Source organism: Streptomyces sp. GESEQ-4 (assembly GCF_017948455.1).
Taxonomy (GTDB): domain Bacteria; phylum Actinomycetota; class Actinomycetes; order Streptomycetales; family Streptomycetaceae; genus Streptomyces.
The window spans coordinates 57331-115001 of sequence record NZ_JAFFSU010000015.1 but is presented as its reverse complement, the minus strand read 5'-3'; the positions used below and the strand labels follow the sequence as shown (position 1 = coordinate 115001).

The window sequence follows — 57671 nt, the reverse complement described above, 5'->3', positions numbered from 1 at the left end:
GCAGAAGGCCCGCGAGCTGCGCGCCGAGTCGGAGCGCGAAGCGATCATCTCCGGTGCGCTGATCCTGCTCGTGCTCGGTGTCTCGCTGGTCGGCGCGTTCGTCGTGGCCCGGTCCATGATCCGCTCGCTGCGCAGGCTGCAGGAGACCGCGACCAAGGTCGCCCAGGACCGCCTGCCCGAGCTGGTCAAGCAGCTGTCCGAGTCCGACCCGCAGGACGTCGACACCTCCGTCGAGTCGGTCGGTGTGCACTCCCGGGACGAGATCGGCAAGGTGGCCGCGGCCTTCGACGACGTGCACCGCGAGGCGGTCCGCCTCGCCGCTGAGCAGGCCCTGCTGCGGGGCAACGTCAACGCGATGTTCACCAACCTCTCGCGCCGCTCCCAGGGTCTGATCCAGCGCCAGCTGTCGCTGATCTCCGAGCTGGAGTCCCGCGAGGCCGACCCGGACCAGCTGTCCTCGCTGTTCAAGCTCGACCACCTCGCGACCCGCATGCGCCGTAACGGTGAGAACCTCCTCGTTCTCGCCGGTGAAGAGCCCGGCCGCCGCTGGACCCGCCCGGTCCCGCTGGTCGACGTGCTCCGCGCCGCCGCCTCCGAGGTGGAGCAGTACGAGCGCATCGAGCTGGCCTCCGTGCCGACCACTGAAGTGGCCGGCCGCGTGGTCAACGACCTCGTGCACCTGCTCGCCGAGCTCCTTGAGAACGCCACCTCGTTCTCCTCGCCGCAGACCAAGGTCAAGGTCACCGGTCACGCGCTGCCCGACGGCCGCGTGCTGATCGAGATCCACGACACCGGTATCGGCCTCTCCCCCGAGGACCTCGCCGCGATCAACGAGCGGCTCGCCTCGCCGCCCACCGTGGACGTGTCGGTCTCCCGCCGCATGGGTCTGTTCGTGGTCGGCCGCCTTTCGCAGCGGCACGGCATCCGTATTCAGCTGCGCCCGTCCGACTCCGGTGGTACGACCGCGCTGGTCATGCTCCCCGTCGATGTCGCCCAGGGCGGCAAGAAGCCGCAGCCCAAGCCCGGCCAGGGTGGCGCCGGTTCCTCCGGCGGTCCGGCCGCGGCGCAGGCTGCCGCCGGTGTCGCCGCGGCCCGTCGCGGAGGCGCGGGTCAGGGTGGCGGTGCTCTTGGTGCCGGTGCTCCCGGTGGGCGGCTCGGTGCCGCTCCGGGGCCGCGGGCCGCGCTGCCGGGCAGCGGTGGCGGTCCGGGTGGACGTCCCGAGCCGGGTGCGCGCGGGCCGCAGGGTCCGTCGGCGCCTCAGCAGGGCGGTCGGCCGGCTCCGGCCGGTGCGGGTGCCGGCTTCGGCGGCCAGGCACCGGGTGCCCCGCAGGGCCTGACGGCCGCGGGCACGGGCGGGCCGGCACAGGGTCAGAACGCGCAGGACGCCGTATCGAACAAGGAATCCGGGCGAGGCAGCGGGCGCCGTGGCCGTCGGCCGCAGCTGCCGCCGCGGGGCGGGGCACGGGCCGAGCTGCCGGGCGGTAACGCGCAGCAGCCGCGCACGCCGAGCTGGAGCGACGAGAACGCGCAGCCGTCGGTGTCGCGCGCCTCGCTCGACACCCCGCGCGGGCACGACGAGCAGCGCGACCCGTCGCAGACCGCCCCGATGCCACGGATCGACGACCGGCACGGCCCGGCCTCGACCTCCGGGTTCCCGGCCGTTCCGCGAAGCGAGGGCCGGCAGGGCCCCGCGGACTTCGGCGCCCCGCAGCAGCCGGGTGCGAACGGGCCGCAGAACACCGGGCAGTTCACGCGTCCGGGCACCAGCGCCCCGAATCACACCGGTGAGTTCCCCCGGCCGGACCAGAACTCCGGTGAGTTCCCGCGCCCCGGAGCGGCTCCGCAGAACCCCGGCTCCGGCCAGGACACGGGCCAGTTCGTCCGCCCGGACGTCTTCGGCCCGGGCGGGAACCAGCCGGCCCCGCAGGGGTACGACAACAACGGCTCCACCGGCGGTTACGGCTACCCGCCGCAGCCCGGTCGGCAGAACCCGGCGAGCGCCAACGGCACCAACGGCTACGGTGCCGGGCGTCCGCCCGTACCGCCGCGTCCGCAGCAGCGGCCCACCCGCCAGGAGCCTGAGGCGCTGCCGCCGGCCGGCCCGGGTGACGGACGCACGCCGCTGTACGACACTCTCGAGACCAACTGGTTCCACGGTCAGGGCAGCCAGGGCGGACCGCAGCAGGGCAACGGCTCGGCTCCCCCGCCGGCCGCCCCGTCGCAGCCGCCGCACGCTCCCGCCCCTCAGCGTCCCGCAACCGGCAACTGGCGCAGCTCGCCGAATGACGATCTCATTCGGCAGGCAGAGCGCGTACGGCAGCCGGCCGCGGGCGGAGTCACCACCTCCGGCCTGCCGCGCCGGGTACCCAGGGCGAACCTCGTCCCGGGTACGGCTCAGCAGCAACAGCACAACAGCGGTCCGCAGGTCTCCCGTGCGCCTGATGACGTACGCGGCCGGCTGACCAATCTCCGTCGGGGTATTTCGCAGGGTCGCCAGGCCGGTAGCGGTCAGACCGGCAGCTTCCCGAACCCCACTCACCAGCAGGAGCGTTAGTTGAGGCAGATGAGCCAGGCGGCACAGAACCTGAACTGGTTGATCACCAACTTCGTGGACAACACCCCAGGGGTGTCCCACACCGTCGTCGTGTCCGCCGACGGTCTCCTTCTGGCGCTGTCGGAAGGCTTCCCGCGCGACCGGGCCGATCAGCTCGCGGCCGTCGCGTCGGGTCTCACCTCGCTGACGGCCGGGGCCTCCCGGATCTTCGAGGGGGGCGATGTGGCACAGACGGTCGTCGAGATGGAACGCGGCTTCTTGTTCCTGATGTCCGTCTCGGACGGCTCGTCCCTGGCCGTCCTCGCCCACCCCGAGTGCGACATCGGTCTGGTCGGCTACGAGATGGCGCTGCTGGTCGACCGCGCGGGCGCAGTGCTCACGCCCGACCTGCGCGCCGAACTGCAAGGAAGTCTGCTCCACTGACCCGCCCCGGATCTACCCGTCTCACCAAATCACCGTCCGGCCGCCACAATCCCCCCACCGGCCACCGTCTGACGGCACGACTGACCGACTTGCTGTCCCGCCCGGAGGATTCATGACCCCGCCCACCGCCTCTCATGATCCGTACGCGGAGCCGTACGGGGACGAAGGCGACGAGCCGCTGGTACGTCCTTACGCGATGACCGGTGGCCGTACCAGGCCGCGCTACCAGCTCGCCATCGAGGCCCTGATCAGCACCACGGCCGACCCGGCGGCGCTCATGGGACTCCTCCCGGAGCACCAGCGCATCTGCCATCTGTGCCGTGAGGTGAAGTCGGTCGCCGAGGTGTCGGCTCTCCTCGCCATGCCGCTCGGCGTGGCGAGGATCCTCGTCGCCGACCTCGCCGAGGCCGGCCTTGTCGCCATCCATCAGCCGGGCGGCGACGAGAGCACCGGCGCGCCCGATGTGACACTGCTCGAAAGGGTGCTCAGTGGACTTCGCAAGCTCTGACGGAGGTCGGTCCACCACCTCCGCGAAGATCGTGGTGGCCGGCGGCTTCGGCGTCGGCAAGACGACGTTCGTCGGCGCCGTCTCCGAGATCAACCCGCTGCGCACCGAGGCCGTGATGACGTCCGCGAGCGCGGGCATCGACGACCTCACCCACACCGGGGACAAGACCACCACCACGGTGGCCATGGACTTCGGCCGCATCACGCTGGACCGGGACCTGATCCTGTACCTGTTCGGTACGCCGGGTCAGGACCGGTTCTGGTTCATGTGGGACGACCTGGTGCGCGGCGCCATCGGTGCCGTGGTCCTGGTCGACACCCGCCGTCTCGCCGACTGCTTCCCGGCGGTGGACTACTTCGAGAACAGCGGTCTGCCGTTCGTCGTCGCACTCAACGGCTTCGACGGGCACCAGCCGTACGCTCCCGAAGAGGTCCGTGAGGCCCTCCAGATCGGTCCGGACGCCCCGATCATCACGACGGATGCCCGACACCGGTCAGATGCGAAGAGTGCCCTGATCACGCTGGTCGAGCACGCTCTCATGGCTCGTCTGAGGTAGCGCTCACGTCACATTCAAATCGGAAGCGCCATACGGCAGTTGTCGTAGATGTCCCGGAGCCGACTGTGTCCTTTGACACGGTCGGCCACGGTGTTCATAACGTTTCGGCAGAGGAATCGGGTGGTACCGCCACGCGTCGCGGTCGACTCGTGTCGCTGCGCACACAAAGGCCCCGTCATTTGACGGGGCTCGCTCTTTATGACCGTTTTATCTGGGGCTTACATCGCTTGTAATGATCACTTTCCACTGTTTGGAAGAGCGCACGGCCACGTGCTGGAATGCCTGAACTGCCCAATAGTCAAAGACGTACTCATCAGTCGATGACGAACAGGGCTCTGAGACACTGCGGCACACCGAAGGTGCCGACCGCCGAGAGGTTGTTGGTCGAGTGAGGCGAAGCAAGAACGGTCCCGAGCCGTCGTCGGCGCGGGGCAACTTCACCCCGCCGCCGCGCGGAGCGGCGCCCGCCCATGTGCCCGGATCGGAGCCAACGGCCGCGCCGGCTCCGAGCGGCGGCCGTTTCTCCCCACGCAACTGGCGCGTGCCGACCCGGCTGAACGCGATCCTGCTCATACCCGTGGTGGTCGGCCTGGTCATGGGCGGCTTCCAGGTGAAGAGCTCGATCGACACCTGGCAGGAGGCCGAGGACGCGGAGAACACCGCGCGCCTGGTCCGGGCCGCCCTGTCCTATGGCGACAAGCTGCTGGTCGAGCGCGACGTGACCGCCGCGCCCCTGCTCCAGGGCAAGGGCGAGGACGACAAGACGGTCGTGGCTGCCCGCAAGGCGACAGACGAGGCCGCCGACGTCTTCGACGAGGCCGCGCAGAACATGCCGGACCGGCCCAACCTCGTGCGCCGTCTGGATCGCATCCGTGAGGTGGAGCCGAAGCTGGCGCAGCTCCGCGCCGGCGCCTACACCGACAAGCTCACGGGCGTGCAGACCGAAGAGGGTTACGTGGAGGTCGAGCACCGGCTGCTCGAGTTCTCCAACGAGCTCGGCCTGGGCACCGGCAACATCACCAGCTACGGCCGCACGGTCTACGCCATCTCGCTGACCAAGGGCGCGCTCTCGTTGGAGCGCTCCATCGGCATGCACATGCTGATCAAGCCGGGCACCAGCGCCACCAGCCTGGCCCAGCAGCGGGTCGCCCTGTCCTCGTACGCGTACCTGGAGGGCATCGCCATCCAGGAGTACCAGAGCGGTGGCACCGAGCAGGACGTCCAGAAGCTGGAAGACGCCACGAAGCAGATCAAGGCCGAGGGCGCTGCGATGGCCAAGCAGGCCGCCGCGGACGCCGCCCAGAAGGGCGAGAAGTACGTCCCGCCGCCGTCCGACCCGACCGACATGGTCGCGGCCATCTCGGGGCTTCAGACCACGGACCCCAGCGCTCGCGAGGCGCTCGCCCAGCAGGGCATCACCGCCGAGAACTGGTGGGCGGTCAACACCCTCAAGTTCAACGCGTACAACAAGATCGAGACCGACCTCGCCAACACCGCGGTGAACGAGGCCGCGACGATCTCCGACGACGCCAAGCGGGACGCCTTCATCGTGGGTGCCGCCGTCGTGGTCGCCCTGCTCGCCGCGTTCATCCTGGCCGGCATGGTGGCCCGCCAGATGTCCCGCTCGATGCGCCAGCTGCGCAACGCCGCCTTCGGCATCGCCGAGCAGCGGCTGCCGATGCTGGTCGACCAGCTGTCGCGCACCGACCCCGGCCGCGTCGACACCCGGGTCGCGCCGATTCCGATCAACTCGACCGACGAGATCGGCGAGGTCGCCCGCGCCTTCGACCAGGTCCACCGCGAGGCGGTCCGACTGGCCGCCGAGCAGGCCCTACTGCGGGGCAACATCAACGCGATCTTCACCAACCTGTCGCGCCGCAACCAGTCGCTGATCGAGGGCCAGCTGACCCTGATCACCGACCTGGAGAACAACGAGGCCGACCCGGACTAGCTGGAGAACCTCTTCAAGCTGGACCACCTCGCGACCCGTATGCGCCGCAACGGCGAGAACCTCCTGGTCCTCGCCGGCGAGGAGCCCGGCCGCCGCTGGGACCAGCCGGTCCCGCTGGTCGACGTGCTGCGCGCCGCCTCCTCCGAGGTGGAGCAGTACGAGCGCATCGAGCTCTCCGGCGTCCCGGAGGCCGAGATCCACGGCCGCGCGGTCACCGACCTCGTGCACCTGCTGGCCGAGCTCCTGGAGAACGCCACCACGTTCTCCTCCCCGCAGACCAAGGTCCGTGTCACCGCGACCCGGCTGCCCGACGGCCGCGTGATGATCGAGATCCACGACAAGGGCATCGGCCTCACCGCCGAGGACTTCGCGGACATCAACCACAAGCTGGCCAACCCGCCGACCGTGGACGCCGCGATCTCCCAGCGCATGGGCCTGTTCGTGGTCGGCCGGCTGTCCGACCGACACGGCATCCGCGTCCAGCTGCGCCCCTCCGGCGAGCAGGCCGGTACGACGTCCCTGGTCATGCTGCCCGACGCGATCACCCACGGTGGTGGCGGCGACTACCAGTCGGCCCCGGACGAGTTCACGGTCTCCCAGATCATCCCGGAGCGCAGCTTCCAGGGTGAGGACTTCAACCGCCAGCCGCTGCGCACGGCCGCGGAGCTCGGCTTCGACGACAGCCGCTACTCCGAGGTCCCGGACGACATACGCGAGCTGGACCCCGTAGGCCGCTCCCTGATGCGCGAGGAGCGCCGGGCGGCCCTGGAGTCCCAGAGTCCGCAGGACCCGGGCCAGCAGCCCGGCCAGGACGCTTCCGCCCCCTCGTACCCCGACGCGTTCGACGACCTGCAGCAGCCCTACGAGGGCGGCCAGGGCGGCTACCCCGAGCAGCCCGGCGGGTACGACCAGCAGACGGCGTACGACGAGCGGCAGCAGACGCCGTACGAGGAGCAGCAGCGTCCGGCGTACGACGAGCCGTACTACGCGCCGAACGGGGGCCTGCCGCAGAGCGACACGTTCTCGTCGAACGGCGGCTACCCCGAGCCCTCCTATCCGGAGCCGGTCCAGGAGAACCACTCGGCGCCCCGCGGCTCCGCGCCGGAGACGTTCGCGGCCTTCGAGGAGCGCCGCTACCAGGACGACTGGCCGCAGCAGAACGACTACCAGAACGGCTACGGGTCCGAGTACGCTCCGGAACCGGAGTCCACGCCGGCCGCTGACGCGAGTGAAAGCGACCACGTAGGCTTCGACCGTCCGGGACCGGCCCCCTCCGCGTCTCACGAGCTGACCGACGCCGGACTGCCCCGCCGCGGATCGACCCCCGCGAACGGCAACGGCTCGCGGCCCGTGAACCAGGAGCAGCCGGCCTCCGCACCGGAAAGCAACGGCAGCGGCAATGGCGACTGGCGCTCGGCGAACGACGCGCGCTGGCAGCAGGCCGCACAGCTCCGCAAGCCCAAGGCGGGCGGCGTGACCGCCTCCGGCCTGCCGCGGCGGGTACCCAAGGCCAACCTGGTCGAAGGCACCGCCGAAGCGACCCCTCAGGGTGGCCCACAGGTCTCCCGCGCTCCCGAGGACGTCCGGGGCAGGCTGAGCAACCTGCGCCGCGGGGTCCAGCGGGGCCGCAGCGCGGGAAGTGAAACGAACGGCCAGGCCACTAGGAATCAACACAGTGGTCCTGACAGCACCTACAACCAGGAGCGTTAGTGTGAGCCCGATGAGCCAGGCGGCGCAGAACCTGAACTGGTTGATCACCAACTTCGTGGACAACACCCCCGGGGTGTCACACACGGTGGTGGTCTCCGCCGACGGACTCCTTCTGGCGATGTCCGAAGGCTTTCCGCGCGACCGCGCCGACCAGCTCGCGGCGGTCGCCTCCGGTCTGACCTCACTGACCGCCGGTGCCTCGCGCATCTTCGAGGGCGGCAGTGTGAATCAGACGGTTGTGGAGATGGAGCGGGGATTCCTGTTCATCATGTCCATCTCCGACGGTTCGTCGCTCGCAGTACTTGCACACCCGGAGGCGGACATCGGCCTCGTCGGGTACGAGATGGCGCTTCTGGTGGACCGTGCCGGTACGGTCCTCACCCCTGATCTGCGTGCGGAGCTCCAAGGGAGCCTTCTCAACTAACAGTCAGACGGTGCGTTTTGGCGTCCCGTGGCCGTAAGGTTTCGGGACGCGGCTCCACAGTGATGGGTGCCAGGCACAGTCGGAGGAGGAGAAAGTGGCAACACCCCCAGGCGGTTCGTCTTCGGGCAACTGGTCATACGGCCCTGCCCAGGGCCCGGGTCAGGACGACGGGTCGGCGAACCGGTACAACTTCCCCTCCGCACCGAGCCAGCGGCGGCAACCGTACGCGCCTCAGGGTCCGCAGGGTCCCGGGCCGTACGACCAGCCGCATCAGCCGCGCATCCAGCCGGTGCAGCCGCAGCGACGCAGCCCTGAGCCGGCGCCCGCCGGGGCGACGAGCAACCCCCTGGTGCGCCCGTACGCCATGACCGGCGGCCGGACACGCCCGCGCTACCAGCTCGCCATCGAGGCACTGGTGCACACCACCGCGCAGCCGCATCAGATGCAGGGCCAGTTGCCCGAGCATCAGCGGATCTGCAACCTCTGCCGAGAGATCAAGTCGGTGGCCGAGGTCTCGGCTCTCCTCACGATCCCCCTCGGCGTGGCCAGGATCCTCGTCGCCGACTTGGCGGAGGCGGGCCTGGTCGCCATCCATCAGCCCGGCGGCGACGAGAACGCCGGCGGCCAGCCAGACGTGACACTGCTCGAAAGGGTGCTCAGTGGACTTCGCAAGCTCTAGCGGAGGGCCTTCCCGCTCCACCACGTCCGCGAAGATCGTGGTGGCTGGCGGCTTCGGCGTGGGCAAGACCACGTTCGTCGGCGCCGTCTCGGAGATCAACCCGCTGCGCACGGAGGCCGTCATGACGTCTGCTTCGGCAGGCATCGACGACCTCACCCACACCGGGGACAAGACGACCACGACGGTCGCCATGGACTTCGGCCGCATCACCCTGGACCAGGACCTCATCCTGTACCTGTTCGGCACCCCCGGTCAGGACCGGTTCTGGTTCATGTGGGACGACCTGGTGCGCGGCGCCATCGGCGCGGTCGTCCTGGTCGACACCCGCCGTCTCGCCGACTGCTTCCCCGCGGTCGACTACTTCGAGAACAGCGGACTCCCGTTCGTCATCGCCCTCAACGGCTTCGACGGACAGCAGCCGTACAACCCGGACGAGGTCCGTGAGGCCCTCCAGATCGGCCCCGACACCCCGATCATCACGACGGACGCCCGCCACCGGGCTGACGCGAAGTCGACGCTGATCACGCTTGTGGAGCACGCGCTGATGGCGCGGTTGCGCTAGCCGCGCGGTGCAGCGTGAAGGGGGCGCCCTCTCCGTTTGGAGAGGGCGCCCCCTTTTGGCGTGCTGCGTGCGGCTACTGGGCTGCCCCTGCGGGTAGTTCGCCGCCTGCGGGCCGTGTGTGGCTGGTCGCGCAGTTCCCCGCGCCCCTTGGAGGCCTGCGGCCTCCTTCGGGCGCGGGCTTCAGCGCCAGCTGTGTGGTGCGCGGAATCCCGGCTCTCGCTCCAGGCGGCGCCAGCCTGCCTTGGCGCGGCCTCGGTGGGTCGGCTCGGTGGGCGGCTGGGCGGCGGCGCGGGCGAGGAGGATGGCCGTGATGGCGGCGACTTCCTCGGGCTCGGCGTGGCCCTTCTCGACGCGGATGTCAGGGGTGTTCATAGGTCTCAGTCTCCGTGAGAGAGGTTTCCGCGCGGGTAGCGCGGAGGGTCCGCTGGGTTACTGCGGAGGGTTGCCGTGCTTGCGGGAGGGCAGGTCTGCGTGCTTGGTGTGCAGCATCGCCAGGGACTTGATCAGGACCTCGCGGGTTTCCGCCGGGTCGATCACGTCGTCGACCAGACCGCGCTCGGCCGCGTAATACGGGTGCATCAGCTCGGACTTGTACTCCTTGACCATCCGCGCCCGCATCGCCTCGGGGTCCGGGGCCTCGGCGATCTGCCGGCGGAAGATGACGTTGGCCGCGCCTTCCGCGCCCATCACCGCGATCTCGTTCGTCGGCCAGGCGTACGTCAGGTCGGCACCGATGGACTGGCTGTCCATGACGATGTACGCACCTCCGTAGGCCTTGCGCAGGATCAGCGAGATCCGCGGCACGGTCGCGTTGCAGTAGGCGTAGAGCAGCTTTGCTCCGTGCCGGATGATCCCGCCGTGCTCCTGGTCGACACCGGGGAGGAACCCGGGGACGTCGAGGAAAGTGACGATCGGGATGTTAAAAGCGTCACACATCTGGACAAAGCGCGCAGCTTTTTCCGAGGCCTCGATGTCGAGGACCCCGGCGAGGCTCTGCGGCTGGTTGGCGATGATGCCGACGACCTGGCCGTCGAGCCGGGCCAGCGCGCAGATGATGTTCCGCGCCCAGCGCTCGTGGACCTCGAGGAAGTCGCCGTCGTCGACGATCTCCTCGATCACCTTCGCCATGTCGTACGGCCGGTTCCCGTCCGCCGGGACCAGGTCGAGGAGGACCTCGCTGCGGCGGTCCGGAGCGTCCGTGGAGTCCACGCGGGGCGGGTTCTCGCGGTTGTTCTGCGGCAGCATCGACAGGAGGTAGCGCACCTCGGCGAGGCAGGTCTCCTCGTCGTCGTACGCGAAGTGGCAGACGCCGCTCGTCTCGGCGTGTACGTCCGCGCCGCCCAGGCCGTTCTGGGTGATCTCCTCGCCGGTGACCGCCTTGACCACGTCCGGGCCGGTGATGAACATCTGGCTGGTCTCGCGGACCATGAACACGAAGTCGGTCAGGGCGGGGCTGTAGGCCGCGCCGCCCGCGCACGGGCCCAGCATCACCGAGATCTGCGGGATCACCCCGGACGCCTTGGTGTTGCGCTGGAAGATGCCGCCGTAGCCCGCGAGCGCGCTGACGCCCTCCTGGATACGGGCCCCCGCACCGTCGTTGAGGGACACCAGCGGCGCGCCGGCCGCGATGGCCATGTCCATGATCTTGTGGATCTTCGTGGCGTGGGCCTCGCCCAGCGCGCCGCCGAAGATGCGGAAGTCGTGGGCGTAGACGAAGACCGTGCGGCCCTCCACCGTGCCCCAGCCGGTGATCACACCGTCGGTGTACGGCTTCTTGCCCTCCAGACCGAACCCGGTCGCCCGGTGCCGGCGCAGCTGCTCGACCTCCCGGAAGGAACCCTCGTCCAGCAGCAGCTCGATGCGCTCCCGGGCGGTCAGCTTGCCCTTGGCGTGCTGCGCCGTCGTCGCCTTCTCGCTCGGGCCGGCCACCGCCTGCGCGCGGATCTCGTGCAGCTCGGCCACGCGCCCGCGGGCGTCGGTCGGCTCGCTCGTGGACTCACCCGGCGCCTCATCCAAAACGGTCATGTAGTGACCTTACGAAGGACAGCAAGGAAAGAGGGCCGTCGACTCCGTACAGTCTCCGGCCTGTTTTCCTGGTACCCCTGAACAGAACCACGACGGCATGCAGCCGTTCCGACTGGTCAGAGGGGATCCGGCTTGTAGGGGTCGCACAAAGTCGTCAGCCGAGAGCCACCTCACATTCATGTGGGGCACATGCCATCGCCGGAGTGAAACTCGAGCGTGGTTCGACGGCCGGTCGAGGGTACCCGAGGTGACCGCTCGACTCCGTTTCAAGAACATGGCGTCTGTTTCAAGAACATGGCGCGGAAGACGTTGAAGCTCGAACGGAATAGGTCTACGGTCGGCCGTGTTGAGCTCGTTGAACGTTCAACATCACCGGCCGTGGTCTCCGCCCGGAGCCGCGACCCGTCCCCTTTGGAGCAGATCATGGGCATCTTCGGCCGCAAGGAAGACACCACCGAGACCGCCGCTGCCGAGTCCGCCTCGGCGGCGCCCGACCTGGCCGCCCTGACCGGCGACTACACCATCGACCCGTCGCACTCCTCGATCGGGTTCGTCGCCCGCCACGCCATGGTCACGAACGTCAAGGGCAAATTCCTCGACTTCACCGGCTCGCTGCACCTGGACGGCGGCGACCCGGCGCAGTCCACCGCCTCCATCGACGTCAAGATGGACAGCGTCGACACGGGTTCCGCGGACCGTGACGGGCACCTGAAGAGCTCCGACTTCTTCAAGATCGAGGAGTTCCCGACGATGACCTTCCGCTCCACCAAGGCGGAGGCCCTCGGCGACGAGGACTACCGGATCACCGGCGACCTGAGCATCCTCGGAGTCACCAAGCCGCTCACCATCGACCTGGAGTTCAACGGCGCCGCGAAGGACCCCTTCGGCAACGAGCGCGTGGGCTTCGAGGGCAAGGCGGAGATCAAGCGCTCCGAGTGGGGCCTGACCTGGAACGCGGCGCTGGAGACCGGCGGTGTCCTGGTCTCCGACAAGATCAAGCTGAACTTCGACATCTCGGCGATCAAGAACGCGTGACGCTCCGCGACGGCGCCGGTGAGCCTCGGCTCACCGGCGCTTCGTCAACTCCCGGATGATCGCGGCCACTTGATCCGCCCGGCGCTGCCGGGTCCGGGCGCGCAGGAGGCCCAGCATGACCTGGTAGCGGTCGGTCCTGCCCAGCTTCTCGAAGGCCGCCCTGGCGCGGGGGTTCTCGTCCAGGGCCACAGCCAGTTCCGCCGGGACCGTCGCCTCCTTCTGCGACTCGTACGCCGCCTCCCAACGCCCGTCCGCCTTGGCCGCGTTCACTTCCGCAAGCCCCGCGGGGCGCATCCGGCCGGCCTCGGAAAGCTCCGCCACCCGCCGCACGTTGACCATCGACCAGAGGCTGCCCGGCCTGCGCGGAGTGATCCTCTGCAGGAAGTACGACTCGTCGAGCGCCCTGCGCTGCCCCGTGATCCAGCCGTGGCAGAGAGCCACGTCATTGACGTCGGCGGCGCTGACGGAAGGGATGCCCGAACCCTTCTTCGCGACCTTCACCCACAGGCCGGGGTGCGGCGCCGGGTGGGCGGTGAGCCAGGCGTCCAGGTCGGCGACGGACGCGAAGGGGTGGGGCTGCGGCTCGTCGGGAGACGTCATGGGGAGACCGTAGGCGAGCCCTCCATGCCGCGTCGGCACCCTCGCGATCACGCCACGAAGGAACCAGGCGATTGGCCGGTTTTCGGTCCTTGTGCGCGCGCTCACAGCGTCCACATAATCCAGCAACCAGGAATTGACCGGTCCATGCCAGAAGCTTCATGTCGGCCATGAAGCGGCGAGGGCCGGTCGATTGCCAACCCCCCACGGAAGGCGTCACGTTGAAGACTCTCCTCAAAGCCCTCAAGAGATGCGCGGTCGCCGGTGCGGCCGTGCTCGCGGTCGTCAGCCTTCAGCCCGTGTCCTCGGCGCAGGCCGCCCCCGCGCCCGTCGTCGGCGGAACCCGCGCCGCGCAGGGCGAGTTCCCGTTCATGGTCCGGCTCTCCATGGGCTGTGGCGGCGCGCTCTACACCCAGCAGATCGTGCTCACCGCCGCGCACTGCGTGAGCTCCACCGGCCCCAACACCAGCATCACCGCCACCGCCGGCGTCGTGGACCTCCAGTCCTCCTCCGGCCGCGTCCAGGTCCGCTCGACGTACGTCTACCGGGCCCCCGGCTACAACGGCACCGGCAAGGACTGGGCCCTCATCAAGCTCGCCCAGCCGATCAACCTGCCCACCTTGAAGATCGCCACGACCAACCAGTACAACACCGGTACCTTCACCGTCGCCGGCTGGGGCGCCGCCAGCGAGGGCGGCGGCCAGCAGCGGTACATGCTCAAGGCGACCGTGCCGTTCGTCAGTGACGCCACGTGTCGGACCTACAGCGGGTACAGCGGGCTCGTCGCGAACGAGGAGATCTGTGCGGGGTTCGCCTCCGGCGGGGTCGACACGTGCCAGGGTGACTCCGGGGGCCCGATGTTCCGCCGTGACGCGGCCAACGCGTGGGTTCAGGTCGGCATAGTCAGCTGGGGCATCGGGTGTGCACGGCCGAACGCGCCGGGGGTCTACACCGAGGTGTCCACGTTCGCCTCCGCGATCGCTTCGGCGGCGTCGTCGCTCTGAGGTTGCTGTCTCGTACGGCTTGATGGGGCCCCGGCGCGGAGTTGTGCGTCGGGGCCCTTGTCGGTCGGCTGCGGGTGCGTTGTGGCTGGTCGCGCAGTTCCCCGCGCCCCTTCGGGGCACTTCAGAACCCTCCGCCGAAGTCCCCTCCGCCTCCGAAGTCCCCTCCCCCGAAGCCGCCGCTGAAATCGTCCGTGTTGAAGTCGGCGCCGGAGACGTCGCCGCCCTCGTAGCCGCCGGTGCCGAAGTCGCCGTAGCCGGAGCCGTAGTCGGCCGCGTAGGCGGGGGTGGCCATCATGGAGCCGAGCATGGTGCCGATGAGGAGGCCGGGCAGGATGCCGCCGCCGAAGTAGCCGCCCGCCCAGGGGCCGTACGCCGGGCCCGCCTCCCAGTACGGGCGGCGGCCGGAGTCGGTGTCCACCTCGCGGACCAGCGGATCGCGGCCCTCGGCCAGACGGGACCGGTCCGCTGCGCAGACGGGCACCTCGCGGGGTGCGCCGCCGGACGGCGTCCAGGTCTCGTCGGCGACGGACGGACCGTGCCGCGGGTCGAAGAAGCAGGGCGGACGGCGGTCGGGCAGCGGCCTCTTCTCCCGCCTCGCCGCCAGCCGGGCCAGCGAGAAGCGGCCGTCCTCCAGGGATTGCGTGACGGCACGGACGTGTTCTGGTTTCTCGGCCTCCGCCATGTGCGTCTTCGCCTTGTCGTAGGAGTCGAGCGCGTGCTCGTAGTCCTCCCGCATGGCGTCGTCCGCGCCGGGCTCGCCCGGATGGAAGTCGAGGCGGTCCAGCTCCTCGCCGAAGGCGGTGATGTCCTCGTCGACGACGACCCGCAGCTTCTCCAGCGCGGCCCGCTGCTCCTCCTCGTGCCGGCGCCGGTTGCGGCGCACGATCGTGTACGCGCCCGCGCCGCCGGCCGCCAGCACCGCGCCGATCGTGATCAGCCCGGCGACCGGCACGCCGTCGTCGGTGCCGGTGGAGCCCCAGGAGGACGGCGCCGCGCCGCCCATGTTGGCCAGGGCCCGGTCGGTGAAGGCGGTGAGCTGGCTCTGGGTGGTCGGCTCGTCCTGCACGCTGGTGACGAGGTTCCGCACGGCGTCGTTCGGGAGCACGGACGAATCGGCCCTGGCCTGGAAGTCGTCGCCCAGGCGGATCGCGTAGGCACCCGTGATGCCCGTCGCGGTGCGCAGGTTCTCGAAGAGGTTGTCGGTGGGGTGGTCCGCGGGCAGAACCGCCACGAACAGCGGCTTGTCGGCGTCCTTGATCTGCTCGGCGAGCGCGTCCGCGTCCGACGTCGACAGCTGCCCGGAGGCGGCCGGGTCGACGTAGACGGGGCTCTCCTTGAGTGCTTCGGCTATGGCCGAGACGCTCGTGGCCGCGGAGGCGCGCGGGGCGTTCGCCGCTACGACGGTCAGCGCGGCGAGCGCCAGGGCGATCAGCAGTCCGATCAGGCCTCGGCCCAGTATCGCGACCTTCATACTGTCGAAAGTACCTGAAAGACCCGTAGATGGGACGTCCCCGTCGGGGGGAGATGGTGGGAGATCGGGGGGAGACCGGTGGGAGATGCGGGCCGCGCTCCGCACCTCCCACCCGACCAGCACCTCAGGCGGCCCGGTAGGCCGCCGTCAGTTTCTGCACGGCCGCCGCATAGCGTCCCGTGGTCAGCAGGTGATCGGCGTCGGCGAAGGGCTTCGCCACCGCCGCCGTCATCTTCGCGCCGGTCCTCTCCTGGACAATCAGCCGCGCCTTGCCGACGATCGCGCGGCCGGCCTCCGCAGAGCCGGCCTTCTCCGCCAGCGCCGCCGCGATCCCGAGCGCCTTCAGCGTGGCCGCCCCGCCCTGCGGGACCTTCGTCAGCGTGGTCAGGCCCCAGCCGTACGGGAACTGCGGGTCGTACGCCGAGTCGCCGACGTTGATCGGCAGCTGCGCCTGCGACTTCGGCCAGGTCACGGGGAGCTGCCCGGTGAACGGCCGCCTGCCGTACAGCACGTCCGCCACTCCGTCGCCCTCCGTGCCCGGCAGCCAGGACGCCACCAGCGCGTCGATGTCGCCGAGCCGGTCGCCGATCAGCTGCGTGCGCCCGGAGACGATCAGCACCGCGCACTTCATCGCCGCGCACACCTTGTCCACGGCTGCCTTGTCGGCGTCGGTCAGCTCCAGGTCGTGGCCGTTGCCGACATCACCGACGCCCTCGGCGTACGGGGTCTCGCCGACGACCACGACACCGACGTCGTGACCGGTCGTCGGCGCCGACGCATCCTTCGAGTACGTCAGCCGCGCGGAGCTCTTCCGCATCCCCTCCAGGATCGTGGTGCCCTCGGTGATGTCCCCGGACGAGCCCTGCCAGGTGACCGTCCAGCCACCGCTCTGGTTGCCGATGTCGTCGGCGTTGGAACCGGCGACGTACACCTTCTGCGACTTCTTCAGCGGCAGGACGGACCCCGCGTTCTTCAGCAGCACCTGCGACTCGGCCGCCGCCTCGCGCGCCACGGCCCGGTGACCGGCGGAACCGATCTCGGAGGCGCCGCTGGTGTCGGCGTACGGCTGCTCGAAGAGCCCCAGCTTGAACTTCTGGGTGAGGATGCGGGAGACGGCGTCGTCGATCCGCTTCTCGCTGACGCGCCCCGCCTCGACCTCGTCGACCAGTGTGGTGTGGAAGTCCTTGTACGCGTACGGGACCATGATCATGTCGAGGCCCGCGTTGACCGACGTACGGACGTCGGACGGGTAGTCGCCCGGAATCTGGTCGATGGCCTGCCAGTCGCTGATCACGAAGCCGTCGAAGCCCATCCGGTCCTTGAGCACGCCGTTGATCATGTCGGCGCTCGCGTGCATCTTCACCGGGCCCTCGTCGTCGCCGAGGAGGTCGAGGGAGGAGAACGACGGCATGACCGTGCCGACGCCCCGGTCCACGGCGTCCTGGTACGGCGCGAGATGGACGGCCTCCAGCTCCCGCTCGGTGACCTTGGTGACGCCCTGGTCGATGGTGTAGGTGCCGGTGGTCGAGGAGCCGTACTCGGTGCCGCCGTCGCCGACGAAGTGCTTGGCGGTGGCGAGCACCTTGTCGCTGCGGTCCAGGTCCCGTCCGTCCGCGCGCCCTTGAAGGCCCTGGATGACCGTCTCCATCGACTCGACGAGCGCGGGGTCCTCGCCGAAGGACTCGTAGGCGCGGCCCCAGCGGTCGTCGCGAGTGACGCACAGACAGGGGGCGAAGTCCCACGGGATGCCGGTAGCACGTGTCTCGGCGGCGGTCACCACGCCCGCCCGGTGGGCGAGCCCGGGATCGCGGCTCGCGCCAATGCCGATGTTGTGCGGCATGATCGTCGCGCCGACGAGGTTGTTGTGGCCGTGCACCGCGTCGACGCCGTAGATCAGCGGGATCTGGAAGCGGGTCGCCTGGGCCCGCAACTGGAAGCCGTCGATCATCTTCGCCCAGGCCTCGGGGGTGTTGGGCGTCGGCGTCGAACCGCCGCCGGAGAGCAGCGAGCCGAGGTCGTACGCCGCGATGTCACCCGGCGCGGTGAGCGCTCCCCGTTCGGCCTGGGTCATCTGACCGGCCTTCTCGGCCAGGGTCATGCGGGAGAGGAGATCGGCGACGCGCTTCTTCAGCGGCAGCTGGGTGTTCAGGTACGGCAGTCCGTGCGCGTCGACGACGACCTGCGGTGTCTCGGCCGGGGCCTTGGCGCCGGTGACCGTCAGCTTCAACGGGACCGTCTCGGCGGACTCGGCCGACCGGTCCTTGAGGGTGGGGACCTGGACGGTGCGGGTTGTGCCGGAGGCGGTGCCGGCGGGGAAGGTGATCGTGCCGGTGACCGGGGTGAAGTCCTTGCCGGGGGACGCGGTGCCGCCCGCCGTCTCGTACGTCACCGTCACGGGCTCGTCGATCGGAGCGGACCCGGTGGTGACGACGGAGATCTTCACGCCCGCCGCGCCGCCCTCGCGCACCGGGTACACGGCGGCGCCGGTCGTCACGGACGCGCGCAGCGACTGGTCCGCCTTGCCGTAGAGCTCGACGCCGTCCATGGCGAAGTCGCTCTTGACGCCGACCGGGAGCGTGACGGCGTAACCCCACATCTCGGTGAGGCCGAGGACCTGGTCGATGCCGCCGACCGGCTGGTAGTCCGTGCGATACGTGAAGTCGGTGAAGGGAATCTCGATCTGTTTCCAGCCACTGAAGTCATCGGTGAAAGAGGTCGTCCACAGCTCGGAGGCCTCGCCGTTGGCGCCGCCGTCCTTGAGTTCGAAGGCGATCTTCTTGCCGTTGTTCCGGCCGTCCCACCAGAAGCGGATGCCCTTGGCGGCCGACCAGTCGTGGGCGGGCTTGTCGAAGGCGAAGGTGTGGGTGAAGCCGCCGTAGCCGCTGATGTCGTAGCTGCCGGCCAGGACCTTCTCGCCCTCGGGGGCGTCTGGTCTCGGGCTGAACTGGAGGGCGGGCTGGTCGTCGGTGTCACTGCCCCAGGTGAAGAGACCCTCGGCGGGCGGGCTCGCGATGGGGACCTCGCCCTCGAAGCGGTCGACGGGAACGGGAGCGGGTTCATCGGCGCCGGCCGCCGCGCTCGCGGCGGTCAGCGGCAGCAATCCGGTCAGCAGGGTGGCGGAGACGAGCAGGGCGGTTCGTCGCATGCAACGCACAGAGCTTCCCCCTTGGCTCTCTTGGTCCACTCATCACTTACCTCACGGCGTGAGTGAACTGGGGCCCCAGCAGAGCCGTCAAGGCACCCGGCAACCCTGAACTCGCACCACACGACTTTGCCCGGATCCCGCTCCCGCCACGGGGTGCCGCCTGCACGGTGCATCCCGGCCCCTGAGCGGCCCCTCCCATGCCTCGTCACTCCCCTCCGTACAGCCGCCCCAGATCCACCAGCACCACATCGCCGGCCGCGTCGGCGGCCGCCCTCAAGTCGTCGGTGAAGCCGGCGCCGCTGTAGCAGGCCAGGCGTACTGCCGAGGTGTCCTGGCCGCGCTGCGTGAGCAGGGACTTGATGTGGCGGAGCCGGTCGAGGTGGCCGGTGCCCATGACGCGGTCCCATTTCGCTTCCCCGAGGGAGAGCAGCACGCCGTTGTCCTGGCCCACCGCCCCGCGCACCACGACGTCGACCTCGTGGCTGGTGCGGGTGTGCGGGTCGGCGACCGTGCCGTACGAGACGTCGATCGGCATCCCGCCGAAGGTCTCCGGCGCGGCGAAGTGCAGGACCCAGTCACGGCAGACCTGCTCGAAGTGCGGGCCCACGACGCCCGACTGGAAACGGCTCTGTGCGCTGCGCCAGACCTGTTCGGCCAACCCCCGGTCGAGGAGCGGGAGTCTGGGCCGCGCGATGGCGTGGTCGAACGCGATCAGTGGTTCGCCGACCCGGTAGACGCTCCGGTTGCGGCGGAAGGCGTCCACTTCTCGTCGTACGAGACCGCAGTCCTGGAGGACGGTCAGCGGGTGGGTGATGTCGCTGGTCGGCCGTTCCAGGCAGCCCGCGATGCCGCCGGCTGTCGCGTTTCCGGCGGCCAGGGCGGCGAGGACGGAGTGGTACAGGGCCCGGTCGCGGAGATCGGACTCGTCGGCGAGGAGGTATCGGGCCTCGCGGTAGAGGGGTGAGCGTGGGGAGAGCGCTGTACGGCAGACCCAGGAGTCGAAGTCGGCGAGGCCGTCCGGGACGTCGTCGCGGACGAACTCCCTGCGGTAGGCGGGCGTACCGCCGACGACGCTGTGGACGAGCAGCGCGAGGCGGTGATCCGTGATGCCCCAGAATGCTGCCGCCTGCCGGAAGTCCAGTGGCTGGACGACGAGTTCGAGTCCCGCGCGGCCCCGCAGCGGCGACGTACCGCTGAGCAGCTTGCCCATGAAGGAGAGCGAACTGCCGCACAGCAGCAGCCTGGTCCGCGACCGCAGGCGTTCGGGGCGGCGCGGCCCGTAAGCGACTTGGACGATGGAGGGCAGGGACGGCGTCGCACGGGCGAGGTAGGGGAACTCGTCGAGGACCACGGGCACAGGGCGGTCCCGGCCGAGCGCGAGGAGGGCGTCGACGGCGTGCTCCCACCGGTCGAACCGCATGGGCGCCACGGCACCGGTGTATTGCGCGAGTTCCTCTCCGAAGCGCCTCAGGGACTCCGCTTCGGTGGCCTCGTACGCGCAGAAGTAGAAACCGCCGGCTGCCCGTGCCAATGAGTCGAGCAGGAAGGACTTGCCCTGACGGCGACGCCCGGACACCACGGCCATCGTGGCTTCCGGGCCGTCATCCGCGGCGAACGCCGTCAGTTCGCTCCACTCCCAGTCGCGGTCGAACATGTCCGGCGGCTTGGCGAGGGCGACGGGCTTACGCGGCATGAGTGACCTCCGGGTCTCACGCTAGGGGAACCGCACTTCCGGGAAGTACGTTTCCCTGAACGAGCGCCAGGTCCGGATGGTCACCGCCGACTCACTCGGCCGGCTCCACCCCCGCCCGCAGCAGCCCGTACGCGTACGCGTCCTCCAGCGCCTGCCAGGACGCGGCGATGACGTTCTCGCCGACGCCGACCGTCGACCACTCGCCCTCGCCGTCGGAGGTAGCGATGAGGACACGGGTGGTGGACTGGGTGCCGTGCTTGCCTTCGAGGATGCGGACCTTGTAGTCGACGAGCTCGAGCTTGGCGAGCTGGGGGTAGATCTTCTCCAGGGCGACGCGCAGGGCGCGGTCCAGGGCGTTGACGGGGCCGTTGCCCTCGGCGGTGGCGACGATGCGCTCGCCCTTGGCGAAGAGCTTGACCGTGGCCTCGTTGGCGTGGGTGCCGTCGGGGCGGTCCTCGACGATCGCGCGCCAGGACTCGACCTCGAAGTACTTCAGCGGCCTGCCCTCGACCTCGGCACGCAGCAGCAGTTCGAAGGACGCGTCGGCCGCTTCGTACGTGTAGCCCTTGAGCTCCCGCTCCTTCACCCGCTCGACGACCCGGCCGACTAGCTCGCGGTCGTCGCCGAGGTCGACGCCGAGTTCCTTGCCCTTGAGCTCGATGGAGGCGCGGCCCGCCATGTCGGAGACCAGCATGCGCATGGTGTTGCCGACCTGCTCGGGGTCGATGTGCTGGTACAGGTCGGGGTCGACCTTGATCGCGGAGGCGTGCAGTCCGGCCTTGTGCGCGAAGGCGGAGACGCCGACGTAGGGCTGGTGGGTGGAGGGGGTGAGGTTCACGACCTCGGCGATCGCGTGCGAGATACGGGTCATCTCGCGGAGGTGGCCGTCGGGAAGGACCTTCTTGCCGTACTTCAGCTCCAGGGCGGCGACGACGGGGAAGAGGTTGGCGTTGCCGACGCGCTCGCCGTAGCCGTTCGCCGTGCACTGGACGTGGGTCGCGCCGGCGTCCACGGCGGCGAGGGTGTTGGCGACGGCGCAGCCGGTGTCGTCCTGGGCGTGGATGCCGAGCCGGGCGCCCGTGTCGGCCAGGACCGTCGAGACGACCGCCTGGACCTGCGCCGGGAGCATGCCGCCGTTGGTGTCGCAGAGGATCACGACGTCGGCGCCGGCCTCCGACGCCGTACGGACGACGGCCTTGGCGTACTCGGGGTTGGCGCGGTAGCCGTCGAAGAAGTGCTCGCAGTCGACGAAGACGCGGCGGCCCTGCTCCTTCAGGAAGGAGACCGTGTCGCGGACCATCTCCAGGTTCTCGTCGAGCGTGGTGCGCAGCGCGAGTTCGACGTGCCGGTCATGGGACTTGGCGACCAGGGTGATCACCGGGGCGCCGGACTCCAGCAGCGCCCTGACCTGGTGGTCCTCGCTCGCCTTGCCGCCCGCGCGACGGGTGGCGCCGAAGGCGACCAGCTGGGCGTGCTGGAAGGCGATCTCCGCCTGCGCCCGTGCGAAGAACTCCGTGTCCCGCGGGTTGGCGCCGGGCCAGCCGCCCTCGATGAAGCCCACGCCGAAGTCGTCCAGGTGCCGTGCGATGGCCAGCTTGTCCGCGACGGTGAGGTTGATGCCCTCCCGCTGCGCGCCGTCGCGCAGGGTGGTGTCGAAGACGTGGAAGGAGTCGTCGAGCTCGCTGGTTTCCGTCATGGTGTGTTGGCTCCTGATGAGGGGATCTCGGTCGTTACCGGAATGACCGGCTCCACCGTCCTCCAATGATCCCTCGCGCTGCGCTCCCGGCTGTAGGTGGGCCAGAAAAGCGAAAAACCCCTCGCGGGTGCGAGAGGTCTGCGCGCGGGTCGAGGACGACGGTGTCCGCCCGTACCTGGTCGTACGTGGCGGTCACTGCGGACCGGCGCGCCTGCTGCCAATAATCGTGGCGAACGAGAGCACGGGGGCAGTCTGGCACAGCTTTCCCCCGCGCTCACCGTCCGTCTCAGGATGCGAACAGCCAGTTGATCACCGCAGGTGGCGTACGAACGCGTGGGCGCCGATGTCGTAGGCGGTCCGCGACTGCCGTATCTCCTCGTCGTCGGTGACATCGCCGCTCGCCAGTGCCCCGCCGAGGAGGGCGGTCAGCAGCACGGCGGCGGCGATCGGCGCCCACCGCAGTGGCTGCGGTCGCCGCAGCGGCACGGCCTCCATCGGCCCGCTCCGGACCGGCGGCGTCACCACCAGGGGGCGCTCGGAGGGGCGCCCTACGGAACCTCCCGCGTCCACCCCGCCGCACGCGATGCGGCTGCGCGCGTCGACCCACGCCTCCGCCTCCGCCCCGCGCAGCCCGCACGCCGCCACGAACGCGGCGACGAGTTCCGCGCGAGGCAGCCGTTCGCGGCCGAGCATGGTCGCCGCCGTGGAGTACGGCAGGGTGTGGCCCGCGTCCGCCGCACGGCGTTCCAGTCGGCGGTAGCTCAGGCCCGACCAGGCCTTGAGGCGGCGCAGTGCGGCGACGAAGGCGGCGGCGTCGGTGTCGGGCGGTGTGGGCGGTGCGGTGGTCATCGTGATTCCCCCCTGGTGAGCTGGACGTACACAGACTCGCACAAGCTCGAACGCCCTGGCAGGTTGAGCAACGGCGCGAGAGACGGTCAACCTCGGTGCGGATTCCCGCCGTTGGAGGTCACATGGGTCCGTCTCACCGCTCCCGCTCCCGCCGCCGCCTCGCCGGTGCGGCCGCCGCCGTACTGGCGCTGCTGCTGTTCGGCGCTCCCCCGGCCGAGTCGCGGCCGCCGCACGACGTCGACCCCGTCGCCGACTTCGTCCACCGCACCTGGCCCACGGGCGCCGGCGGCACCGTGCTCGCCGCACACGGTGACGAACTCGCGTACTGCGCCGGGTTCGGCACGTCGGACCGCGCCGCCGGCACCGCCGCGAGCTGCCGCACGGTGTACGACGTCGGGTCGGTCACCAAGCAGTTCACGGCGGCCGCGATCGTGAAACTGGAGGCGATGGGCCGGCTCCGGGTGGGCGACCGCATCGGCCGGTACCTCGGGCCGGTGCCGGACGACAAGCGCGCCATCACGGTCGAGCACCTGCTCACCCACACTTCGGGCCTGGTCGAAGGGCTCGGCGACGACTACGACCCTGTCTCCCGCGACGAACTGGTGCGCGGGGCGCTGGCGTCGAAGCTCCGGTCGGCGCCGGGAGCGGAGTTCTCCTACTCCAACACCGGGTACAGCCTGCTCGCGGCGATCGTCGAGAAGGCGTCGGGAGAGGGCTACGAGCCGTTCCTGGCCCGGCATCTGTTCGCCCCCGCCGGCATGACCCGGACCGGGTACGTGCTGCCCCGGTGGCCACGGCATCTGGTCGCCGTGGAGTACGACAGCGCGGGCCGGAGCCAGGGCAGGCCCTTCGACCACCCCTGGGCCGCCGACGGGCCGTACTGGAACCTGCGCGGCAACGGCGGCATGCTCTCCACCGCGGGCGACATGCTCCGCTGGCACCGGGCCCTCCTGGGCGACGAGATCCTGCCGGCGGGGGCCAGGGACAAGCTGTTCGAGCCACGCGTGCCGGAGCCCGACTCGGACGACTCGTACGGCTACGGCTGGACCATCAGCGACACCCCCGACGGCCCGCTGGCCTGGCACGACGGCGGCAACGACTGGTCGCTGGCGCTGCTCGGCCGCTCCCTGCGCGACGGCGTCCTCGTCTTCTGGGTGAGCAACCACGCCTACCGGGACGGGAAGTGGAACCTCGACGACCGGGCGGGAGAGCTGACCGAGGGCATCCTGGACCGGGTGCGGGACGGGAGTTCCTGAGAACACGCGGACCCGCCCCGGACAGGAGCGTCCGGGGCGGGTCCGCGTCCGCGGGTGGGCGCTCAGCTCAGCGGATACATCCAACCGTGCTTGTCCTCAGTGACGCCCCGCTGGATGTCCAGCAGCGCCTGACGGAGCTTCAGCGTGACCTCGCCCGGCTCGCCGCCCGACTGCTGCCACTCGGCGCCCTCGCGCTTGACGGTGCCGACGGGGGTGATGACGGCCGCGGTGCCGCAGGCGAAGACCTCGGTGAGGGTGCCGTTCTCGGCGTCGCGCTGCCACTGGTCGATGAAGACGCGGCCCTCCTCGGAGGTGTAGCCGAGGTCGCGGGCGACGGCGAGCAGGGAGTCGCGGGTGACGCCCTCGAGGATGGAACCGGTGAGGGCGGGGGTGACGATCCGGTCGCCGTACACGAAGTACAGGTTCATGCCGCCGAGTTCCTCGATCCACTTGTGCTCGACGGCGTCGAGGTAGCAGACCTGGTCGCAGCCCTTGGCGGCGGCCTCGGCCTGGGCGAGGAGGGAGGCCGCGTAGTTGCCGCCCGTCTTCGCGTCACCCATGCCGCCCGGGACGGCGCGGACGCGGTCCTCGGAGAGCCAGATGGAGACCGGCTTCACGCCGCCGGGGAAGTAGGCGCCCGCGGGAGAGGCGATGACCAGGAAGAGGTACTCGCCGGCCGGCTTCACGCCCAGCCCGACCTCGGTGGCGATCATGAACGGCCGCAGATACAGGGACTCCTCGCCGCCGTGCGCCGGAACCCAGGCCTCGTCCTGCTTCACCAGCGCGCCGCATGCCTCGATGAACGTCTCGACCGGCAGCTCGGGCATGCCGAGGCGGCGGGCGGACGCCTGGAAGCGCTTGGCGTTCTTGTCCGGGCGGAACATGGCCACGGAGCCGTCGGGCTGGCGGTAGGCCTTCAGTCCCTCGAAGATCTCCTGCGCGTAGTGCAGGACCATGGTGGCCGGGTCGAGGGAGAGCGGCGCGTACGGGACGAGCTGGCCGTCGTGCCAGCCGCGGCCCGCCGTCCACTTGATGACCACCATGTGGTCGGTGAAGTGCCGGCCGAACCCGGGGTTGGCCAGCATCGCCGCGCGCTCCGCGTCGGAGAGTGGCGAGGCCGAGGGCTTGAGCTCGATCGTGGGCGTCGTCATGAGTTGTCCTTCACCGGTTGTGTGTGACGGGCCGCGCTCACGCCAGTACTGCCAGTGGCCAGTGCTAGGACGTCCGAGCATTCCCTCATACCGCGGCTCCGCGTTCGATTATCGCAAGCGCGGGCCGTGGAAGAAATCGGCGTGAATGCGACCCAGGGGATGATGGTGGCACCCGGCGGGGACATAGAAAAGCCGCCGGGTACTTGAAGACCCGGCGGCTTGTTGTAGCGCGGCGGGTCAGCCGGCTACTCGTACCGCGAGCGCGTCGCCGATCTCGGCGGTGCTGCGGGCGGGCTTGCCGGTGCGCTCGGCCAGGTCGACGGAGACCGCCTCGTCGATACGGGCGGCCTCGGCCTCGTAGCCGAGGTGGCGCAGGAGCAGGGCGACGGACAGGACCGTGGCGGTGGGGTCGGCCTTGCCCTGGCCTGCGATGTCGGGCGCGGAACCGTGGACCGGCTCGAACATCGAGGGGAACTCGCCGGTCGGGTTGATGTTCCCGCTCGCGGCGACGCCGATGCCGCCGGAGACGGCCGCGGCGAGGTCGGTGATGATGTCGCCGAAGAGGTTGTCGGTGACGATGACGTCGAACCGCTCGGGCTGGGTGACCAGGTAGATGGTCGCCGCGTCGACGTGCATGTACTCGGTGGTGACCTCGGGGAACTCCTCGGCCACCTTGTTGAAGGTGTTCGTCCACAGGTGACCCGCGAAGGTCAGCACGTTGTTCTTGTGGATCAGCGCGAGCTTCTTGCGGGGGCGGGCCTGGGCGCGGGCGAACGCGTCGCGCACCACGCGCTCGACACCGAAGGCCGTGTTCACGGAGACCTCGGTGGCGACCTCGTGCTCGGTGCCCTTGCGGATGGTGCCGCCGTTGCCGGTGTACGGGCCCTCGGTGCCCTCGCGGACGACGACGAAGTCGATGGACGGCTCGCCCTTCAACGGCGTGTCCACACCCGGAAGCAGCTTCGACGGCCGCAGGTTGACGTGGTGGTCGAAGAGGAAGCGGAGCTTCAGCAGGAAGCCGCGCTCCAGCACGCCGGACGGGACCGACGGGTCGCCGATGGCGCCGAGCAGGATGGCGTCGTGCTTCTTCAGGGCGTCCACGTCGGCGTCGGTGAGGGTCTCACCGGTGGCGTGATAGCGCTTGGCGCCGAAGTCGTACTCCTTGGTCTCCAGCTTCACATCCTGCGGGAGGACGGCGGAGAGGACCTTCAGGCCTTCGGCCACGACCTCCTGGCCGATGCCGTCACCGGGGATCACTGCGAGATTGAGGCTGCGAGACATATCGGCACCCTACCTCTCGTCCCATGGGATGACACAAGGCGTCCGGGATACGGACACGCGGGGGGCGGCAACACCACGGCGTCGCCCTGTGTTCACCCGTACGCAGGGCGGGTGTTGGGCTTCGCTGGGAAGTTCACAGCCATGGACCTTCCCGACTTCGGTATTCCGCCGCGGCTCGCGCGCCGGATGAGCATGGCCGAGCAGCACGAGTACCTGCGCACCAGACTGACCCGCCGCCGCACGCTGGTGACGGCGGGCGCGGTGGCGGGCGGACTGCTCACCGGATGCTCGGAGTCGGGAACGACGACGACCAAGCCGTCCCCCTCCGCCACGAACTCCGCCACCACCAAGGTCCCCGGCTCGGTCGTCACCCCCTTCGGCCGCCATCTCGCCTTCGGCGCCGACCCGAAGACGCAGATGCGGATCTCCTGGCAGGTCCCGGCCGCGGTCAAGAAGCCGTACGTCCGGATCGGCACCCGGCCCGAGGAGCTGAGCCGGAAGATCGAGGCCGAGGTGCGCGACCTGCACACCCCCGAACTCCAGGGCGTGCGCCCGGCGTTCGAGCAGTACTACGTGCACGCCGCCCTGGACGGCCTGCGCCCCGGCACCACGTACTACTACGGCGTCGGCCACGACGGCTTCGACCCGGCCTCCCCGGACCGCCGCTCGACGATCAGCTCCTTCCGTACGGCGCCAGCGGCCCCCAAGACCTTCGTCTTCACCGCGTTCGGCGACCAGGGCGTGGGCAAGGACGCGGCAGCCAACGACCATGTACTGCTCCGCCAGGACCCCGCTTTCCATCTGCACGCCGGCGACATCTGCTACGCGAACGTCAACGGCCGCGGCAAGGAGTCCGACTCCTACGACCCCGGGCAGTGGGACCTGTTCCTCAAGCAGACGGAGACGGTGGCCAGATCGGTGCCGTGGATGGTGACCACCGGCAACCACGACATGGAGGCCTGGTACTCGCCGGACGGCTACGGCGGCCAGTCGGCCCGCTTCTCCCTCCCGGACAACGGCTTCGACCCGCGCACCGCGCCGGGCGTGTACGCGTTCACCTACGGAAACGTCGGTGTGGTCGCGCTGGACGCGAACGACGTGTCGTACGAGATCCCGGCCAACCTCGGCTACACGGACGGCCGGCAGACGAAGTGGCTGGACGAGAAGCTGCGTGAACTGCGGTCGTCCGCGGACGTCGACTTCATCGTCGTCTTCTTCCACCACTGCGCGTACTCCACATCGACCCACGCCTCCGACGGCGGCGTACGCGCCGAGTGGCTGCCGCTGTTCGCGCGGCACGAGGTGGACCTGGTGATCAACGGACACAACCATGTGTACGAGCGGACGGACGCCATCAAGAACGGCGAGGTCGGCAAGCCGGTACCGATCGGCGAGTCGACGGATCCGACGCGGGACGGGATCGTGTACGTCACCGCGGGCGGCGGCGGCAAGGATCTGTACGGCTTCCCGGTCGGCGCGGACGAGAGCTACGAGGGCCACGTCCGCGAGCGCGAGTCGGTGACGACCTTCCAGTGGACCAGGTCACGGCTCGCCAAGGCGGAGACCGTGGAGTGGTCGCGGGTGCGCTACCGGGGCTTCTCCTTCCTCTCGGTGGAGGCGGAGAGCGGTGCGGCGCCCCGGCTGAAGGTGTCGGCGCTGGCGCAGAGCGGCGAACGCATCGACCATTTCGAGGTGCGGCGCGGAGCGTGAGGCTCCACACCGCACCCCGTACGGGCGCGGCTCCCGGTATGGGGGTTCCTCTGGGGCTTTCTCTGTGCGACAGGCCAGCTCAGTGGCCGGTCGCGCCGCCGTTGTCCCTGCGGTCGAGGGCGCGCTGGAGGGCGGCGGCCGCGTTCTTGCGGTCGGACTCGGTCGTGCGGGAGAGGTGACGGACTCGACGGCGGGCGGTCGTCTCGGCCATGAGGAATCGACTCCTTCGAATGATCCTGGAGTTCGGGCAGGGGTTACGAGACGCCGGGTGGGGCGGGGAGCGGTGGCCGCAGGGGTTGCCTGCACGGGGCCCGGCTCACGTCCGCCATTCGCTTGATCGAGCGAGACGTTCGGCTCCTACAAAGTTAAGGGAGGACGGAGCGTCTGTCTCCACAATTACTCGGACTTCCTACTATCTGAGACGGCGGATTACGTCACACAGGGCTGACCTGGGATTTCGCCGCACCCCTCTCCCCCACACGACTGATCCTTCTCGCCGCGCGCGACTTCGTCCCACGGCAGCGGGAACCCGTGACCTCATGACTGACACGGCCAAGGCACTGCTCGCGGGCGGCCCCGACGATCTGCCCGAGCGGATCGTCCCGGCCCCGGCCCCGGGGACAGACGTGAAGATCAAGTTGCGCGGTGGGTACGAGCACTTCCGGGCGACCGAGCGGCACGAGGAGACGACGGAGGGCCGGCTGCCCGTGTACGAGTGGTGGGAGCGGACGGAGATCGCCGAGTAGGTCACCGCAGCGCCGAGACGACCGCCTCCCGGAAGCCCTTCGGGTCCTCCACCCACGGCAGGTGCCCGGCCTCCGGCAGGCTCACCCGGCGGACGTCCGGCAGGGCCCGCTCCAGGGAGTCGACGGCTGAGCGCGGGCGGATGTCCTGGGCGCCGTCGACGATGAGGACGGGAAGGTCCAGGGCGCGGCAGTCGTCGTACAGCTGAGGGGCGCCCCAGGTGCGCCGGCTCTCGGCGTTCAGGGCCGTGTCGCACTCGGTGTTGACGCCGAACCAGGGGTCGGCCATCCGCCCGGCATGCTCCAGCGCCCGCTCGCGGTCCTCGAACTCGACGGACCACTGGAGCACCGCACGCTCCCGGTCCTCCTTCGGCAAGTCCTGCCAACGGGACAGCCGTTCGGGATCCTCACCGAGCCGCGCGAGGAAGTTCTCCTTGTAGGGGCCGTGCCAGTCCGACTCCGGCCCGATGCCCGTACCGCTGACGTAGATCAGCGCATCGACCCGTTCGGGATGGTCCAGCGCGTAGCTCAACGCCAGCTGCGCGCCCCAGGAGTGGCCAAGCAGCGCCATCCGGTCGAGGCCGTAGTGCCGTCGCACGGCGTCCAGGTCCGCCACGAAACGCTCGGTCGTCCATGGCCCCGCGCACCGCTCCGAGCGCCCGCAGCCGCGCTGGTCCCAGCGCACGACCGTGGCCGTGTCGGCGAGCAGGGCGGCCACGTCCTCGAACATGTCCCACAGGCCGGGCCCGCCGTGGCACAGCACCAGCAGCGCGCCCCGGCCCGACCGGCTCGCCCACAGGCGTACGCCGTCGTCCGTCGTGACGGTCTCCATGGGTGTCCAGTGTGCCCGCCCGGGCATGGAAACCGCCCCCGCTCCGGAGGGGGGATCCGGAACGGGGGCGGAGTTTCGCCGGGGCCGTCAGCCCATGTGCGGGTAGCTGTAGTCGGTCGGCGGGACCAGCGTCTCCTTGATGGCGCGGGTCAGGGTCCAGCGCATCAGGTTCTGCGGGGCGCCGGCCTTGTCGTTGGTGCCGGAGGCGCGGCCGCCGCCGAAGGGCTGCTGGCCGACGACGGCGCCGGTCGACTTGTCGTTGATGTAGAAGTTGCCGGCCGCGTAGCGCAGCTTGTCCATCGTGTACGCCGCCGCCGCGCGGTCGCCCGCGATGACCGAGCCGGTGAGGGCGTAGTCGGTGACCGACTCCATCTGGGTCAGCATCTCCTCGTACCGGTCGTCCTCGTAGACGTGCACCGCGAGGAACGGGCCGAAGTACTCGGTGGTGAAGACCTCGTTGGCGGGGTCCGTGCACTCGACGACCGTCGGGCGGACGAAGTAGCCGACCGAGTCGTCGTAGGCGCCGCCCGCGACGATCGTGCAGGTCGGGTCCTCCTTCGCCCGGTCGATCGCGGCCTTGTTCTTGGCGAAGGCGCGCTCGTCGATGACCGCGCCGATGAAGTTCGACAGGTCGGTGACGTCGCCCATGGCGATGCCGTCGACCTCGGCCGCGAACGCGTCGCGGAAACCGGAGTTCCAGATCGACGCCGGGATGTACGCCCGGGAGGTCGCCGAGCACTTCTGGCCCTGGTACTCGAAGGAGCCGCGGGTCAGGGCGGTCTTCAGGATCGCGGGGTCGGCGCTCGGGTGGGCGACCACGAAGTCCTTGCCGCCGGTCTCGCCGACGATGCGCGGGTAGGAGCGGTACTTCTCGATGTTGGCGCCGACCGTCTTCCACAGGTACTGGAAGGTCCTGGTCGAGCCGGTGAAGTGGATGCCGGCGAGGTCGCGGTGCTCGAGGGCGACCTTGGAGACCTCGATGCCGTCGCCGGTGACCAGGTTGATGACGCCCTTGGGCAGGCCCGCCTCCTCCAGCAGCCGCATCAGCAGCACGGCGGCGTGGGTCTGCGTCGGGGACGGCTTCCAGACGACGACGTTGCCCATCAGGGCGGGCGCGGTTGGCAGGTTGCCCGCGATCGCCGTGAAGTTGAACGGCGTGATCGCGTAGACGAAGCCTTCCAGCGGGCGGTGGTCCAGGCGGTTCCAGACGCCCGGGGAGTTGGCCACCGGCTGCTCGGCGAGCAGCTCGCGGGCGTAGGCGACATTGAAGCGCCAGAAGTCGATCAGCTCACAGGGCGTGTCGATCTCCGCCTGCTGGGCGGTCTTCGACTGGCCGAGCATGGTGGAGGCGGCCAGCGTCTCGCGCCACGGGCCGGACAGCAGCTCGGCCGCGCGCAGGATGATCGCGGCACGGTCGTCGAAGGACATCGCCCGCCAGGCGGGCGCGGCGGCGAGGGCCGCGTCGATGGCGTCCTGGGCGTCCTGCTGGGTGGCGTTGCGGAAGGTGCCGAGGACGGCCTTGTGGTTGTGCGGCTGGACGACCTGGAAGGACTCACCGCCGCCCATCCGCTTCTCGCCGCCGATGGTGCAGGGCAGGTCGACCGGGTTCTCGGCCAGCTCCTTGAGCCTGGCCTCCAGCCGGGCACGCTCGGGCGAGCCGGGGGCATAGCCGTGCACCGGCTCGTTGACGGGGGTGGGGACCTGGGTCACAGCGTCCATGAGTTCCGTAACTCCTTACTGAGCGGGTGGGTCAGCCCTTGGTGAGGGTCGAGCGGGCGAAGAAGAGCAGGTTGGCCGGCTTCTCCGCCAGGCGGCGCATGAAGTAGCCGTACCAGTCGGTGCCGTAGGCGGTGTAGACGCGCATGCGGTGGCCCTGCGCGGCGAGGCGCAGGTGCTCGTCGCTCCTGATGCCGTACAGCATCTGGAACTCGTACTCGTCGAGTTTGCGCCCGGCACGCCGGGCCAGTTCCTGGGCGATGGAGATCAGGCGCGGGTCGTGGGACCCGATCATCGGGTACCCGGCGCCCTCCATCAGAACCTTGAGGATGCAGACGTACGCCTTGTCGGTCTCGTGTTTCTGCTGGTACGCGACGTCGGCGGGCTCCTTGTACGCGCCCTTCACGAGCCGTACGCGGCTGCCGTTCGCGGCGAGGCGGCGGGCGTCGGCCTCGGTGCGGAAGAGGTAGGCCTGGATGACGCAGCCGGTCTGCGGGAACTCCTTCCGCAGCTCGTCGTGGATGGCGAACATCGAGTCGAGGGTGGTGTGGTCCTCCGCGTCCAGGGTGACCGTGGTGCCGATCGCGGCGGCGGCCTCGACGACGGGACGTACGTTGGCGAGCGCCAGTTCGTGACCGCCGTCCAGCGCCTGCCCGAACATCGACAGCTTGACGGACATCTCGGCACGGGTGCCCAGCTCGAGATCCTTAAGCCGGTCGATGAGCTCCAGGTAGGCGTCGCGGGCGGCCTCGGCCTGCTCGGGGTTGGTGATGTCCTCGCCGACGACGTCCATGGTCAGCTCCAGGCCCTTGGACGTCAGGTCCTGGATGATCGGCACGACCTCGTCGACCGTCTCGCCGGGGATGAAGCGGTCGACGACCTGCTTGGTCACCGGGGCCGCCGAGATCAGGCGTCGCATCCGGTCGCTGCGCGACGCGGCAAGAATCACGGGACCCAGCACGGGGCACCTCCACAAACAGCAGATAGAACCACCGTGAAACCTAAGGATCCCTCCGATCGTCGGCCATCGACAGCTGTCACGCATCCGTGCCGCAGATCTCAGACAGATGTATGAAGGCCCGGTGATTCTGCGGGAGAATGCCCGGGTGACGGCCGATTACAAGGATGACTATCAGGAGCTGGTCGACGAGATCTCCGAGTTGCTCGGCGTCCCCGCGACGCTGGAGAACCGCGACTTCGAGCTGATCGCCTTCGGCGCGTACGACAGCGAGGACGAGCTGGACGCGTCCGCCCTGGACCCGGTGCGGGCCCGCTCGATCCTGACCCGGCGCTCGACGGCGGCGGTCCGGGCGTGGTTCGAGGGGTTCGGCATCACGCGCGCGACCGCCCCGGTCCGCATCCCGCCCACTCCGGAGGCGGGGGTCCACCGGGGACGGATCTGTCTCCCCGTACGCCATCGGGGTGTCGTCCTCGGGTACGTCTGGCTGCTCGAAGGCGAGCCGGGCCCCACCGAGCAGCAGCTCGCCGCCGCGATGGACGTGACCGGGCGGATCGGCGCGCTGCTCGCCGACGAGGCGCAGGCGGGCGCGGATCTCACCCGGGAGCTGCGGGAAGTGCTGACCGCCGAGCGCGGCTGGCAGCGGGACATGGCGGTGGCGGCGCTGCGTACGGCCCTCGGCCCGCGCGGCGAAGGCCTGCACGCCGTCGTGTGCGTCGCGCCCTGGCCGTCGCCGGACCCGGACGACGCCCCGTCGGCCCGTACGGTCCCGCACGCGACCGCGTTGTGCACGGTCCCGTGGGGCACCGCCGGCCAGAGCCTCGCCGTGCTGGTCCGGCTGCGGTCACCGGACGCCCGGACGCCGGCGCTCGCGGCAGCGACGCGGCTGCTCAAGGAGGGGGCGAACGCGGCCGGGGTCGGCGAACCGCGCACCGGGCTCGCCGAGTTGGGCACCGCCTGGCAGGAGGCCTCGGCAGCCGCGCGCGCCGCCCTGGCCGAACCCCGGTTCGGTCCGGTGGCCGAGTGGCACCGCATCGGCCCGTACCGGCTGCTGACTTCGCTGCCCCCGGACGCCACCCACGACCCGGCCGTCGCTCCTCTCCTCGCCCCCGCCCACCGCGATCTCGCCCGCACCGCCGAGGTCTACCTCGACTGCGCCGGCCAGGCCGCCCGCACCGCCGCCGAACTGGGCATCCACCGGCAGACGCTCTACTACCGCCTGTCCCGCGTCGAGAAGCTGACGGGCCTGGACCTGGATGACGGCGAGGACCGGCTGCTGCTGCACATGGCGCTGAAGGGGGCAAGGCTGTAGATCTGGACAGTCTTCTGAAAACGATTGTCATCATGCTACGGTCGTCGCACGCTCAACCTTTGACCACCCCTTTACTCGGAGTGTCCCCGTGCGCGTCCCCGCCCGCTTGCTGTCCCTCACCGCGGTCTCCGCCGCCTCCGTGCTGCTCACCGGGTGTTTCTCGGGCTCGGGGTCCTCCGCCGGGGATGGCGGCAAGCGCATCCGCGTCGCCCATATGCAGCCGCCGCGCTCGGGTCTTTCCCCGCTCTCCGACGACGCGTTCAAGCTGTCGCGCTGGTCGACAGCGGAGACGCTGGTGAAGCTGGACGCGGAGGGCGACGCCCAGCCCGCGCTGTCCACCGAGTGGAAGCAGTCCGGACGGACCTGGACCTTCGAGATACGCGACGGTGTCACCTTCCACGACGGAACCGAACTCGACGCCGAGGCTGTCGTGCGGTCGCTCACCACCGCGGCCGCCGCCTCCCCCAAGCCCCGCATCCTCGACGGCGTCGAGCTGACCGTGAAGGCGCAGGGCTCCGACACCGTCACGGTCACCACCGCCGACGAGGACCCTCTCGTCCCGCAGCGGCTCAGCTCGCCCCAGCTGTCGGTCCTCGCCGCGAAGGCGTACACCGGAAAGACGGTCAACCCTCTCGGCGCGGGCACCGGCCCCTTCGAGCTGACGAAGGTCAACGGCACCTCGTCCGCCTCCCTCGACCGCTACGACGACTACTGGGGCAAGAAGGCCAAGGCCCCCGGTATCGACGTGAAGTTCGTCCCGGACGGCACCGCCCGCGCCGCCGCCCTGCGCAGCGGTGAGGCCGACATCGTCGAGGCCGTGCCGGTGTCGCAAGCGGCGCTGCTGGACGAGGAGTTGATCACCGAAGTCCCGATGCCGCGGACCAACACGCTGTACCTCAACACCGAGAAGGGCGTCTTCAAGGACGCCTCCCTGCGGGCCGCCGCCCGCGAGGCCATCGACGCCGAGTCGATCGTGAAGGGCGTGTACGAGGACCGCGCCGATGTCGCCGAAGGGCTGCTCGGACCCGCGCTGCCGTGGGCCGCCGGTCTGCGCACGGAGGTGAAGCGGGCGGCGGCGAAGAAGGCGAGCGGCCAGACCATCACGATCGGCACGTTCACCGACCGCGCCGAACTGCCCGAGGTCGCCGCCACCCTGCAACAGCAGCTCCAGAAGGCCGGCTTCAAGGTGAAGCTGGACGTCCGGGAGTACGCCAACATCGAATCCGACGCGCTGGCGGGCGAGTTCGACGCGTTCATCCTGTCCCGGGCCACCGTCCTGGACTCCGGCGACCCGGTCGCGTACCTCTACAGCGACTTCGCCTCCGACGGCTCCTTCAACATCTCCCAGCTCGCGGACGACTCCGTGGACAAGGCGCTCAGCAGCGCGGGCGAGACCGCGGTGGGCGATGCGCGCCGCAAGGCCGTCATCGCGGCCGAGGCCGCCGTGCTGGCCACCGACGCCGCCGTCCCGATGCTCCACGAGCGCGTGATCCAGGGCGACGCCGCGGGTGTCGTCGGCGCCGCGCACGACCCGCGCGAGCGTGAGCTGGTCACGGCGGACACCTACGTCAAGTGAGGCCGACCGCCGCCGGGGTGACCCGGGTTCTCTGTCTCGTCGCGGTCGTGGGCGCCGTAGGACTGCTGCCCTGGCTCTCCGGGAGGGACCCCGCGCTGACGGTCCTGCGGGCCCGTTCCGCCGAGCAGGAGCCGACGAAGGAGGCGCTGGACGCCGTACGACGGGATCTCGGGCTGGATGCCGGTCCCCTTTCGCTGCTGGGGAGTTGGGCGTCCGATCTGGTGCGCGGGGACCTGGGTCTGTCGTGGGTGTCCGGTACCGAGGTGCTGCCGTCGGTGACGGCCGGGCTCCAGGTGTCGCTGGGGCTGATGGGCGCGGCCTTCGGTTTCGCGGTGGTGCTGGCCTGCGTGCTGGTCGCGCCGGTGCTGGTACGGGGGCGGGGGTCGGCCGGGGCGGGGGCCGCGATGCTGGCCGCCGTGCCCGAATTCCTGCTGGCCACCGTGGCGTTGCTGGTCTGCGGGGTGTGGCTGGGCTGGCTGCCGACCTCGGGCTGGCAGGGGCCCCAGTACATGGTCCTGCCCGCGCTCGCGCTCGGCGTCCCGGCGGGCGGTGTCCTCGGCCGGCTGGTCGCGGACGCGCTCCCCGCCGTGCTGGACGAGCGGTGGGTGGAGCTGTGGCGGGGCGCCGGGGTGAGCAGAGCGCGCGTCTCGGCGGCGGCGCTGCGGCGCGTACTGCCGCCGCTGGTACCGCAGTTCGGGATGGCCGCCGTCGGTCTGACCGGGGGCGCGGTCGCGGTGGAGACGGTGTTCGCGGTGCCGGGCATCGGGCGTACGGCGCTCGGGGCGGCCAAGTCGCAGGATCTGCCGCTGCTCCAGGGGGCGGTGCTGGCGCTGCTGGCGCTGGGGCTGGTGACGGGTGCCGTCGCGGCTCTGCTGCGGCGGCGGCTGCTGGGGCCCGCGCTGCGTGACGCCGAGCTGTCCCTGCCGCCGGTCCGGCCGGTCCGTACCCACCCGGCCATCCCGGTGGCGCTGTTCACGGTCCTGGCCGTGGCCATCGGCTGGGGCCTGTTGCGCGACCCGTACGCCGTGAACACCGCCGCCCGCCTCGCCGCGCCCTCCTGGGCGCACCCGCTCGGCACCGACGGACTCGGCCGTGACGTGCTGGCCCGGCTCGGGCACGGCGCCGCTCCAACGGTCGGTACGGCGGCCGCCGTATGCCTGGCCAGCCTGCTGCTCGCGCTGGCCCTCGGCTTCCTGCCGGGCGTCGCGGCGGGCGCGTCGGACATCGCGAACGCGCTGCCGCCGGTGATCGCCGGGATCCTGGTCGCGGCTGCCGCCGGGCCCGGCACCGGCGGGGCGGCGTTCGCGGTCGCGCTGATCTCCTGGCCGCCGCTGGCCGCCCATGCGGCGGCGCTGGTGCAGGAGGTGCGCGCGTCGGCGTTCCTCACCGCCCAGCGGGCCCTCGGGGCGACGCCGTGGTGGATCCTGACCCGGCATGTCCTGCCGTCCGTGGCCGCGCCGGTCGCCCGGCACGCCCTGCTGCGGCTGCCCGGCATGGCCCTCGCCCTGGCCTCGCTGGGCTTCCTGGGCCTGGGCGCGCAGCCGCCGGCGCCCGAGTGGGGTCTGCTGCTGGACGAGTCGCGCGCCTATGTAGAACGGGCGCCGTGGGCCGCCCTCGCGCCCGCCGTGGCACTGGCCGTGCTGGCGGGGCTCGCGGTGTCGGGAGCGTCGTATGCGCAAGGAAGGCAGGTCACCCGTGTGAAGCGGGTGAACCGTGTGCCCCGTGTCGGGAAGGAGGCCTCCGATGGAGTCGGACGTGCTGTTGTCGGTGCGTGATCTGCGGATCGCCTTCGACGGGGTGGAGGCCGTGCGCGGGGTGTCCTTCGAGGTGCGCCCGCGTGAGGTGCTCGCCGTGGTGGGCGAGTCGGGCGCGGGCAAGTCGCTGACGGCGCGGGCGCTGCTGGGCATGCTGCCGGCCCAGGCGACGACGAGCGGCACGATCCTGCCGGACCTCACGGCACAGCGCGGGCGCCGTATCGCGCTCGTCCCGCAGGACGCCCTCTCCGCCCTCTCCCCCGTGCACCCGGTGGGCGACCAACTCGCCGCCGCCGTACGGTCGGTGGCCCGCGTCTCCCGCCAAGAGGCCCGGGCGCGAGCGGTGGCGGCGCTCGACCGGGTGGGGATCCCGGATGCGGCGCGCAAGGCGCGGGCGTATCCGCACGAGTACTCCGGCGGCATGCGTCAGCGCGCGGTCATCGCGATGGCCACGGTCAACGAACCGGACATCGTCGTCGCCGACGAGCCGACCACCGCGCTCGACGAGGAGCACCGGGACCAGGTGCTCCGGGTGCTCGGCGAGCAGCGTGAGGCGGTCGGAGCGGCGCTGGTGCTGGTCACGCACGACATGGACGTCGTACGGGAGCACGCCGACCGCGTGCTGGTGATGTACGCCGGGCGGGTCACCGAACTCGGCCCGGCGGACGAGGTGTTGACGCGTCCCCGGGCGCCGTACACGGCGGTCCTGCTGGCCTCGCTCCCGGACGGCGGACCCAGGCGTCGCCGTCTTCCCGCCCTCCCGGGCACCCCGCCCGCTCCGGGCGCCCTCCCGCCCGGCTGCGCCTTCGCGCCGCGCTGCTCGCTCGCGGCGGACGCGTGTCACGAGACAGAACCGGAGCCCCAGCAGGTGGAGGAGCGGCTGATCGCCTGCCACCGCTGGGCCGACGTCCCCGACCTGCTCCAGGAGACGCACCGTGCCTCTTCTTGACGTCCGCGACCTGGTCGTCCGCTATGGCACGGTCACGGCGGTGGACCACCTGTCCTTCGCGCTGGAGGCGGGCGAGACCCTCGCCCTCAACGGCCCTTCCGGCTGCGGCAAGTCGTCCACCGCGCTGGCCGTGCTCCAGCTGCGCCGCCCGGACGGCGGTGAAGTGCGCTTCGAGGGACGGGAGTTGACGAGCCTCACGGACCGCGAACTGCGCCCTCTGCGCCCCCGCATGCAGCCGGTCTTCCAGGACCCGTACGGCTCCCTGAGCCCCCGCCACCGCATCCGCGACGCGATCGCCGAGCCCTTGAAGATCCACGGCCGCTGGACCGTCACCGACGGCCCCGCCCGCGTCGCCGAACTCCTCGACCGGGTCGGCCTCGACGCCTCGTACGGCGACCGCCACCCGCACGAACTCTCCGGCGGCCAGTGCCAACGCGCCGGAATCGCCCGCGCGTTGGCCTCCGACCCACGCCTGCTGATCCTCGACGAGCCGGTGTCGGCCCTGGACCCCTCGGTCCGCGCCGGCGTGCTGAACCTGCTCGCCGACCTCCAGGACGACCTCGGCCTGGGCTATCTGTTCATCTGTCATGACCGGGCGGTCGTACGGCATTTCGCGGACCGCGTGGTGGAGATGCGGGACGGCAGCATCACGTCCGAGTGGCGGCTTCCATCGCCTGACGCAGCCCCTCAGTGAGCGCGTCGGCGTCGGGCGCGCGTTCGGGGTCGAAGGTCCACTGGGCGATGAGGCCGGTCATCAGCGTCGTATAGAACCTGCCGAGCGTGTCCAGGGTCTTGTCGGGGATCTCGTCCTCCGGCACCCCCATGAACAGCGCCACGAGAGCGCGCTCGGCGTCCCGCTGCTGCGCCGCCAGATGGTCGCGCACGGCGGGCAGCTGATCCCCCATGGCCACGATCTCCACGCTGAGCCGCCACATCGACCCGGGCCCCCGCATGGTGCCGATGATGTTCGACCACACCTCCTGGAAGCGCTCGACGGAGCCGGGCGCGGTCGCGCTCTCGACGGACCCGTCGCCGTCGAAGGCATCGGAGAGCTCCCCGACCAGCGCGAGGTAGGCCTCCGCCAGCAACGCGTCCTTCGAGCCGTAGTGATAGCCGATCGACGCCAGGTTCGTCCCCGACTCCTTGACGATGTCGCGCGCCGTCGTGCGCACGAATCCCTTCGCCAGCAGGCAGCGCTTGGCGCCTTCGAGCAGATCCTCACGGTGTCCCATGACGCCCACCCTACTCGCGATCCATACAGCCGTCCTATACAAGCGTCATAGACAAACGTTTAAGACACGCGTACATTCCCCGACATGACAACGAACCCGACGACCAACTCCCGTGCCGGCCGCCGCGAATGGACCGCCCTCGGCGTGCTGATGCTGCCGCTGCTGCTGGTGTCGATGGACGTCTCGGTCCTCTACTTCGCCATCCCGGCGATCAGCGCGGACCTGGAGCCGACCGGCACCCAGCAACTGTGGATCTTCGACATCTACGGCTTCGTCCTGGCCGGCCTGCTGATGACGATGGGCTCGCTCGGCGACCGCATCGGCCGTCGCAAGCTGCTCCTGATCGGCGCGGCCGCCTTCGGGGCCGCCTCACTGGCCGCGGCGTACGCCGACAGCGCCGAGATGCTGATCGTGGCCCGCGCGATCCTCGGCATCGGCGGCGCGACCCTGATGCCGTCCACGATGGCGCTGGTCCGCACGATGTTCACCGACCCGGCGCAGCGGACGAAGGCGATCGCCCTGTGGTCCGGCGTGATGACGGCCGGCATCGCGCTCGGCTCGGTGCTGAGCGGCGTGCTGGTCGAGTTCTTCTGGTGGGGCTCGGTCTTCCTGGTCAACCTGCCCGCGATGGCCCTGCTGCTGCTCCTCGGCCCGCTCCTGCTCCCCGAGTCGAAGAACCCCGAGCCCGGCCGCTTCGACTGGCCCAGCATCCCGCTGTCCATGGCCGCGGTGCTGCCCGTGGTCTACGGCCTCAAGGAGATCCCCTCGGAGGGCTGGAACGTCCGCTACGTCGTGTCGATCACCGTCGGCCTGCTCTTCGCCGCGCTCTTCGTCCACCGTCAGCGCACGACCGCCGCGCCGATGATCTCCCCGGACCTGTTCCGCCGCCCCGGCTTCACCCCGGCCCTCACGCTCTACCTGATCACCATGTTCGCGATGATGGGCTCGGCGTACTTCACCACCCAGTACATCCAGTCGGTCCTCGACAAGAGCGCCCTGGAAGCGGCCCTGTGGGCCCTGCTCCCCTCGGTGCCGATCGGCCTCGCGGCACCCCTGTCGACCCAGCTGGTGCACAGGGGCCTGAGCCGCGTGCACGTCGTCACCGCCGGCTTCCTGATCGGCGCGGGCGGCTACGGCCTGCTGGCCCTGACCGGAACGGACTCCATGTGGCTGCTCCTGACCGCGTGCGGAGTCCTCGCCTCCGGGATCACCCTCGTCACGGTCCAGATCGCGGACCTCGCCATGAGCGCGGCCCCGGTGGAACGGGCGGGCGCCGCCTCCTCACTCATGGAGACCGGCGCGGAGTTCGGCGGCGCCCTCGGCATGGCCCTGCTCGGGTCCATCGGTACGGCCGTCTACCGCCACGAGATCCCGGCCTCGGCGCCGGACGCGGCCCGCGAGACGCTGGGCGGTGCGCTGGCGGTCGCCGACCGGTTCCCGGGCCTGGCCACCACGGCCCGCGAGGCGTTCACCCACGGCATGCAGGGAGCGGCGATCGCGGGAACGGTACTGCTGGCCGGGGCCGCGTGCCTGACTCCCCTGGCTCTGCGCCGGACGCGCCAGGACAGCACAACGCCGGACGAGCCGAAGAATCTCAGCTCGTCCGGCGTTTGAGGACGACCTCAGGCCAGGTTCACCGCGCGAGCGGACGTCGCGCCGATCTCCGCCTCGACCTCGGCCAGCACCCCGGAGGGCACCGTGTCGTCGACCGTCAGGACGGCCAGCGCCTCGCCGCCGGCGATCGCCCGCGACACCTGCATACCGGCGATGTTGATCCCGGACTCACCGAAGATCCGGCCCACCGTGCCGACGACACCGGGACGGTCCTCGTACTTCAGGACGACCATGTGGTCGGCGAGCGCCAGGTCGACGTCGTAGTCGCCGACCGCGACGATCTTCTGCAGGTGCTTGGGACCGGCCAGCGTGCCGGAGACCGAGACCTCCTCGCCGCTGCCGAGCGTGCCGCGCACGGTGACGACGTTGCGGTGGTCGGGGGACTCCGAGCTGGTGGTCAGCCGCACCTCGACACCGCGCTCCTGGGCGAACAGCGGGGCGTTGACGTACGACACGGTCTCGTCGACGACGTCCTCGAAGACGCCCTTCAGAGCAGACAGCTCCAGCACCTTCACGTCGTGCTGGGTGATCTCGCCGTAGACCTCGACGTCGAGGCGGACGGCGACCTCACCGGCGAGCGCGGTGAAGATCCGGCCGAGACGCTCGGCGAGCGGCAGGCCCGGCTTGACGTCCTCGGCGATGACGCCGCCCTGGACGTTCACCGCGTCCGGGACCAGCTCACCGGCGAGCGCGAGGCGCACCGAGCGGGCGACGGCGATACCGGCCTTCTCCTGCGCCTCGTCGGTGGAGGCACCCAGGTGCGGGGTGGAGACGACCTGGTCGAACTCGAACAGCGGCGAGTCCGTGCAGGGCTCCTTCGCGTACACGTCGAGACCGGCGCCGGCGACCCGGCCCTCCTTGAGGGCGGAGTACAGCGCCTCCTCGTCGACGATCCCGCCGCGCGCGGCGTTGACGATGCGCACGCTCGGCTTGACCTTGCGCAGCGCCTCGTCGCCGATCAGACCGAGGGTCTCGGGCGTCTTGGGCAGGTGGACGGTGATGAAGTCGGAGACCGCGAGCAGCTCGTCCAGCGTCAGCACCTTGACGCCCATCTGCGCGGCCCGCGCGGGCTGCACGTAGGGGTCGTAGGCGACGACCTTCATCCCGAACGCCGACATGCGCTGGGCGACGAGCGCGCCGATGCGGCCGAGCCCGACCACACCGAGGGTCTTCTCGGCCAGCTCGACGCCGGTGTACTTGCTGCGCTTCCACTCGCCGTTCTTCAGCGCGGCGTTCGCCTGCGGGATGTTGCGGGCGGTGGCGAGGATCAGACCGCAGGCCAGCTCGGCGGCGGTCACGATGTTCGAGGTGGGGGCGTTGACGACCATCACGCCGGCCTTGGTGGCGGCGGAGACGTCGACATTGTCCAGGCCGACGCCGGCTCGTGCGACGACCTTCAGTTTGCGCGCGGCGGCGATCGCCTCGGCGTCCACCTTCGTGGCCGAGCGGATCAGGATCGCGTCGACGTCGGCGATGGCGGGGAGCAGTTCGGCTCGGTCTGCTCCGTTGCAATGCCGGATTTCGAAGTCCGGCCCCAACGCGTCGACGGTGGCGGGCGACAGCTCTTCAGCAATGAGTACGACGGGGTTCGAGCTCACGTGAGTCCTCACATGTCCAATGCGGACGGCCGTCCCGACGGCCGCATGCGGTGGAGGGGTGCTTGGCCGCGTGGAGACGCACGACGCTGTGGGCCTGACGCGTATGTAGTACGGCAGTGTAGTGCTGCGGCGGAAGTCGTCTTACGGCTCTGGGGAAGGATCACCCGGACGTGGGTGGCCACACAATCAGCCCCTCCGGCGTTTGAGGAGCGGGGTCCGGGGCAGAGCCCCGCGACGGCACCCCGAAACCGGCGGCACCGTCGCGGAGCGCTCGGCTCACGCCTCTTCGTCGTTCACCCACGACATGAGCTTGCGCAGTTCCTTGCCGGTGGTCTCCAGCAGGGACTCCGCGTCCTGCTGCTTGTACTCGTTGTACTTCTTCAGACCGCCGTGGTACTCAGCCATCCACTCACGCGCGAAGGTGCCGTCCTGGATCTCCGCGAGGACCTTCTTCATCTCGGCCTTGGTCGCGTCCGTGATGATCCGCGGGCCGGTGACGTAGTCGCCCCACTCGGCGGTCTCGGAGACGGACCAGCGCATCTTCTCCAGGCCGCCCTCGTACATGAGGTCCACGATCAGCTTCAGCTCGTGCAGGCACTCGAAGTACGCGATCTCCGGCTGGTAGCCCGCCTCGGTCAGCGTCTCGAAACCGGCCTTGACCAGCGCGGCCGTACCACCGCAGAGAACGGCCTGCTCACCGAACAGGTCGGTCTCGGTCTCCTCGGTGAACGTCGTCTTGATGACACCGGCGCGGGTGCCACCGATGCCCTTGGCGTACGACAGGGCCAGCGCGAAGGCGTTGCCGGTCGCGTCCTGCTCGACGGCCGCGATACACGGAACGCCGCGGCCCTCCTCGTACTGGCGACGCACCAGGTGGCCGGGGCCCTTGGGGGCGACCATGCAGACGTCGATGCCGGCCGGCGGCTTGATGAAGTCGAAGCGGATGTTCAGGCCGTGGCCGAAGAACAGGGCGTCGCCGTCCTTGAGGTTGTCCTTGATGGACTCCTCGTAGACCTGGGCCTGGATCGGGTCCGGGACCAGGATCATGATCACGTCGGCCTCGGCGGTGGCCTCGGCCGGGGTCACCACGCGCAGCCCCTGCTCCTCGGCCTTCGCCTTGGACTTGGAGCCCTCGTGCAGACCGACCCGGACGTCGACACCCGAGTCACGGAGCGACAGCGCGTGGGCGTGGCCCTGGCTGCCGTAACCGATGACCGCGACCTTGCGGCCCTGGATGATGGACAGGTCGGCGTCGGCGTCGTAGAACAGCTCGGCCACTTTGGGTTCTCTCCTTGTGTGCAGGTGTCGCGTCCCACCGTATGACGGCGGGCTGAAGGGAAGTTCGCGGGTCTCGGTATACGGGCGGCCGGTGCCTGCCGGCCGCCCGTGTCCGTCGTTATGCCGAGCGGTCCAGGGCGCGCAGCGACCGGTCCGTGATCGAGCGCGCACCGCGGCCGATCGCGATCGTGCCGGACTGGACCAGCTCCTTGATGCCGTACGGCTCCAGCATCTTGAGCATGGCGGACAGCTTCTCGCCGCTGCCGGTGGCCTCGATGGTGACGGCCTCCGGGGAGACGTCGACGGTCTTGGCGCGGAACAGCTGGACGATCTCGACGATCTGGGAGCGCGTTTCGTTGTCGGCGCGCACCTTCACCAGAACGAGTTCGCGCTGAACGGCCGAACCGGGTTCCAGTTCAACGATCTTCAGCACGTTGACGAGCTTGTTGAGCTGCTTGGTCACCTGCTCGAGCGGCAGGTCCTCGACGCCCACCACGATGGTGATGCGGGAGATGTCGGGGTGTTCGGTGACGCCGACCGCGAGCGAGTCGATGTTGAAGCCGCGGCGGGAGAACAGGGCGGCGATCCGGGCGAGGATGCCCGGCGTGTTCTCCACCAGGACGGAGAGCGTGTGCTTGGACATGGTCTTTTTACGTCTCTCTCGCTCAGTCGTCTTCGTTGTCGCCGAAGTCGGGGCGGACGTCCCGGGCGGCCATGATCTCGTCGTTGGAGGTGCCGGCGGCGACCATCGGCCACACCATCGCGTCCTCGTGGACGATGAAGTCGACGACGACCGGGCGGTCGTTGATCGAGTTCGCCTCCTCGATGACCTTGTCGAGGTCGGCCGGGTCCTCGCAGCGGATCGCGTAGCAGCCCATGGCCTCGGACAGCTTCACGAAGTCCGGGACGCGGGTGCCGGCGCTCGGCTGCTTGCCGTCCGCCTCCGGGCCGCTGTGCAGCACCGTGTTGGAGTAGCGCTGGTTGTAGAAGAGGGTCTGCCACTGGCGGACCATCCCGAGGGCACCGTTGTTGATGATGGCGACCTTGATCGGGATGTTGTTCAGGGCGCAGGTGGTGAGCTCCTGATTGGTCATCTGGAAGCAGCCGTCGCCGTCGATCGCCCAGACCGTGCGGTCCGGGGCTCCGGCCTTGGCGCCCATCGCGGCCGGGACCGCGTAGCCCATCGTCCCGGCGCCGCCGGAGTTGAGCCAGGTCGCGGGCTGCTCGTACTCGATGTAGTGCGCGGCCCACATCTGGTGCTGGCCCACGCCCGCGGCGAAGATCGTGTCCTGCGGCGCGAGTTGGCCGATGCGCTGGATGACCTGCTGCGGGGAGAGCGAGCCGTTGTCGGGCTGCTCGTAGCCCAGCGGGTAGGTCTCGCGCCAGCGGTTCAGGTCCTTCCACCAGGCGCTGTAGTCGCCGGTGTTGCCCTCGCTGTGCTCCCTCTGCACGGCCTGGACCAGATCGGCGATGACCTCGCGGGCGTCACCGACGATCGGCACGTCGGCGGCGCGGTTCTTGCCGATCTCGGCCGGGTCGATGTCGGCGTGGACGATCTTGGCGTACGGGGCGAAGCTGTCGAGCTTGCCGGTGACGCGGTCGTCGAAGCGGGCGCCGAGGGCGACGATCAGGTCGGCCTTCTGCAGCGCGGTGACGGCGGTGACCGCACCGTGCATGCCCGGCATTCCCACGTGCAGCTCGTGACTGTCGGGGAATGCGCCGAGCGCCATCAGGGTGGTGGTGACGGGCGCTCCGGTGAGTTCCGCGAGGACCTTCAGCTCGGCGGTGGCATGCGCCTTGATGACGCCGCCGCCGACGTACAGGACGGGCCGCTTGGCCTGGGTGATCAGCTTGGCGGCCTCGCGGATCTGCTTGGCGTGCGGCTTGGTGACGGGCCGGTAGCCGGGCAGGTCCATGGTGGGCGGCCAGGAGAAGGTGGTCTTCGCCTGGAGGATGTCCTTGGGGATGTCGACCAGGACCGGTCCCGGACGGCCGGTGGAGGCGATGTGGAACGCCTGCGCGATCGCCCGGGGGATGTCCTCCGCCTTGGTGACCAGGAAGCTGTGCTTGGTGATCGGCATGGTGATGCCGACGATGTCCGCCTCCTGGAAGGCGTCCGTACCGATCGCCTTGGACACGACCTGCCCGGTGATCGCGACCAGCGGCACGGAGTCCATGTGCGCGTCCGCGATCGGGGTGACCAGGTTGGTGGCGCCCGGCCCGGACGTCGCCATGCACACCCCGACCTTGCCGGTGGCCTGCGCGTAACCGGTGGCCGCGTGGCCGGCGCCCTGCTCGTGACGGACCAGCACGTGCCGCACCAGCTTGGAGTCCATCATCGGGTCGTACGCCGGCAGGATGGTGCCGCCGGGAATGCCGAATACCGTGTCGGCGCCGACCTCCTCGAGAGAGCGGATGAGGGACTGCGCACCCGTCATCTGCTCAGGGGCGGACGGGTGTCCTCCGGAACGGGGCCGCGGCTGCGGATGATGGGCCCCGGTGGCCTGCTCGGTCATCGGCATTCTCTTCTCGATGCTGAGGGTTTTTGCGAAGTTCGTGCGGTGTGCGGCTGCTGTACGACAGGTGCCTGTGCAACAAAAAACCCCTCGTGCCATAAGGCAAGCGAGGGGAGCGCGCCGGGAGGGGTCGCTGAGCGGTCTGGGGCTCAGCTTCAGCCGACGCGCTGTCCAAGTACGAGAATTCGGGTGCGCATGGCACTGACCCTCCCCCCGGCACGCACCGCATGTCAAGGTGGTGGGACGGGAGTCTCATTATGTGAACGAAGGGCACTGCCGCCTCCGAGAACAGCGGGCACACCACCACCGGTGTACACCCCTGAGCCCCCACCCGCGAACGCGGGCTCCGCCGGGCCGTGCGGGACCGGATAGTGGCCGGAAGCCAGTGCTCTGCGCAACCGGTACTCGTCCAGCGGACCGGAGAACGCCATGCCCTGCCCATGGGTGCAGCCCATCGCGCGCAGGGCCACGACCTGCTCCGGAAGGTCCACGCCGTCCGCCACGGACTGCAGCCCCAGATCACCGGCGATCCGCAGCAGCCCACTGGTGATCTTGTGCAGCCGAGCCGACTCGACAACGCCCTCGACCAGGGAGCGGTCGAGTTTCAGTACGTCGACGGGGAGCCGCCTGAGCGCGGTGATCGCCCCGTATCCGCTGCCGAAGCCGTCGAGCGCGATCCGGACACCCAGCCGGTGCAACACCCCAAGGCGTCGCTCCAGCTCGTCCAGGGACACCCGCGGATCGGTGTCCGCCAGCTCGATCACCAGCGCCCCGGACGGCAGCCCGTGCCGGGTGAGCAGCGCCTCGATCGAGCCGAGCGGCATCGAGCGGTCCAGCAGCCGCCGGGCACTCACCCGTACGGTCACCGGGACAGCCGACCCCGTCGTGGCCCGCTCGGCGGCCTGCTCGACGGCCTCCTCGAGCACCCAGCGACCCAGCTCCTGCGTCTTGTCGCTGTCCTCGGCCACCCTGAGGAACTCGGCCGGGGTGAACAGCACCCCCTGCGAGGAGCGCCAGCGCGCCTGGGCGGCGACCGATGTGATCCGGCCGTTCTCGAGACAGACGACGGGTTGGTGCAGCAGCGCGAACTCGCCGTCGTGCAGCGCGGCCCGCAGACGCGTGGCCAGCTCCGCCTTCCGTACGACGTCCTGCTGCATCTGCGGCGCGTACAACTCCACGCGGCCCTTGCCGGCCGCCTTGGCGCGGTACATGGCCAGGTCGGCGTTGCGCTGGATCTCGCCCGCGCCCAGGCCCGCCTCCGCGAAGGCGACGCCGATGGACGCGTTGACCCGGACATCGTTGCCGTCGATGAGATACGGCTGCGAGAGCGTGGCCCTGAGGCGGTCGGCGAGCTCCAGTATGTGACGTTCGCGGGAGGCGCGGTCACGGGTACCGTCCCCGACGATCAGGGCCGCGAACTCGTCGCCGCCCAGGCGGGCCGCGGTGTCGCCCTGGCGGACGCCGTCCTGGAGTCTGCGGGCGGCCTGGACGAGCAGTTCGTCCCCGGCCTGGTGCCCGATCGTGTCGTTGACCGCCTTGAAGCCGTCGAGGTCGATGAAGAGGACGGCCGTACCGGCGAGTGCGGCACCCCGGTCGGAGGCGCGCCGGCCGGACAGGGCCTGCTGGACGCGCTGGGTGAACAGGGCGCGGTTGGGCAGGTCGGTGAGCGGGTCGTGTTCCGCGTTGTGCTGGAGCTGCGCCTGCAGGCGCACTCTTTCGGTCACGTCCCGGCTGTTGAAGATCAGGCCGCCGTGGTGGCGGTTGACGGTGGACTCGACATTGAGCCAGCCTCCCCCACTCTCGGCTTCGCTCGAGCGGGAGGTACCCCCACCCCCGGCCCTGAAGCGGCACTCGATGCGCGTGGTGGGTTCTTCGAGCGGGCTGGCGGCGAGGAAGCGGCGCACCTCGTGCACCACGCAGCCCAGATCCTCCGGGTGGATGAGATCGGCCAGTTCCGTACCCACGAGGTCCTCGGCGGGACGGCCGTAGACCCCGGCGGCGGCCGGGGAGACGTACCGGAGGATGCCGTTGGGTGCGGCGATCATGATGACGTCGCTTGAGCCCTGCACCAGGGAGCGGAAGTGGTTCTCCTTCTGCGCCAGTTCCTGGGTGAGGGTGATGTTGTCGAGCAGCATGATGCCCTGGCGCACCACGAGGGCGAGCACGACCGTGCCGCCGGTGAGGAGCACCACGCGGTCGACGCTGCGGCCGTTGAGGACGTTGTAGAGGATCCCCAGGGTGCAGACCGCGGCGGCGAGATACGGCGTGAGGGCGGCCAGCGAACCGGCGATGGGCCGGGCGGCCGGATACCGGCTGTGATCACCTCCCTGCGGAGGTGTGTGGTGGTGGCCGCCGCCACGCTGTCCGGGCAGGTGCTCGTGCACCACGCGCGTGTGCCCCTCGTCCTCCGGTTGCCCGTGCCGCGGTGCGGACCAGGGGGCGTAAGCCAGGAGCAGCGAGCCGGCGAACCATCCCGCGTCCAGCAACTGGCCGGAACGGTAGGTGTGGTGGAGCAGCGGTGAGGTGAACAGGGCGTCGCACATCACGGTCAGGGCGAGCGCGCCGATCGCGGTGTTCACGGCGGTGCGGTTGCCCGAGGAGCGCCGGAAGTGCAGCGCGAGCACCATGCTGACCAGGGCGATGTCCAGCAGCGGGTAGGCCAGCGACAGCGCGGTGTGCGCCACGCTCGATCCCTCGGACTTCGCCGCCTGGGCGAGCGCGAGGCTCCACGACAGCGTCAGCAGCGAGCCGCCGATCAGCCAGGCGTCTAGGCCCAGGCAGACCCAGCCCGCCTTCGTCACCGGCCGTTTGGCGAGGACCAGCAGGCCCACGATGGCGGGCGGTGCGAAGCAGAGGAAGAACAGGTCGGCGTAGCTGGGGCTGGGCACGGGCTGTCCGAGGATCACCTCGTACCACCCCCAGACCAGGTTGCCGAGGGCTGCCATCGCCGAGGAGAGTGCGAACAGCAGCCAGGCGGGCCGAAACCGGATGCGCCGGCTTCGGGCGTAGAGAAAGCAGGACACGGCCGCGGCGGCCGCCGCGGCGCTCAGACCGAAGTCGCCCATGATCAGCGCGACTTGGCGCGAGCCCCAGCCGAGCGCGGAACCGACGGCGTATCCCGCGCACACCAGGGCCAGTGACAGTTGGAGGACCGGGCGCGACCCGCCGCCGGGGGACGGTGGCCGGGCCAGCAGCGCCCGCGCCGGGCGCCGCGCGCGCAGCGCTCCGTCGAGGGTGGTCGTGGTGGGCAGCGGCGAGGTCACCGGGCCCTCCCGGTCCGCGCCGCTCCGGGGTCCCGGGGGTCCCGGTGCGCCGGGTGCGCATGCCTCCTGTGGCTGCTGTGCGTGCGGTGGTGATGGCTGTGGTGATTGACGTGATGGCCGCGTCTGCGCGCGGCGGTGCCCCAGGGTCGCCGCCGGCGGCCTCGCCGCGTCGGATCGTTCGTCCATAGGCCGTGCATCGCCCGTCGCCCCCCTCACAGTCTGAAATGTCCATCCCCGGCGCCGAACGGTGCGCGGCGCATCCCCTGTCGGGACGATACACCAGTCTCGTCACTCAGGGACATAGCTTCTCTACGCTCCGTGACGACCAGCGGCGATGTGGGCACGTACCGCTTTCGAAGGACTGCGGAGGGTACTCGAATCGGATTACATGCCCGTTTCGTCCGGCTCCTGTGCGCTCGCGGCATCCGTCGGCCGTATGCCGGTCGCGCCTGTCGTAAGGATCACGTTCCGCAGCGGCTCGTGGTTCACGAAACGGCTCAACTGGTCCGTGAGAAGCCGCTTGGCGCGCGGCAGGAAGGCGGATGTGGGCCCGCCGACGTGGGGGCTGATGAGCACGCCGGGCGCGCGCCACAGGGGGTGTTCGCGGGGCAGCGGTTCGGGGTCGGTGACGTCGAGGGCGGCGCTGATGCGGCGGCTCTCCACTTCGGCGAGCAGGGCTTTGGTGTCGACGACCGCGCCGCGGGCGACGTTGACGAGGAGCGCGCCGTCCTTCATCCGGGCCAGGAAGTCGGAGTTGACCAGGTGGCGGGTGTTTTCGGTCAGGGGCGTGGACAGGATGACGACATCCGCCTCGGGCAGCAGGGCGGGCAGTTCGGTGAGCGGGTGCACCAGGCCGCGCGCCGTGGTGCGCTCAGAGCGCGCGACGCGCGCCACCCGCGCGAGCTCAAAAGGCGCGAGCCGGTCCTCGATGGCGGCGCCGATCGAGCCGTATCCCACGATGAGCACGTTCTTGTCGGCCAGCGCCGGCCGGAACCCGCCGAGCCATTCGCCCCGTTCCTGCGCCCGCACGAAGTCGGGGACACCGCGCAGTGAGGCGAGGATCAGGGTGAGCGTGAGCTCGGCGGTGCTCGCTTCATGTACCCCGCGCGCGTTGCACAGCCGTACGCCGGGACGCAGGTGCCTCAGCCCCGACTCGACGTGGTCAATACCGGCGGACAGGGTCTGCACGACCTGGACGGACGTCATCTCAGGCAGTGGGCGCTGTCCGATCGCGGGCGCCTTCATATAGGGCACCACGTAGTAGACGCAGTCGGCAGGGTCCGCGGGGAAGTCCTCACCACCGTCCCAGAAACGGTAGTTCGGCCCTTCCGGGAGCCCTTCGATCTCTTCCGGCGGGATGGGCAGCCACACGTCAGCAGTCATGCCAGGAGGCTAGGGCCTGTCCGGCGGATCCGGTCGGAGGAAAGCGGCGGTGCCTGATCGGCGCAGGTGAGCGGGGCGATGGGGGTACCTCCCGCGCGAGCCGAGCGAAGCCGGTTCGAGCGTGGGGGAGCGTGCAGCTGCAAGGCGGAGGAGGGAGTCATGGCTGAGCCATGGCGACTGACGACAACGCGGCAGATGTGCGTGCCATGCCCCGCGTCTCCGGCAGGATCCGCCGGGCAGGCCCTAGGTCAGGGGTGCGAGGGCGCAGAGGTTAGGTTGGGGGCTCGGGAGAGGGAGGGTTACGGGCAGGTGGAGCGCAGGACGATCGGTGCGGCGGCGCTCGTGGTGGGGGCCGTCGGACTCGGGTGCATGCCGATGAGCTGGGCGTACAGCGGCTCGCGGCAGCGGGGCGACGAGTCGCTCAGGGCCGTGCACCGGGCGCTCGATCTGGGCTCGAACCTGCTCGACACGGCCGATATGTACGGCCCGTTCACCAATGAGCTGCTGCTGGGGCGGGTGCTGAAGGAGCGCCGCGAGGACGCCTTCGTGTCGACGAAGGTCGGCCTGCTGGTCGGCGAGCAGCACGTGGTGGCCAACGGGCGGCCGGGCTATGTGAAGCGGGCGTGCGACGCGTCGCTGCGGCGACTGCAAACCGACTACATCGACCTCTACCAGCTGCACCGAGCGGACCCGGAGGTTCCGGTCGAGGAGACCTGGGGCGCGATGGCGGAGCTGGTCCAGGCCGGAAAGGTGCGGGCGTTGGGGCTGTGCGCGGTGGGCGCGCGCTCCGGGCGGCGGCCGGGGGCCCGGCTGCACGACGCGACGGTCCGACAGCTGCAGCGGGTGCAGCAGGTCTTCCCGGTGAGCGCGGTGCAGGCGGAGCTGTCGGTGTGGTCGCCGGAGTCGCTGGAGACACTGCTGCCGTGGTGCGAGGCGCGCGGCGTCGGTTTCCTGGCGGCGATGCCGCTCGGCAACGGCTTCCTGACCGGCACGCTGACCCCCGGCGAGGGCTTCGAACCGGACGACGTCCGGGCCCGTCACCCCCGCTTCACGGCCGAGATGATGGCCGCGAACCAGCCGATTGTGGCCGGTCTGCGCCGGGTGGCACACCGCCACGGCGAGGACATCACGCCCGCCCAGGTTTCCCTGGCGTGGGTGCTGGCCCAGGGACGGCATGTGGTCGCGGTACCGGGCGCCAAGCAGGAGCGCTGGGTGGCGGAGAACGCGGCGGCGGCCGGGGTGGGGCTCACGGTGCGGGACCTGGCGGAGGTGGCGGAGCTGCCGGGGGCACAGGGGTCCTGGGACTGAAAACGGCGGGGTTACGGACGCCGGGTTGCGGACGTCGGGTCGCCAACGTCGGGTGCGGACGTTTCGGGATGTGCTGGTGCCGATGTCCGGAGCTTGGTCGGCCGGGCGGTGATTCGGGATTGGTTGATCGGGAACCTGTGGGGCGCGAGCGGTGTATGACAAGTAGAACTCGCCGCGTCGAAGGGACCATGATCGTGCAACATCGAGCTGTGGCGGCCGTATTGGCCGCGGCCACACTCCTGCTGACGGCCGGCTGCTCGTCCGACGACGGTGGCTCGGGATCGTCGGCCGGCGAGGAGAGCGCGTCAGCGGGTGGTACGAGCCCGCAGTCCTCGCCCTCGGGACAGGCCGCCGAGGCGACCCCGCCCGCGAAGGGCTCGGTGAAGGTCGTGCGCACGGTCACCGAGGACCTGAACACCCCGTGGGGCCTGGCCCCGCTCCCCGACGGCGACCTGCTGGTCTCCTCACGCGACGAGGCCACGATCACCCGGGTCGACACGGAAACGGGCAAGAAGACCGAGCTGGGCGAGGTGCCCGGGGTGTCCCCGGCGGGAGAGGGCGGCCTCATGGGCCTCGCGCTCTCCCCGGACTACGCCTCGGACCACATGGTCTACGCATACTTCACCTCCGCCTCGGACAACCGCATCGTCCGCATGCTGTACGAGGAGGGGAAGCCGTCCGGCGAGCAGCTCGGCGCGCCCGACACGATCTTCCGGGGCATCCCCAAGGGCTTCATCCACAACGGCGGCCGGATCGCCTTCGGCCCGGACAAGATGCTGTACGCGGGCACGGGCGAGAGCGGTGAGAAAGGCCTGTCCCAGGACAAGGAATCCCTCGGCGGCAAGATCCTCCGCCTGACCCCGGAGGGCGACCCGGCGCCGGGCAACCCGTTCTCGAACTCGCCCGTCTACTCCTACGGCCACCGCAATGTGCAGGGTCTCGCCTGGGACTCCAAACAGCGCCTGTTCGCCGCGGAGTTCGGCCAGGACACCTGGGACGAGCTGAACGCGATCAAGCCGGGCGACAACTACGGCTGGCCGGAGGCCGAGGGCAAGTCCGACAACTCCGCCTACCACAACCCCATAGCCCAGTGGGGCACGGACGACGCCTCCCCCAGCGGCATCGCCTACGCCGAGGGCTCCGTCTGGATGGCGGGCCTGAAGGGAGAACGCCTCTGGCGCGTCCCCCTGAAGGGCACGGAGGCCTCGGCCGACCCCCAGGCCTTCCTCGAAGGCGAGTACGGCCGACTGCGCACGGTGGTCTCAGCGGGCGGCGACAAGCTGTGGCTGGTGACCAGCGAGACCGACGGGCGCGGCTCCCCGTCCGGCGGCGACGACCGGATCCTGGAGGTGCAGGTGAAGTAGGCCCGCCTCTCACTCCCCGGCGGCGGACTCCGCGTCGTCCTCCTCCGCCGTCGGCTGCCGTACGACGACCTTCCCGGACGCAAGATCTATCGGCCCGCGCCCCGGATCCCCGTCCCCGACATCCTCCCGGGTCAGCTCCAGCCGGTTCTGCTCGTCACGGGTGTGCTTGCGGCCCGGAGCAAAGAGCTCCTCGAACATGTTGAACACGGCGCCTCCTGCCGGTCCCTTGCAGCGTACGCCGCACCGCATACCGGGGGTGGGGCGCGAGAGCGACTTCCCGTCGCCGTGAACCGGGCATGGTGCGCCTCACCTCGCCGCCGGAGCCGAGGTGAGGTCGGGGGCGAACAACCCCAGCCGATGCGCCACCGCCGCCGCCTCTCCCCTGCCCGAGACGTCGAGTTTGGACAGGATGTTGGAGACGTGGACGCTGGCGGTTTTCGGGGAGATGAAGAGTTCCTCGGCGATCTGGCGGTTGGTGCGGCCGGCGGAGACCAGGCGCAGGACGTCGCGTTCCCGGCCGGTGAGGCCGAGGGCGTCGGCGGGGTCGGCGGGGGCGAGCTGCTGGGCGGGGGTGTGGGTCAGGGGGAGGCGGGCGCGCTGGGCGAGCAGGGCGGTCGCGTCGGCCAGTGAGCGGGCGCCGAGGTGGTCGGCGACGGCATGGGCGAGACGGAGCAGCTCGGCGGCCCGGTCGCGTTCGTCCTCGCCGCCGGACGGCAGCAGGGCCTCGGCGAGGCGGTACCGGACGCGGGCGAGATCGTAGGGCCGGTCGAGGCATTCGAAGGCGGCGACGACCTCGGACCAGTCGTCCGGGGTGCTGCGCGCCTCGGCCCGCAGCAGTTCGGCGCGGACCCAGCGTTCGTACGCCTGCCACACGGGGACGTTCGCAGCCAGGGACTTGGCGGCGGTGCGGATGCGGTCGAGGATCTCGGACCGGCCCGCATCGACGGTGGGCAGGCCGCGTGCGTCGGCCTCCGCGGTCGCGGCGATGAGGAGCACGGGCCAGGCGTAGCGCTGGGTGCCGGGTGGGAAGCCGGTGTCCAGGACGCGCTCAGTTTCGGCGCGGGCGTCGAGGAGGCGGCCCTCGGCGACGGCGATGCCGATCGCGAGGCGGACCAGCGGCAGCTCGTGCTGGGGCACCTTGTCGTGGGTGCCGAAGTGGCCGCGGGCCGCGGACAGTTGGCGGCCGGCCTCGGCCAGGTCACCGCGGGCGAGTGCGAGCAGGGCATGGGTCTTGGCGCGGAAGCCGCGGGGCCTGGCGCTCTGGCCGACGCGCTCCGAGGCGTCGGCGGCTTCGGCGGCCTCGGTCCACCGGCCCAGAGAGTGGAGGGAGTCGGCGAGGTTGCCCCACACCCAGGCCTCGGTGTCCGGCAGGCCCAGTCCCCGGGCGAAATCGACGCCTTCCTGGAGCACGGCGACGGCCTCCTGCGAGCGGCCTATGCCTTCCAGGTGGGAGGGCAGGTTCACAAAGGCGCGGCCCATCACGGAGACGTCGCCGAGCGTGGCCACCTGCTCCTTGACCCGGTACACCTGGGCCAGGCCGGGCTCGATGTCACCGGAGTCGACCATGAGCCCGCCGAGGGTCAGCCGTGCGTTCATCTCGATGTCGCGGGCGCCGACCATGCGGGCGTACTCCACGGCGCGTTCGGCGGCGGTGAGCGCGTCGGGGCCCGGGTTGTGCAGCATCGACCAGTTGGCGACCGAGGAGAGGACCTCGGCATGCACTTCGGAGGGCGGCAGGCCGCGTACCAGGCTCTGGGCGGTGGCCAGTTCCTGCCATCCGTCGCCGCGGCCGAGGGCCTGGATCAGCCGGGCCCGCTGGTTCCAGAACCAGGCGGCGCGCAGGGAGTCTCCCTCGTCCTCCAGCAGCCGAATGGCTCGCTTGGTGATCTTCAGGGCGCGTTCCCGCTCCCCGCACAGCCGCCCGGCGACGGCGGCCTCGGCCATCAGGTCGAGGGAGCGCAGCGGGGTGGTGGCGGGGTCGCAGCCGCAGGGTGGATAGACCTCGGTGTAGTCGACGGGGCGCAGCGTGGCCCGGATCTCCGCGGGGGCGGTGTCCCACAGCTCCATCGCCCGTTCCAGCAGCCGCAGTTGTTCGGAGTAGGCGTGCCGGCGGCGGGCCGTGACGGAGGCGGCGAGGACAGCGGGCAGGGCCTTGGCGGCGTCATGGGCGTGGTACCAGTAGCTGGCCAGGCGCATGACCCGCTCGTCGGCGGGGACCAGCGTGGGGTCGGCCTCCAGGGCTTCGGCGTAGCGGCGGTTGAGCCGGGAGCGCTCGCCGGGCAGCAGATCGTCGCCGACGGCCTCGCGGACCAGGGAGTGACGGAAGCGGAAGCCGTCCCTGTCGGGGGCGGCGCTGAGGATGTTGGCGTTCACGGCGGCCCGCAAGGCCTCGATCAGGTCGTCCTCGGCGAGCCCGGCGATGGCGGCGAGCAGCCGGTACTCCACGGCGGAGCCGCCTTCGGCGACGATCCGGGCGACGCGCTGGGCGCTCTCGGGCAGGCCCTCGACCCGGACCAGGAGCAGATCGCGCAGGGAGTCCGTGAGCCCGGTGCGACAGCCCTCGGCGGCGGAGACGGCGAGTTCCTCCACGAAGAAGGCATTGCCGTCGGAGCGCTGGAAGATCTCGTCGACCTGGGCGGGATCGGGCTCGGCGGCGAGGATGCCGGCGATCTGGCGGCTCACTTCCTCGCGGCTGAAGCGGCCGAGTTCGATACGGCGGACCGTGCGCAGCCGGTCGAGTTCGGCGAGCAGGGGGCGCAGCGGATGGCGGCGGTGGATGTCGTCGGAGCGGTAGGTGGCGAGGACGACGAGGCGGCCGGTGCGCAGCGTGCGGAAGAGGTAGGCGAGGAGGTGGCGGGTGGAGGCGTCGGCCCAGTGCAGGTCCTCCAGCGCGACGACGACGGTGTGGTCGGCGGCGACGCGCTCCAGCAGGCGTGCGGTGAGTTCGAAGAGGCGGGCCATGGCCTCCTCGTCGTCCCGGCCCGTGGCCCGGGCGGTGGATGTCTCGCCCAGCTCGGGCAGCAGCCGGGCCAGTTCCTCCTCCTGTCCGGCGGCGGCCGCGGCCAGTTCGTCGGGCAGGGCGCGGCGCAGGGCGCGCAGGGCGGCGGAGAAGGAGGCGAAGGGCAGTCCGTCGGCGCCGATCTCGACACAGCCGCCGAGCGCGACGACCGCGCCCTGCCGGCACGCCGCGGTGGCGAACTCCTCGACGAGCCGTGTCTTGCCGACCCCAGCCTCACCGCCGATCAGTAACGCCTGCGGCTCTCCCCCAGTGCCAATAGCCTGGGAGGTGCCCCCAGCAGCGGCGCCGGCGAGCGCGTCGTTCAGCATGTCCAGCTCGTCACCACGGCCGACGAAGACGGGACTTACGGACCTGGTCTCCACAGCCCCGAGCATCGCACGGGGGTCCGACAACGCGGCACCGGTTTTCTCCGGGGTGCTCGTCGCGTCAGCGGTCTGGGCCGGAGTGCGAGCGAGGGCCGTACCGCTGGTCGGTACGGCCCCTCCACCACCGCCCTCCCCCGCGCTCATGCGACCCGGGCGAACCGGTGCCGGCGCGGGCGGTGCGTATGGCTGTCCGGCTCGGCGGTGCGCCGGGCCGCATCGCGGCGGGCGGCGCGGCGAGCGCGGACGACCTCGCGGGCCAGCCGCTCCTGCTCTGCCTGGCGGATGAGCTCGGCGGAGCGGAACTGCTGCATCTCGTACTCGTACATGGTGTCTCCCCTGGTGAGCCTCGGTTTCGGGTCTCGCTTTCCGCGATGCCTCTACCTTCGTCTGCCAGGGGGGTCCGCCACATCGGGAGAGTTCCGCATCTTCGGCGGTGGGCGGTGCCTTAGACGTGCGTGAGGGGCCCCAGGAACTCCGTAAGGTGCTTACGGATGCCCTAAGACCCCTCAGGACCTGCGGTGGTTCAGCCGGCGGACGGCACTCCGAGCCAGACGCCGGTGTACTTGAGGACCGCGAGGAGCAGGCCGATGACGCCGAGCGAGACGCCCGCC

General features: G+C 70.6%; 47 protein-coding genes (2 of these 47 only partly in view). 22 read left to right on the top strand and 25 right to left on the bottom strand.

Annotation, left to right across the window (positions count from 1 at the left end):
- The 9 genes from KCH48_RS26955 to KCH48_RS26920 all read left to right on the top strand — a co-directional run.
- Nucleotides 1-2554, top strand: partial view of a nitrate- and nitrite sensing domain-containing protein gene (locus KCH48_RS26955; protein WP_210577344.1) — the 3' portion only. 1187 nt of this gene lie to the left of the window's left edge; the window shows 2554 of its 3741 coding nt (coding positions 1188-3741); its start codon lies off the left edge, out of view; it ends in the stop codon at nucleotides 2552-2554.
- A 9-nt stretch (nucleotides 2555-2563) separates the two neighbouring features.
- A complete protein-coding gene (locus KCH48_RS26950; protein ID WP_030231800.1) occupies nucleotides 2564-2977 on the top strand; it encodes a roadblock/LC7 domain-containing protein in 414 nt (137 codons plus the stop codon).
- Nucleotides 2978-3089: 112 nt separating this feature from the next.
- Nucleotides 3090-3485: a DUF742 domain-containing protein gene (locus KCH48_RS26945; protein WP_210577342.1), complete on the top strand. Its 396-nt coding sequence runs from the start codon at nucleotides 3090-3092 to the stop codon at nucleotides 3483-3485.
- Nucleotides 3466-4041: an ATP/GTP-binding protein gene (locus tag KCH48_RS26940; RefSeq protein WP_210577340.1), complete on the top strand. Its 576-nt coding sequence runs from the start codon at nucleotides 3466-3468 to the stop codon at nucleotides 4039-4041. Before KCH48_RS26945 ends, KCH48_RS26940 begins: the two co-directional genes overlap by 20 nt.
- A gap of 388 nt (nucleotides 4042-4429) precedes the next feature.
- The gene (locus tag KCH48_RS43480; protein ID WP_374104716.1) at nucleotides 4430-5992 is read left to right on the top strand and encodes a nitrate- and nitrite sensing domain-containing protein; all 1563 of its coding nucleotides are present in this window, start codon (nucleotides 4430-4432) and stop codon (nucleotides 5990-5992) included.
- A gap of 39 nt (nucleotides 5993-6031) precedes the next feature.
- A complete protein-coding gene (locus KCH48_RS43475) occupies nucleotides 6032-7702 on the top strand; it encodes an ATP-binding protein (protein WP_374104715.1) in 1671 nt (556 codons plus the stop codon).
- A gap of 10 nt (nucleotides 7703-7712) precedes the next feature.
- Nucleotides 7713-8126 (top strand): roadblock/LC7 domain-containing protein, encoded by a 414-nt coding sequence (locus KCH48_RS26930; protein WP_033321188.1) that lies wholly within the window; start codon nucleotides 7713-7715, stop codon nucleotides 8124-8126.
- Between the two features lie 94 nt (nucleotides 8127-8220).
- Nucleotides 8221-8805, top strand: a complete 585-nt coding sequence (locus tag KCH48_RS26925) for a DUF742 domain-containing protein (RefSeq protein ID WP_210577338.1) — start codon at nucleotides 8221-8223, stop codon at nucleotides 8803-8805.
- Complete coding sequence (locus KCH48_RS26920; RefSeq protein ID WP_026243582.1) at nucleotides 8786-9367, top strand: ATP/GTP-binding protein; 582 nt, start codon at nucleotides 8786-8788, stop codon at nucleotides 9365-9367. The genes KCH48_RS26925 and KCH48_RS26920 overlap by 20 nt, the downstream gene beginning before the upstream one ends.
- 180 nt (nucleotides 9368-9547) lie before the next feature.
- Here the strand turns inward: KCH48_RS26920 and KCH48_RS26915 are convergent, their stop codons facing one another.
- Nucleotides 9548-9739 carry an acyl-CoA carboxylase subunit epsilon gene (locus tag KCH48_RS26915; protein WP_210577335.1) on the bottom strand — a complete coding sequence of 64 codons (192 nt, stop codon included), beginning with the start codon at nucleotides 9737-9739 and terminating at the stop codon, nucleotides 9548-9550.
- Nucleotides 9740-9796: 57 nt separating this feature from the next.
- A complete protein-coding gene (locus KCH48_RS26910; RefSeq protein WP_210577334.1) occupies nucleotides 9797-11392 on the bottom strand; it encodes an acyl-CoA carboxylase subunit beta in 1596 nt (531 codons plus the stop codon).
- Nucleotides 11393-11815: 423 nt separating this feature from the next.
- Here KCH48_RS26910 and KCH48_RS26905 point away from each other — a divergent pair, with 423 nt between their 5' ends.
- Nucleotides 11816-12427, top strand: coding sequence for a YceI family protein (locus KCH48_RS26905; protein WP_210577549.1), 612 nt, complete (start codon nucleotides 11816-11818; stop codon nucleotides 12425-12427).
- A 30-nt stretch (nucleotides 12428-12457) separates the two neighbouring features.
- On the opposite strand, the gene KCH48_RS26900 is transcribed toward KCH48_RS26905, so the two are convergent.
- The gene (locus KCH48_RS26900) at nucleotides 12458-13027 is read right to left on the bottom strand and encodes a YdeI family protein (protein ID WP_210577333.1); all 570 of its coding nucleotides are present in this window, start codon (nucleotides 13025-13027) and stop codon (nucleotides 12458-12460) included.
- Nucleotides 13028-13245: 218 nt separating this feature from the next.
- Between KCH48_RS26900 and KCH48_RS26895 the strand changes: the two genes are divergently transcribed.
- The gene (locus KCH48_RS26895) at nucleotides 13246-14028 is read left to right on the top strand and encodes a serine protease (RefSeq protein ID WP_210577332.1); all 783 of its coding nucleotides are present in this window, start codon (nucleotides 13246-13248) and stop codon (nucleotides 14026-14028) included.
- 121 nt (nucleotides 14029-14149) lie between these two features.
- Here KCH48_RS26895 and KCH48_RS26890 read toward each other — a convergent pair whose 3' ends face one another.
- The 5 genes from KCH48_RS26890 to KCH48_RS26870 form a co-directional block, all read right to left on the bottom strand.
- Nucleotides 14150-15499 (bottom strand): hypothetical protein, encoded by a 1350-nt coding sequence (locus tag KCH48_RS26890; RefSeq protein ID WP_210577331.1) that lies wholly within the window; start codon nucleotides 15497-15499, stop codon nucleotides 14150-14152.
- Between the two features lie 124 nt (nucleotides 15500-15623).
- Entirely contained in the window at nucleotides 15624-18644 is a 3021-nt protein-coding gene (locus KCH48_RS26885) for a glycoside hydrolase family 3 N-terminal domain-containing protein (protein WP_210577330.1), read from the bottom strand.
- Nucleotides 18645-18849: 205 nt separating this feature from the next.
- Complete coding sequence (locus KCH48_RS26880) at nucleotides 18850-20337, bottom strand: ATP-binding protein (protein ID WP_246885919.1); 1488 nt, start codon at nucleotides 20335-20337, stop codon at nucleotides 18850-18852.
- Nucleotides 20338-20428: 91 nt separating this feature from the next.
- Complete coding sequence (cimA, locus tag KCH48_RS26875) at nucleotides 20429-22033, bottom strand: citramalate synthase (protein ID WP_210577329.1); 1605 nt, start codon at nucleotides 22031-22033, stop codon at nucleotides 20429-20431.
- A gap of 309 nt (nucleotides 22034-22342) precedes the next feature.
- A complete protein-coding gene (locus KCH48_RS26870) occupies nucleotides 22343-22882 on the bottom strand; it encodes a hypothetical protein (RefSeq protein ID WP_210577328.1) in 540 nt (179 codons plus the stop codon).
- A gap of 122 nt (nucleotides 22883-23004) precedes the next feature.
- Between KCH48_RS26870 and KCH48_RS26865 the strand changes: the two genes are divergently transcribed.
- Nucleotides 23005-24138 (top strand): serine hydrolase, encoded by a 1134-nt coding sequence (locus KCH48_RS26865; protein ID WP_210577327.1) that lies wholly within the window; start codon nucleotides 23005-23007, stop codon nucleotides 24136-24138.
- Nucleotides 24139-24200: 62 nt separating this feature from the next.
- On the opposite strand, the gene KCH48_RS26860 is transcribed toward KCH48_RS26865, so the two are convergent.
- Both KCH48_RS26860 and KCH48_RS26855 read right to left on the bottom strand, forming a co-directional pair.
- Nucleotides 24201-25289, bottom strand: coding sequence for a branched-chain amino acid aminotransferase (locus tag KCH48_RS26860; protein WP_210577326.1), 1089 nt, complete (start codon nucleotides 25287-25289; stop codon nucleotides 24201-24203).
- A 237-nt stretch (nucleotides 25290-25526) separates the two neighbouring features.
- Entirely contained in the window at nucleotides 25527-26570 is a 1044-nt protein-coding gene (locus tag KCH48_RS26855; RefSeq protein ID WP_210577325.1) for a 3-isopropylmalate dehydrogenase, read from the bottom strand.
- A gap of 141 nt (nucleotides 26571-26711) precedes the next feature.
- Here KCH48_RS26855 and KCH48_RS26850 point away from each other — a divergent pair, with 141 nt between their 5' ends.
- On the top strand, nucleotides 26712-28280 hold the full coding sequence (locus KCH48_RS26850; RefSeq protein ID WP_210577324.1) for a metallophosphoesterase family protein: 1569 nt from the start codon (nucleotides 26712-26714) through the stop codon (nucleotides 28278-28280).
- Between the two features lie 79 nt (nucleotides 28281-28359).
- On the opposite strand, the gene KCH48_RS42965 is transcribed toward KCH48_RS26850, so the two are convergent.
- A complete protein-coding gene (locus KCH48_RS42965) occupies nucleotides 28360-28491 on the bottom strand; it encodes a hypothetical protein (RefSeq protein WP_282615182.1) in 132 nt (43 codons plus the stop codon).
- 328 nt (nucleotides 28492-28819) lie between these two features.
- On the opposite strand from KCH48_RS42965, the gene KCH48_RS26845 reads away from it, so the two are divergent.
- Entirely contained in the window at nucleotides 28820-29026 is a 207-nt protein-coding gene (locus KCH48_RS26845) for a DUF5988 family protein (RefSeq protein ID WP_210577323.1), read from the top strand.
- Nucleotide 29027: 1 nt separating this feature from the next.
- Here the strand turns inward: KCH48_RS26845 and KCH48_RS26840 are convergent, their stop codons facing one another.
- From KCH48_RS26840 to KCH48_RS26830, 3 genes are all read right to left on the bottom strand, one after another.
- Nucleotides 29028-29855 (bottom strand): alpha/beta fold hydrolase, encoded by an 828-nt coding sequence (locus KCH48_RS26840; RefSeq protein WP_210577322.1) that lies wholly within the window; start codon nucleotides 29853-29855, stop codon nucleotides 29028-29030.
- A gap of 87 nt (nucleotides 29856-29942) precedes the next feature.
- The gene (gene pruA, locus KCH48_RS26835; RefSeq protein WP_210577321.1) at nucleotides 29943-31574 is read right to left on the bottom strand and encodes an L-glutamate gamma-semialdehyde dehydrogenase; all 1632 of its coding nucleotides are present in this window, start codon (nucleotides 31572-31574) and stop codon (nucleotides 29943-29945) included.
- Nucleotides 31575-31605: 31 nt separating this feature from the next.
- Nucleotides 31606-32532 (bottom strand): proline dehydrogenase family protein, encoded by a 927-nt coding sequence (locus tag KCH48_RS26830; RefSeq protein WP_210577320.1) that lies wholly within the window; start codon nucleotides 32530-32532, stop codon nucleotides 31606-31608.
- 106 nt (nucleotides 32533-32638) lie between these two features.
- On the opposite strand from KCH48_RS26830, the gene KCH48_RS26825 reads away from it, so the two are divergent.
- The 5 genes from KCH48_RS26825 (at nucleotide 32639) to KCH48_RS26805 (ending at nucleotide 38814) form a co-directional block, all read left to right on the top strand.
- The gene (locus tag KCH48_RS26825) at nucleotides 32639-33841 is read left to right on the top strand and encodes a CdaR family transcriptional regulator (RefSeq protein ID WP_210577319.1); all 1203 of its coding nucleotides are present in this window, start codon (nucleotides 32639-32641) and stop codon (nucleotides 33839-33841) included.
- Nucleotides 33842-33929: 88 nt separating this feature from the next.
- Nucleotides 33930-35417: an ABC transporter substrate-binding protein gene (locus KCH48_RS26820; RefSeq protein WP_210577318.1), complete on the top strand. Its 1488-nt coding sequence runs from the start codon at nucleotides 33930-33932 to the stop codon at nucleotides 35415-35417.
- Nucleotides 35414-37192, top strand: a complete 1779-nt coding sequence (locus KCH48_RS26815) for an ABC transporter permease subunit (protein ID WP_210577317.1) — start codon at nucleotides 35414-35416, stop codon at nucleotides 37190-37192. Before KCH48_RS26820 ends, KCH48_RS26815 begins: the two co-directional genes overlap by 4 nt.
- The gene (locus KCH48_RS26810) at nucleotides 37161-38120 is read left to right on the top strand and encodes an ABC transporter ATP-binding protein (RefSeq protein ID WP_210577316.1); all 960 of its coding nucleotides are present in this window, start codon (nucleotides 37161-37163) and stop codon (nucleotides 38118-38120) included. Before KCH48_RS26815 ends, KCH48_RS26810 begins: the two co-directional genes overlap by 32 nt.
- Complete coding sequence (locus KCH48_RS26805) at nucleotides 38107-38814, top strand: dipeptide/oligopeptide/nickel ABC transporter ATP-binding protein (protein WP_210577315.1); 708 nt, start codon at nucleotides 38107-38109, stop codon at nucleotides 38812-38814. The genes KCH48_RS26810 and KCH48_RS26805 overlap by 14 nt, the downstream gene beginning before the upstream one ends.
- Here KCH48_RS26805 and KCH48_RS26800 read toward each other — a convergent pair.
- Nucleotides 38768-39352 (bottom strand): TetR/AcrR family transcriptional regulator, encoded by a 585-nt coding sequence (locus KCH48_RS26800; RefSeq protein ID WP_210577314.1) that lies wholly within the window; start codon nucleotides 39350-39352, stop codon nucleotides 38768-38770. The two genes, KCH48_RS26805 and KCH48_RS26800, sit on opposite strands and share 47 nt — an antisense overlap.
- Nucleotides 39353-39436: 84 nt before the next feature.
- Here KCH48_RS26800 and KCH48_RS26795 point away from each other — a divergent pair, with 84 nt between their 5' ends.
- Nucleotides 39437-40966: an MFS transporter gene (locus tag KCH48_RS26795; RefSeq protein ID WP_210577313.1), complete on the top strand. Its 1530-nt coding sequence runs from the start codon at nucleotides 39437-39439 to the stop codon at nucleotides 40964-40966.
- A gap of 8 nt (nucleotides 40967-40974) precedes the next feature.
- Here the strand turns inward: KCH48_RS26795 and serA are convergent, their stop codons facing one another.
- The 6 genes from serA to KCH48_RS26765 form a co-directional block, all read right to left on the bottom strand.
- The gene (gene serA / locus KCH48_RS26790; RefSeq protein WP_210577312.1) at nucleotides 40975-42564 is read right to left on the bottom strand and encodes a phosphoglycerate dehydrogenase; all 1590 of its coding nucleotides are present in this window, start codon (nucleotides 42562-42564) and stop codon (nucleotides 40975-40977) included.
- A gap of 276 nt (nucleotides 42565-42840) precedes the next feature.
- Complete coding sequence (gene ilvC / locus KCH48_RS26785; protein WP_210577311.1) at nucleotides 42841-43842, bottom strand: ketol-acid reductoisomerase; 1002 nt, start codon at nucleotides 43840-43842, stop codon at nucleotides 42841-42843.
- Nucleotides 43843-43960: 118 nt separating this feature from the next.
- Nucleotides 43961-44485, bottom strand: coding sequence for an acetolactate synthase small subunit (ilvN, locus tag KCH48_RS26780; protein WP_062708926.1), 525 nt, complete (start codon nucleotides 44483-44485; stop codon nucleotides 43961-43963).
- A 22-nt stretch (nucleotides 44486-44507) separates the two neighbouring features.
- Nucleotides 44508-46364, bottom strand: a complete 1857-nt coding sequence (locus KCH48_RS26775) for an acetolactate synthase large subunit (protein WP_210577310.1) — start codon at nucleotides 46362-46364, stop codon at nucleotides 44508-44510.
- Nucleotides 46365-46588: 224 nt separating this feature from the next.
- Entirely contained in the window at nucleotides 46589-49621 is a 3033-nt protein-coding gene (locus KCH48_RS26770) for a bifunctional diguanylate cyclase/phosphodiesterase (protein WP_210577309.1), read from the bottom strand.
- Nucleotides 49622-50005: 384 nt separating this feature from the next.
- On the bottom strand, nucleotides 50006-51004 hold the full coding sequence (locus KCH48_RS26765; RefSeq protein WP_210577308.1) for a 2-hydroxyacid dehydrogenase: 999 nt from the start codon (nucleotides 51002-51004) through the stop codon (nucleotides 50006-50008).
- Nucleotides 51005-51313: 309 nt separating this feature from the next.
- Between KCH48_RS26765 and KCH48_RS26760 the strand changes: the two genes are divergently transcribed.
- Nucleotides 51314-52312 (top strand): aldo/keto reductase, encoded by a 999-nt coding sequence (locus KCH48_RS26760; protein ID WP_210577307.1) that lies wholly within the window; start codon nucleotides 51314-51316, stop codon nucleotides 52310-52312.
- Nucleotides 52313-52467: 155 nt separating this feature from the next.
- Complete coding sequence (locus KCH48_RS26755) at nucleotides 52468-53676, top strand: sorbosone dehydrogenase family protein (protein ID WP_210577306.1); 1209 nt, start codon at nucleotides 52468-52470, stop codon at nucleotides 53674-53676.
- A 9-nt stretch (nucleotides 53677-53685) separates the two neighbouring features.
- On the opposite strand, the gene KCH48_RS26750 is transcribed toward KCH48_RS26755, so the two are convergent.
- The 4 genes from KCH48_RS26750 to KCH48_RS26735 form a co-directional block, all read right to left on the bottom strand.
- Complete coding sequence (locus KCH48_RS26750; protein ID WP_210577305.1) at nucleotides 53686-53883, bottom strand: DUF6191 domain-containing protein; 198 nt, start codon at nucleotides 53881-53883, stop codon at nucleotides 53686-53688.
- Between the two features lie 99 nt (nucleotides 53884-53982).
- Nucleotides 53983-57069 carry a helix-turn-helix transcriptional regulator gene (locus tag KCH48_RS26745; protein WP_210577537.1) on the bottom strand — a complete coding sequence of 1029 codons (3087 nt, stop codon included), beginning with the start codon at nucleotides 57067-57069 and terminating at the stop codon, nucleotides 53983-53985.
- A 131-nt stretch (nucleotides 57070-57200) separates the two neighbouring features.
- Entirely contained in the window at nucleotides 57201-57386 is a 186-nt protein-coding gene (locus KCH48_RS26740; RefSeq protein WP_210577304.1) for a hypothetical protein, read from the bottom strand.
- A gap of 197 nt (nucleotides 57387-57583) precedes the next feature.
- Nucleotides 57584-57671, bottom strand: the 3' portion of a protein-coding gene (locus KCH48_RS26735; RefSeq protein ID WP_210577303.1) for a hypothetical protein. The gene runs 506 nt beyond the window's last position; 88 of the gene's 594 nt are visible here — the last part of the coding sequence; its start codon lies beyond the right edge, outside the window — the gene reads right to left on this strand; it ends in the stop codon at nucleotides 57584-57586.

Bases quoted from the DNA above. Each gene is read 5' to 3' on its own strand.
- KCH48_RS26930 (WP_033321188.1), top strand. From the start codon at position 7,713: ATGAGCCAGGCGGCGCAGAACCTGAACTGGTTGATCACCAACTTCGTG.
- KCH48_RS26900 (WP_210577333.1), bottom strand. From the start codon at position 13,027: ATGACGTCTCCCGACGAGCCGCAGCCCCACCCCTTCGCGTCCGTCGCC.
- pruA (WP_210577321.1), bottom strand. From the start codon at position 31,574: ATGGACGCTGTGACCCAGGTCCCCACCCCCGTCAACGAGCCGGTGCAC.
- KCH48_RS26845 (WP_210577323.1), top strand. From the start codon at position 28,820: ATGACTGACACGGCCAAGGCACTGCTCGCGGGCGGCCCCGACGATCTG.
- KCH48_RS26890 (WP_210577331.1), bottom strand. From the start codon at position 15,499: ATGAAGGTCGCGATACTGGGCCGAGGCCTGATCGGACTGCTGATCGCC.
- KCH48_RS26945 (WP_210577342.1), top strand. From the start codon at position 3,090: ATGACCCCGCCCACCGCCTCTCATGATCCGTACGCGGAGCCGTACGGG.
- KCH48_RS26775 (WP_210577310.1), bottom strand. From the start codon at position 46,364: ATGCCGATGACCGAGCAGGCCACCGGGGCCCATCATCCGCAGCCGCGG.
- cimA (WP_210577329.1), bottom strand. From the start codon at position 22,033: ATGACGGAAACCAGCGAGCTCGACGACTCCTTCCACGTCTTCGACACC.
- KCH48_RS26870 (WP_210577328.1), bottom strand. From the start codon at position 22,882: ATGACCACCGCACCGCCCACACCGCCCGACACCGACGCCGCCGCCTTC.
- KCH48_RS26910 (WP_210577334.1), bottom strand. From the start codon at position 11,392: ATGACCGTTTTGGATGAGGCGCCGGGTGAGTCCACGAGCGAGCCGACC.
- KCH48_RS26825 (WP_210577319.1), top strand. From the start codon at position 32,639: ATGTATGAAGGCCCGGTGATTCTGCGGGAGAATGCCCGGGTGACGGCC.
- KCH48_RS26860 (WP_210577326.1), bottom strand. From the start codon at position 25,289: ATGACGACGCCCACGATCGAGCTCAAGCCCTCGGCCTCGCCACTCTCC.
- KCH48_RS26880 (WP_246885919.1), bottom strand. From the start codon at position 20,337: ATGCCGCGTAAGCCCGTCGCCCTCGCCAAGCCGCCGGACATGTTCGAC.
- KCH48_RS43475 (WP_374104715.1), top strand. From the start codon at position 6,032: ATGCGCCGCAACGGCGAGAACCTCCTGGTCCTCGCCGGCGAGGAGCCC.
- KCH48_RS26800 (WP_210577314.1), bottom strand. From the start codon at position 39,352: ATGGGACACCGTGAGGATCTGCTCGAAGGCGCCAAGCGCTGCCTGCTG.
- KCH48_RS26755 (WP_210577306.1), top strand. From the start codon at position 52,468: ATGACAAGTAGAACTCGCCGCGTCGAAGGGACCATGATCGTGCAACAT.
- KCH48_RS26915 (WP_210577335.1), bottom strand. From the start codon at position 9,739: ATGAACACCCCTGACATCCGCGTCGAGAAGGGCCACGCCGAGCCCGAG.
- KCH48_RS26765 (WP_210577308.1), bottom strand. From the start codon at position 51,004: ATGACTGCTGACGTGTGGCTGCCCATCCCGCCGGAAGAGATCGAAGGG.
- KCH48_RS26885 (WP_210577330.1), bottom strand. From the start codon at position 18,644: ATGCGACGAACCGCCCTGCTCGTCTCCGCCACCCTGCTGACCGGATTG.
- ilvN (WP_062708926.1), bottom strand. From the start codon at position 44,485: ATGTCCAAGCACACGCTCTCCGTCCTGGTGGAGAACACGCCGGGCATC.
- KCH48_RS26850 (WP_210577324.1), top strand. From the start codon at position 26,712: ATGGACCTTCCCGACTTCGGTATTCCGCCGCGGCTCGCGCGCCGGATG.
- KCH48_RS26950 (WP_030231800.1), top strand. From the start codon at position 2,564: ATGAGCCAGGCGGCACAGAACCTGAACTGGTTGATCACCAACTTCGTG.
- KCH48_RS26795 (WP_210577313.1), top strand. From the start codon at position 39,437: ATGACAACGAACCCGACGACCAACTCCCGTGCCGGCCGCCGCGAATGG.
- KCH48_RS26810 (WP_210577316.1), top strand. From the start codon at position 37,161: ATGGAGTCGGACGTGCTGTTGTCGGTGCGTGATCTGCGGATCGCCTTC.
- KCH48_RS26745 (WP_210577537.1), bottom strand. From the start codon at position 57,069: ATGCTCGGGGCTGTGGAGACCAGGTCCGTAAGTCCCGTCTTCGTCGGC.
- KCH48_RS26865 (WP_210577327.1), top strand. From the start codon at position 23,005: ATGGGTCCGTCTCACCGCTCCCGCTCCCGCCGCCGCCTCGCCGGTGCG.
- KCH48_RS26905 (WP_210577549.1), top strand. From the start codon at position 11,816: ATGGGCATCTTCGGCCGCAAGGAAGACACCACCGAGACCGCCGCTGCC.
- KCH48_RS26855 (WP_210577325.1), bottom strand. From the start codon at position 26,570: ATGTCTCGCAGCCTCAATCTCGCAGTGATCCCCGGTGACGGCATCGGC.
- KCH48_RS26740 (WP_210577304.1), bottom strand. From the start codon at position 57,386: ATGTACGAGTACGAGATGCAGCAGTTCCGCTCCGCCGAGCTCATCCGC.
- KCH48_RS26840 (WP_210577322.1), bottom strand. From the start codon at position 29,855: ATGGAGACCGTCACGACGGACGACGGCGTACGCCTGTGGGCGAGCCGG.
- KCH48_RS42965 (WP_282615182.1), bottom strand. From the start codon at position 28,491: ATGGCCGAGACGACCGCCCGCCGTCGAGTCCGTCACCTCTCCCGCACG.